General features: G+C 60.0%; 52 protein-coding genes, 1 other RNA gene, 1 pseudogene and 1 riboswitch (1 of these 55 only partly in view). Of the genes and pseudogenes, 21 read left to right on the top strand and 33 right to left on the bottom strand.

The window, feature by feature from the left end; all coding sequences use genetic code 11:
- From AB4O35_RS10815 to AB4O35_RS10795, 5 genes are all read left to right on the top strand, one after another.
- Positions 1 to 1,000, top strand: the 3' portion of a protein-coding gene (locus AB4O35_RS10815; protein WP_065910579.1) for a multidrug efflux RND transporter permease subunit. 2,099 nt of this gene lie to the left of the window's left edge; the window shows 1,000 of its 3,099 coding nt (coding positions 2,100-3,099); the start codon falls outside the window, past its left edge; it ends in the stop codon at positions 998 to 1,000.
- A 31-nt stretch (positions 1,001 to 1,031) separates the two neighbouring features.
- Entirely contained in the window at positions 1,032 to 1,709 is a 678-nt protein-coding gene (locus tag AB4O35_RS10810; RefSeq protein WP_065879592.1) for a heavy metal response regulator transcription factor, read from the top strand.
- A complete protein-coding gene (locus tag AB4O35_RS10805; RefSeq protein WP_065879593.1) occupies positions 1,699 to 3,063 on the top strand; it encodes a heavy metal sensor histidine kinase in 1,365 nt (454 codons plus the stop codon). The genes AB4O35_RS10810 and AB4O35_RS10805 overlap by 11 nt, the downstream gene beginning before the upstream one ends.
- 312 nt (positions 3,064 to 3,375) lie before the next feature.
- Positions 3,376 to 4,698 carry an OprD family porin gene (locus AB4O35_RS10800; protein ID WP_065875040.1) on the top strand — a complete coding sequence of 441 codons (1,323 nt, stop codon included), beginning with the start codon at positions 3,376 to 3,378 and terminating at the stop codon, positions 4,696 to 4,698.
- An 84-nt stretch (positions 4,699 to 4,782) separates the two neighbouring features.
- Positions 4,783 to 6,276 (top strand): sensor domain-containing diguanylate cyclase, encoded by a 1,494-nt coding sequence (locus AB4O35_RS10795; protein ID WP_065875041.1) that lies wholly within the window; start codon positions 4,783 to 4,785, stop codon positions 6,274 to 6,276.
- Positions 6,277 to 6,358: 82 nt separating this feature from the next.
- On the opposite strand, the gene AB4O35_RS10790 is transcribed toward AB4O35_RS10795, so the two are convergent.
- The 20 genes from AB4O35_RS10790 to rsmI form a co-directional block, all read right to left on the bottom strand.
- Positions 6,359 to 7,318, bottom strand: a complete 960-nt coding sequence (locus AB4O35_RS10790; protein ID WP_065945259.1) for a hypothetical protein — start codon at positions 7,316 to 7,318, stop codon at positions 6,359 to 6,361.
- Positions 7,319 to 7,355: 37 nt separating this feature from the next.
- On the bottom strand, positions 7,356 to 7,829 hold the full coding sequence (locus AB4O35_RS10785) for a CesT family type III secretion system chaperone (RefSeq protein ID WP_065945260.1): 474 nt from the start codon (positions 7,827 to 7,829) through the stop codon (positions 7,356 to 7,358).
- Between the two features lie 352 nt (positions 7,830 to 8,181).
- Positions 8,182 to 9,093 (bottom strand): UDP-3-O-acyl-N-acetylglucosamine deacetylase, encoded by a 912-nt coding sequence (gene lpxC / locus AB4O35_RS10780; RefSeq protein WP_003171886.1) that lies wholly within the window; start codon positions 9,091 to 9,093, stop codon positions 8,182 to 8,184.
- A gap of 112 nt (positions 9,094 to 9,205) precedes the next feature.
- Complete coding sequence (gene ftsZ, locus AB4O35_RS10775; RefSeq protein ID WP_065875044.1) at positions 9,206 to 10,411, bottom strand: cell division protein FtsZ; 1,206 nt, start codon at positions 10,409 to 10,411, stop codon at positions 9,206 to 9,208.
- Positions 10,412 to 10,485: 74 nt separating this feature from the next.
- The gene (gene ftsA / locus AB4O35_RS10770; protein WP_025855584.1) at positions 10,486 to 11,748 is read right to left on the bottom strand and encodes a cell division protein FtsA; all 1,263 of its coding nucleotides are present in this window, start codon (positions 11,746 to 11,748) and stop codon (positions 10,486 to 10,488) included.
- Positions 11,749 to 11,763: 15 nt separating this feature from the next.
- Positions 11,764 to 12,633, bottom strand: coding sequence for a cell division protein FtsQ/DivIB (locus AB4O35_RS10765; RefSeq protein ID WP_065875046.1), 870 nt, complete (start codon positions 12,631 to 12,633; stop codon positions 11,764 to 11,766).
- 3 nt (positions 12,634 to 12,636) lie between these two features.
- A complete protein-coding gene (locus AB4O35_RS10760; protein WP_065875047.1) occupies positions 12,637 to 13,593 on the bottom strand; it encodes a D-alanine--D-alanine ligase in 957 nt (318 codons plus the stop codon).
- The gene (gene murC, locus AB4O35_RS10755; RefSeq protein ID WP_065875048.1) at positions 13,590 to 15,035 is read right to left on the bottom strand and encodes a UDP-N-acetylmuramate--L-alanine ligase; all 1,446 of its coding nucleotides are present in this window, start codon (positions 15,033 to 15,035) and stop codon (positions 13,590 to 13,592) included. Before murC ends, AB4O35_RS10760 begins: the two co-directional genes overlap by 4 nt.
- The gene (gene murG, locus AB4O35_RS10750; protein WP_065875049.1) at positions 15,028 to 16,098 is read right to left on the bottom strand and encodes an undecaprenyldiphospho-muramoylpentapeptide beta-N-acetylglucosaminyltransferase; all 1,071 of its coding nucleotides are present in this window, start codon (positions 16,096 to 16,098) and stop codon (positions 15,028 to 15,030) included. The genes murC and murG overlap by 8 nt, the downstream gene beginning before the upstream one ends.
- A complete protein-coding gene (ftsW, locus tag AB4O35_RS10745; protein WP_065875050.1) occupies positions 16,088 to 17,311 on the bottom strand; it encodes a putative lipid II flippase FtsW in 1,224 nt (407 codons plus the stop codon). Before ftsW ends, murG begins: the two co-directional genes overlap by 11 nt.
- Complete coding sequence (gene murD / locus AB4O35_RS10740; protein WP_065945261.1) at positions 17,308 to 18,654, bottom strand: UDP-N-acetylmuramoyl-L-alanine--D-glutamate ligase; 1,347 nt, start codon at positions 18,652 to 18,654, stop codon at positions 17,308 to 17,310. The genes ftsW and murD overlap by 4 nt, the downstream gene beginning before the upstream one ends.
- Positions 18,655 to 18,660: 6 nt before the next feature.
- Complete coding sequence (gene mraY / locus AB4O35_RS10735) at positions 18,661 to 19,743, bottom strand: phospho-N-acetylmuramoyl-pentapeptide-transferase (RefSeq protein WP_065875052.1); 1,083 nt, start codon at positions 19,741 to 19,743, stop codon at positions 18,661 to 18,663.
- Positions 19,743 to 21,113 (bottom strand): UDP-N-acetylmuramoyl-tripeptide--D-alanyl-D-alanine ligase, encoded by a 1,371-nt coding sequence (locus tag AB4O35_RS10730; protein WP_065875053.1) that lies wholly within the window; start codon positions 21,111 to 21,113, stop codon positions 19,743 to 19,745. Before AB4O35_RS10730 ends, mraY begins: the two co-directional genes overlap by 1 nt.
- A complete protein-coding gene (locus AB4O35_RS10725) occupies positions 21,106 to 22,569 on the bottom strand; it encodes a UDP-N-acetylmuramoyl-L-alanyl-D-glutamate--2,6-diaminopimelate ligase (RefSeq protein WP_065875054.1) in 1,464 nt (487 codons plus the stop codon). The genes AB4O35_RS10730 and AB4O35_RS10725 overlap by 8 nt, the downstream gene beginning before the upstream one ends.
- Positions 22,569 to 24,311 carry a peptidoglycan D,D-transpeptidase FtsI family protein gene (locus AB4O35_RS10720; protein WP_167345855.1) on the bottom strand — a complete coding sequence of 581 codons (1,743 nt, stop codon included), beginning with the start codon at positions 24,309 to 24,311 and terminating at the stop codon, positions 22,569 to 22,571. Before AB4O35_RS10720 ends, AB4O35_RS10725 begins: the two co-directional genes overlap by 1 nt.
- The gene (ftsL, locus tag AB4O35_RS10715) at positions 24,311 to 24,604 is read right to left on the bottom strand and encodes a cell division protein FtsL (protein ID WP_010213047.1); all 294 of its coding nucleotides are present in this window, start codon (positions 24,602 to 24,604) and stop codon (positions 24,311 to 24,313) included. Before ftsL ends, AB4O35_RS10720 begins: the two co-directional genes overlap by 1 nt.
- On the bottom strand, positions 24,601 to 25,548 hold the full coding sequence (gene rsmH, locus AB4O35_RS10710) for a 16S rRNA (cytosine(1402)-N(4))-methyltransferase RsmH (protein WP_065875055.1): 948 nt from the start codon (positions 25,546 to 25,548) through the stop codon (positions 24,601 to 24,603). The genes ftsL and rsmH overlap by 4 nt, the downstream gene beginning before the upstream one ends.
- The gene (gene mraZ / locus AB4O35_RS10705) at positions 25,545 to 26,000 is read right to left on the bottom strand and encodes a division/cell wall cluster transcriptional repressor MraZ (protein WP_003171868.1); all 456 of its coding nucleotides are present in this window, start codon (positions 25,998 to 26,000) and stop codon (positions 25,545 to 25,547) included. Before mraZ ends, rsmH begins: the two co-directional genes overlap by 4 nt.
- Positions 26,001 to 26,354: 354 nt before the next feature.
- Positions 26,355 to 26,708, bottom strand: an RNA gene (rnpB, locus tag AB4O35_RS10700) — RNase P RNA component class A.
- 95 nt (positions 26,709 to 26,803) lie between these two features.
- Positions 26,804 to 27,709 carry a 16S rRNA (cytidine(1402)-2'-O)-methyltransferase gene (gene rsmI, locus AB4O35_RS10695; RefSeq protein ID WP_162490583.1) on the bottom strand — a complete coding sequence of 302 codons (906 nt, stop codon included), beginning with the start codon at positions 27,707 to 27,709 and terminating at the stop codon, positions 26,804 to 26,806.
- A 176-nt stretch (positions 27,710 to 27,885) separates the two neighbouring features.
- Between rsmI and AB4O35_RS10690 the strand changes: the two genes are divergently transcribed.
- The 4 genes from AB4O35_RS10690 (at position 27,886) to AB4O35_RS10675 (ending at position 31,332) form a co-directional block, all read left to right on the top strand.
- Positions 27,886 to 29,697, top strand: a complete 1,812-nt coding sequence (locus tag AB4O35_RS10690) for a penicillin-binding protein activator (RefSeq protein ID WP_065875056.1) — start codon at positions 27,886 to 27,888, stop codon at positions 29,695 to 29,697.
- On the top strand, positions 29,697 to 30,068 hold the full coding sequence (locus AB4O35_RS10685; RefSeq protein WP_065945262.1) for a YraN family protein: 372 nt from the start codon (positions 29,697 to 29,699) through the stop codon (positions 30,066 to 30,068). Before AB4O35_RS10690 ends, AB4O35_RS10685 begins: the two co-directional genes overlap by 1 nt.
- Positions 30,069 to 30,160: 92 nt before the next feature.
- A complete protein-coding gene (locus AB4O35_RS10680; protein WP_007904374.1) occupies positions 30,161 to 30,754 on the top strand; it encodes a phosphoheptose isomerase in 594 nt (197 codons plus the stop codon).
- Positions 30,751 to 31,332, top strand: coding sequence for a BON domain-containing protein (locus AB4O35_RS10675; protein WP_065875057.1), 582 nt, complete (start codon positions 30,751 to 30,753; stop codon positions 31,330 to 31,332). Before AB4O35_RS10680 ends, AB4O35_RS10675 begins: the two co-directional genes overlap by 4 nt.
- A gap of 59 nt (positions 31,333 to 31,391) precedes the next feature.
- Here AB4O35_RS10675 and AB4O35_RS10670 read toward each other — a convergent pair whose 3' ends face one another.
- The gene (locus tag AB4O35_RS10670; protein ID WP_065875058.1) at positions 31,392 to 32,165 is read right to left on the bottom strand and encodes an OmpA family protein; all 774 of its coding nucleotides are present in this window, start codon (positions 32,163 to 32,165) and stop codon (positions 31,392 to 31,394) included.
- 192 nt (positions 32,166 to 32,357) lie between these two features.
- Complete coding sequence (locus tag AB4O35_RS10665) at positions 32,358 to 33,002, bottom strand: MBL fold metallo-hydrolase (RefSeq protein ID WP_012722282.1); 645 nt, start codon at positions 33,000 to 33,002, stop codon at positions 32,358 to 32,360.
- A gap of 162 nt (positions 33,003 to 33,164) precedes the next feature.
- On the opposite strand from AB4O35_RS10665, the gene AB4O35_RS10660 reads away from it, so the two are divergent.
- The 4 genes from AB4O35_RS10660 to AB4O35_RS10645 are packed head-to-tail and all read left to right on the top strand — an operon-like array spanning position 33,165 to position 36,610.
- Positions 33,165 to 33,755, top strand: coding sequence for a paraquat-inducible protein A (locus AB4O35_RS10660; RefSeq protein WP_065910587.1), 591 nt, complete (start codon positions 33,165 to 33,167; stop codon positions 33,753 to 33,755).
- Positions 33,752 to 34,396: a paraquat-inducible protein A gene (locus AB4O35_RS10655; RefSeq protein ID WP_065875059.1), complete on the top strand. Its 645-nt coding sequence runs from the start codon at positions 33,752 to 33,754 to the stop codon at positions 34,394 to 34,396. Before AB4O35_RS10660 ends, AB4O35_RS10655 begins: the two co-directional genes overlap by 4 nt.
- A complete protein-coding gene (locus AB4O35_RS10650; RefSeq protein ID WP_065875060.1) occupies positions 34,377 to 36,032 on the top strand; it encodes a PqiB family protein in 1,656 nt (551 codons plus the stop codon). Before AB4O35_RS10655 ends, AB4O35_RS10650 begins: the two co-directional genes overlap by 20 nt.
- Positions 36,033 to 36,049: 17 nt before the next feature.
- A complete protein-coding gene (locus AB4O35_RS10645; RefSeq protein WP_065875061.1) occupies positions 36,050 to 36,610 on the top strand; it encodes a PqiC family protein in 561 nt (186 codons plus the stop codon).
- Between the two features lie 12 nt (positions 36,611 to 36,622).
- Here the strand turns inward: AB4O35_RS10645 and AB4O35_RS10640 are convergent, their stop codons facing one another.
- From AB4O35_RS10640 to AB4O35_RS10620, 5 genes are all read right to left on the bottom strand, one after another.
- Complete coding sequence (locus tag AB4O35_RS10640) at positions 36,623 to 39,352, bottom strand: LuxR C-terminal-related transcriptional regulator (protein ID WP_065910590.1); 2,730 nt, start codon at positions 39,350 to 39,352, stop codon at positions 36,623 to 36,625.
- 187 nt (positions 39,353 to 39,539) lie between these two features.
- Positions 39,540 to 40,904 (bottom strand): DUF1329 domain-containing protein, encoded by a 1,365-nt coding sequence (locus tag AB4O35_RS10635; protein ID WP_065875063.1) that lies wholly within the window; start codon positions 40,902 to 40,904, stop codon positions 39,540 to 39,542.
- A gap of 28 nt (positions 40,905 to 40,932) precedes the next feature.
- The gene (locus AB4O35_RS10630) at positions 40,933 to 42,792 is read right to left on the bottom strand and encodes a DUF1302 domain-containing protein (protein ID WP_065875064.1); all 1,860 of its coding nucleotides are present in this window, start codon (positions 42,790 to 42,792) and stop codon (positions 40,933 to 40,935) included.
- Between the two features lie 330 nt (positions 42,793 to 43,122).
- On the bottom strand, positions 43,123 to 44,805 hold the full coding sequence (locus AB4O35_RS10625) for a fatty acid--CoA ligase (RefSeq protein WP_065945263.1): 1,683 nt from the start codon (positions 44,803 to 44,805) through the stop codon (positions 43,123 to 43,125).
- Positions 44,806 to 45,081: 276 nt separating this feature from the next.
- Entirely contained in the window at positions 45,082 to 45,714 is a 633-nt protein-coding gene (locus AB4O35_RS10620) for a LysE family translocator (protein WP_003188636.1), read from the bottom strand.
- Between the two features lie 85 nt (positions 45,715 to 45,799).
- On the opposite strand from AB4O35_RS10620, the gene AB4O35_RS10615 reads away from it, so the two are divergent.
- From AB4O35_RS10615 to AB4O35_RS10605, 3 genes are all read left to right on the top strand, one after another.
- Positions 45,800 to 46,765: a 2-hydroxyacid dehydrogenase gene (locus AB4O35_RS10615; RefSeq protein WP_065879599.1), complete on the top strand. Its 966-nt coding sequence runs from the start codon at positions 45,800 to 45,802 to the stop codon at positions 46,763 to 46,765.
- Between the two features lie 30 nt (positions 46,766 to 46,795).
- Positions 46,796 to 47,794, top strand: coding sequence for a class I SAM-dependent methyltransferase (locus tag AB4O35_RS10610; RefSeq protein WP_065945264.1), 999 nt, complete (start codon positions 46,796 to 46,798; stop codon positions 47,792 to 47,794).
- A gap of 50 nt (positions 47,795 to 47,844) precedes the next feature.
- Positions 47,845 to 47,966, top strand: a riboswitch (yybP-ykoY riboswitch).
- A gap of 88 nt (positions 47,967 to 48,054) precedes the next feature.
- Positions 48,055 to 48,639: a TMEM165/GDT1 family protein gene (locus AB4O35_RS10605; protein ID WP_049709951.1), complete on the top strand. Its 585-nt coding sequence runs from the start codon at positions 48,055 to 48,057 to the stop codon at positions 48,637 to 48,639.
- Positions 48,640 to 48,760: 121 nt separating this feature from the next.
- On the opposite strand, the gene AB4O35_RS10600 is transcribed toward AB4O35_RS10605, so the two are convergent.
- Positions 48,761 to 49,579 carry a M48 family metallopeptidase gene (locus tag AB4O35_RS10600; RefSeq protein ID WP_065879601.1) on the bottom strand — a complete coding sequence of 273 codons (819 nt, stop codon included), beginning with the start codon at positions 49,577 to 49,579 and terminating at the stop codon, positions 48,761 to 48,763.
- 179 nt (positions 49,580 to 49,758) lie between these two features.
- Here AB4O35_RS10600 and AB4O35_RS10595 point away from each other — a divergent pair.
- Positions 49,759 to 51,102 (top strand): annotated as a pseudogene (locus AB4O35_RS10595) (methyl-accepting chemotaxis protein); the annotation flags it as partial.
- A 15-nt stretch (positions 51,103 to 51,117) separates the two neighbouring features.
- Positions 51,118 to 51,960, top strand: coding sequence for a methyl-accepting chemotaxis protein (locus AB4O35_RS10590; protein WP_405045950.1), 843 nt, complete (start codon positions 51,118 to 51,120; stop codon positions 51,958 to 51,960).
- Between the two features lie 56 nt (positions 51,961 to 52,016).
- On the opposite strand, the gene AB4O35_RS10585 is transcribed toward AB4O35_RS10590, so the two are convergent.
- From AB4O35_RS10585 to AB4O35_RS10575, 3 genes are read right to left on the bottom strand one after another with little or no spacing between them, the layout of a single operon-like run.
- Positions 52,017 to 52,637, bottom strand: coding sequence for an SOS response-associated peptidase (locus AB4O35_RS10585; RefSeq protein ID WP_065875070.1), 621 nt, complete (start codon positions 52,635 to 52,637; stop codon positions 52,017 to 52,019).
- A gap of 36 nt (positions 52,638 to 52,673) precedes the next feature.
- A complete protein-coding gene (locus tag AB4O35_RS10580; RefSeq protein WP_065875071.1) occupies positions 52,674 to 52,934 on the bottom strand; it encodes a putative signal transducing protein in 261 nt (86 codons plus the stop codon).
- A gap of 11 nt (positions 52,935 to 52,945) precedes the next feature.
- Entirely contained in the window at positions 52,946 to 53,128 is a 183-nt protein-coding gene (locus AB4O35_RS10575; protein ID WP_065875072.1) for a CPXCG motif-containing cysteine-rich protein, read from the bottom strand.
- 133 nt (positions 53,129 to 53,261) lie between these two features.
- On the opposite strand from AB4O35_RS10575, the gene AB4O35_RS10570 reads away from it, so the two are divergent.
- Positions 53,262 to 54,425: a 1-acyl-sn-glycerol-3-phosphate acyltransferase gene (locus AB4O35_RS10570; protein WP_175402970.1), complete on the top strand. Its 1,164-nt coding sequence runs from the start codon at positions 53,262 to 53,264 to the stop codon at positions 54,423 to 54,425.
- A 123-nt stretch (positions 54,426 to 54,548) separates the two neighbouring features.
- On the opposite strand, the gene AB4O35_RS10565 is transcribed toward AB4O35_RS10570, so the two are convergent.
- On the bottom strand, positions 54,549 to 54,806 hold the full coding sequence (locus tag AB4O35_RS10565; protein WP_065875074.1) for a hypothetical protein: 258 nt from the start codon (positions 54,804 to 54,806) through the stop codon (positions 54,549 to 54,551).
- A 183-nt stretch (positions 54,807 to 54,989) separates the two neighbouring features.
- On the opposite strand from AB4O35_RS10565, the gene AB4O35_RS10560 reads away from it, so the two are divergent.
- A complete protein-coding gene (locus tag AB4O35_RS10560; protein ID WP_049709958.1) occupies positions 54,990 to 55,199 on the top strand; it encodes a hypothetical protein in 210 nt (69 codons plus the stop codon).
- A 53-nt stretch (positions 55,200 to 55,252) separates the two neighbouring features.
- On the opposite strand, the gene AB4O35_RS10555 is transcribed toward AB4O35_RS10560, so the two are convergent.
- The gene (locus tag AB4O35_RS10555) at positions 55,253 to 55,840 is read right to left on the bottom strand and encodes a YajG family lipoprotein (RefSeq protein ID WP_065875075.1); all 588 of its coding nucleotides are present in this window, start codon (positions 55,838 to 55,840) and stop codon (positions 55,253 to 55,255) included.
- Between the two features lie 194 nt (positions 55,841 to 56,034).
- Here AB4O35_RS10555 and AB4O35_RS10550 point away from each other — a divergent pair, with 194 nt between their 5' ends.
- Positions 56,035 to 56,268, top strand: a complete 234-nt coding sequence (locus tag AB4O35_RS10550) for a hypothetical protein (RefSeq protein WP_065875076.1) — start codon at positions 56,035 to 56,037, stop codon at positions 56,266 to 56,268.
- Positions 56,269 to 56,576 lie beyond the last annotated feature (308 nt).

Raw genomic sequence — 56,576 nt, 5'->3', positions numbered from 1 at the left:
TGACCTGCAACTGGGCGGCAGCATCACCCACATTACCATCGATCGCCGCGCTGCCGCACGGTTCGGACTCACCGCAACCGACGTCGATCAAGCGCTGTATGACGCCTTCGGCCAGCGCCAGGTCAATGAGTTCCAGACCGAAATCAACCAATACCAAGTGGTACTGGAACTGGACACCCAACAGCGCGGCAAGGCCGAAAGCCTGAATTACTTCTACCTGCGTTCGCCGCTGACCAATGAAATGGTGCCGCTGTCGGCATTGGCCCGCGTCGAAGCGCCCACAGTTGGCCCACTGTCCATCAGCCACGATGGCATGTTCCCGGCCGCCAATCTGTCGTTCAACCTGGCGCCCGGTATTGCGTTGGGTGATGCGGTGATTCTGCTCAACCAGGCGAAAAACGAGATCGGCATGCCGGCTTCGATCATCGGCAATTTCCAGGGTGCGGCGCAGGCGTTCCAGAGTTCGCTGGCCAGCCAGCCGTGGCTGATCCTTGCGGCATTGGTGGCGGTCTATATCATTCTCGGCGTGCTGTATGAGAGCTTCGTGCACCCGCTGACGATCATCTCGACACTGCCCTCGGCAGGCCTGGGTGCGCTGGTCATGCTGTGGCTGTTGGGCCAGGACTTCTCGATCATGGCGCTGATCGGCCTGGTGCTGTTGATCGGCATCGTCAAGAAGAACGGTATCCTGCTGATCGATTTCGCCCTGGACGCCCAGCGCACGCGTGGGCTGTCACCGCAGGATGCGATCTTCGAAGCCTGCATCACACGGTTCCGGCCGATCATCATGACGTCCTTGGCCGCACTGCTCGGCGCCCTGCCGCTGATGCTCGGCTATGGCGCCGGTGCGGAGCTGCGCCAGCCGCTGGGCATCTCGGTGGTCGGCGGGCTGCTGGTCAGCCAGGCGCTGACGCTGTTCACCACGCCGGTCATATACTTGTACCTTGAGAAGTTTTTCCACAGGCCCAAACCAACACCTGCGTTGGCGACCACACATTGAGGCTGGGGCCCCGCCCTAGAGCAAAAGGCTCATGCGCGTCCTGATTATTGAAGACGAAGAAAAAACCGCGGACTACCTGCACCGCGGCCTGACAGAACAGGGCTACACCGTCGATGTGGCCCGCGAAGGCGTCGAGGGTTTGCACCTGGCGTTGGAGAGTGACTACGCGGTGATTGTGCTCGACGTGATGCTGCCCGGCCTCGATGGCTTTGGTGTATTGCGTGCGCTGCGTGCGCGCAAACAAACGCCGGTGATCATGCTCACCGCCCGCGAACGCGTGGAAGATCGCATTCGTGGTCTGCGCGAAGGCGCTGACGATTACCTGGGCAAGCCGTTCTCTTTCCTGGAGCTGGTGGCACGTTTGCAAGCCTTGACCCGCCGCAGCGGTGGTCATGAGCCGGTGCAGGTAACCGTTGCCGACCTGTGGATCGACCTGATCAGCCGCAAGGCCAGCCGTAACGGCGTGCGCCTGGACCTGACCGCCAAGGAGTTCTCGCTGCTCAGCGTATTGGCGCGGCGCCAGGGCGAGATCCTGTCCAAGACAGCGATTGCAGAAATGGTCTGGGACATCAATTTCGACAGCGACGCCAACGTCGTGGAAGTGGCGATCAAGCGCCTGCGGGCCAAACTCGATGGGCCGTTCGATACCAAGCTGCTGCACACCATCCGTGGCATGGGGTATGTGCTGGAGAGTCGCAGTGTCAGCTAACTCCATTGCCCTGCGCCTGAGCGGCATGTTCACCCTGGTAGCGCTGGTGATCTTCCTGCTGATCGGCGGTGCGCTGTACCAGCAGGTGGATCGGGGGCTGGGCTTGTTGCCTGAGGCTGAACTGGATGCACGCTACAGCGTGTTGGAGTCGTCGGTGGGCCGCTTCGGGACGCCCGATCACTGGGCAAAGATTACCGCCAAGCTCAAGTTGCTCAGTGAAGAAGACAAGCGTATCCGCTTCTGGGTGGTCAGCGACGTCCCCTCCTATGAGTATGGCAACCCCGATGCCCAGATCCGCGCTTTTGCCAATGGGCACACCGGCAAACGCGATTTGCATCTACCGGGCCATCAACACCCGTTCAAGGCACTGGTGAGCCAGTTCCCGGCCAAGGACCAGCGCCCGCCGCTGCGCTTCATGATTGCCATCGACACAGAAAACTTCCACGCGACCCAGCACCAGTTGCTGGTGGCACTGGTGAGCCTGGCCTTTGTGGGTGTCATGCTCGCCGCGCTGCTGGGCTTCTGGGTAGCGCGCATCGGCCTCAAACCGCTGGGCAAACTGTCGGATGAAGCACAGAAACTTGCCCCGCCTAAGCTCTCCGGGCGCCTGCAGTTGTCGCCACTGCCGCCGGAGCTGAGCCAGTTCGTCAACTCGTTCAACGCCACTCTCGACCGCGTCGAGCAGGCCTATTCGCGCCTGGAGTCGTTCAACGCCGATGTAGCCCACGAGCTGCGTTCGCCACTGACCAACCTTATCGGCCAGACCCAGGTGGCGCTGACCCGCGGGCGTTCGGCCGAGCATTATTTCGAGGTACTGCAATCCAACCTTGAAGAGCTGGAGCGCCTGCGCTCGATCATCAATGACATGCTCTTCCTCGCCAGCGCCGACCAGGGCAGCAAGGCCACCAAGCTGATCGAAAGCTCCCTGGCCGATGAAGTGGCAACCACCCTCGATTACTTGGACTTCATTCTCGAAGACGCTCAGGTCGAAGTACAGGTAAGTGGCGATGCCACGGTGCAGATCGAAAAAGCCCACCTGCGCCGTGCGCTGATCAACTTGCTGAGCAACGCTGTGCAACACACCGCGCCTGGGCAGATCATCGTTGTGAACATCGAGGTGCACGAACATCAGGTGGCAATCGGCGTAACTAACCCCGGCGATGAAATTGCCAGCGAACATCTGCCGCGCCTGTTCGAACGCTTTTATCGGGTGGATGCGTCACGCAGCAACAGCGGCGCGAATCATGGACTGGGCCTGGCCATCGTCAAGGCGATTGCGCTGATGCACGGCGGCGATGTGTTTGTGCGCAGCGAGCACGGCGGCAATACCTTCGGCATCACCCTTCCCGTGTAGCCAACTCGCTCCCACAGTGTGTTCGATGTACACCAGAGAGATCAGGCAGTCCGACTGTTGCGGTTTGGGCAACAGTCCTTATCTTGTTACACTCTGTATCGTACCGCTCGCCTGCGTTAATTTGACGCATCGATGAGCGCGACGGCAAAGGCAGCTTCCGCTTACCCGAATTTCCCTCGACTTATTTCCAGGGCTCTACACTGGGAATCTGTCTTAAAGCCGCTGACTTCAGCGGCTTTTTTTTGCCGTAAAAAAGGCCAGGCACACCCCCACGACATTGGCCGTTCCAGATTGACCAAAGGAGCACCACCGGTGAAGAACTCGCTGACGTTCACCCCGTTATTCCTCGCGATTGCAACAACGATTGCCCCCCTTGCCCATGCGGCAGACGCTCCCCCTGCCGATGGCTTTGTCGAAGGTTCCAGCCTCAAGCTAAACGCCCGCAATTACTACATGAACCGCGACCGTCGCGACATCCACACTGATGACAGCAAAGAATGGGGCCAGGGTTTCATTGGCACTTTTGAATCCGGCTACACCCAGGGCACTGTCGGCTTCGGCCTGGACGCTCACGCCATGCTTGGCCTCAAGCTCGACGGCGGTGGCGGCACTGATGGCTCCAGCATCCTTCCGTACGGCAGTGGCAACGGCAAGGCGCCCGGATCGTTTTCCACAGCCGGTGGCACCTTGAAAATGCGTGCGTTCGATACCGAGCTGAAAGCCGGCGACCTGTTTCTGAATAACCCGGTGATCGCCGGCGGCATGACCCGCATGCTGCCTCAGACCTTCCGTGGCGTGAGCCTGGCCAACCACAGCCTGGACGGCTGGATGTTCGAAGGGGGCCAGGCCAGCTTCACCAAACTTTACAACCAGAGCGGCCACCGGCGCATCGGCACCAGCTACGGCGCTCTGCCAAATAACGCGGACAGCCAGCACATGAACTGGGCAGGCATGTCGTTCAGCGGCATCGATGGGCTGACCAGCAACCTCTACGCCTCCGAACTCAAGGACGTGTGGAACCAGTACTACTACGACCTGGACTACACCTATGTGGTGAACGAGATGATCAGTCTCAACCCCGGTCTGCACTACTATCACACCCAGGACACCGGGCAGTCGCTGCTGGGAGATATCGATAACAATACCTACAGCCTGCATTTCACCGTGAACGCGGGTCATCACAGCGTCACCGCCGCCTACCAGCGAGTCAATGGCAACACGCCGTTCGACTACATTGCCCAGGGCGACAGTGTGTACCTGGACAACTCCCAGCAATACTCTGATTTCAACGGCCCCAATGAACGCTCGTGGAAGCTCAAGTACGCCTATGACTTCGGCGGCCTGGGCCTGCCCGGCCTGAGCACGGCCGTGTCCTATATCAGCGGCAAGACCGACCTGACCAAGGTCGATCCGCAAAGCCGTGGCTACAGCGCCTGGTACAGCGCTGACGGTAAGGACGCCAAGCACTGGGAACGGGATATCGATGTGAAATACGTGGTACAGGGCGGCAAGGCCAAGGACTTGGCATTGCGCCTGCAATGGGCCGTCAACCGGGGCAGCAACGGTTACTCGGCGGTGGATCGGGATGTGGATGAATACCGGGTGATCGTCGACTATCCGATCAACGTGTTCTGACACCCTGATTTCTTTCGCGGCGATGATTTAATTTTCATCGGGTAGAACTAAACTGCCAGTATCTTCCCTGCTGAAGTCTGCGCGATGAGCCAACGCCGTACTCGTACCCCGCCTGCGCGCCCGGAGCTATTACTGATTCTGGGCAGCGGTTTCACCGTGACCTTGATTGTGGTCATTGTCGCGGCGCTGTTGATTCGTGAACACGCCAGCACCTTGCAGGCCGCTCAACGCTCGACGAGCAACATCACACAACTGATCAACGCCGACGTGTTGCGTAATGTCGAACTCTATGACTTTGCCTTGCAGGGGTTGATCACTGCCAGGCAGCGTCAGGACTTGTCCCAGGCATCGGCGGACATCCAGCACCTGGTGCAGTTTGATCAATCCATCGCCGCGCCTTTCAAAGGCGAGGTCCTGCTGCTGGACGCCAATGGTTCAGTGATCGCAGACTCATCGACACTCACGCCGACACCGCGTAACTTCGCCAACCGTGACTATTTCCTGGCACACAAAAACGCTGTGCAAACGGGGTTGTTCATCAGTCGTCCCTTCCGCATCCACTGTAACTGCGACCAAGTGTGGCGCATTGCATTCAGCCGGCGCGTATCAGGCCCCAATGGCGAGTTTGCCGGCGTAGCGGTAGCGACCATGCGCCTGGCTTACTTCGACCAGCTGTTCAGCCGCCTGACGATCGGCAACGGCAGCTCGGTCAACCTGCTCAACAACCGCGGCATTCTGTTAGCCCAGCAGCCACTGCTGGAGCGCGACATGATTGACAAGGACCTGAGCGACCGTCCGAACTTCAAACGCATACTCAATGAGGGCAGAGGAAGTTTTCAGGCCATCTCGGCCATCACTGGCAAGGAGCGCCTGTATACCTTTACCAATGTCGGGACATTGCCGCTGATCGTGGTGGTGGCGCTGTCCAGCGAAGACGTGTTCGCGCCATGGAATCGCGCCGCGCTGCTCACCAGTGGGGCCACCGGCATTCTGTGTGTTGGCCTGCTATGGCTGACTTGGATGCTGCGCCGGGAACTGCGGCGCCGTTATCGCGCTGAACGTGTACTGTCAGAACTGGCAGCCACCGATGCCCTGACCGGCCTGGCCAACCGCCGCATCCTCGACGAACGCCTGCGCCTGGAATGGGAGCGCGCCCAGCGCTCGGCCGAGCCCCTGACGGTGCTGATGATTGACGTAGACCACTTCAAAGCCTTCAACGACCGCCACGGCCATCACGGTGGGGACGAAGCGTTGCGCAACGTGGCCCAAGTGATCGGTAGCAACATCCGTCGCCCCGCCGACCTGGCCGCGCGCTATGGTGGAGAAGAGTTTGCGGTGGTGCTGCCGCATACCGATGCCAAGGGTGCCAAGGTGATTGCCGAGCACATCCGCAGCAGCATCGAGCATTTGCCACGGGTGGCAGGGGATGAGCGGCCGATTACCGTGAGTATCGGCGTGAGCACATGGGACAAGCGCAGTCACATGTCGCTGGAAGCGCTGCTGCTGAGCGCGGATCGGGCGTTGTATGAGGCCAAGCATACGGGGCGGAATCGGGTTGTGGATGCCAGCACTTTGTAATGCCTGCGCCTGCCAGGCATCAGTTGATGCCAAGATATATCGCATCATCAACGCCACGCCCCGCTGCTACTAACCGCTGGCCTTATGCCTTGTCATCCTTTCTAACGGCTGCCTCCATATAGTTGTCCGAAAAGAAATGTTTAGCGACTTTTATCTCAGGACGATAGAGGCCATTAACAAGCTTATTGATTTCCACTTCCCCCCTACTTTCAAGCAAATTGTAATTTGACGTCGGTGAAAGTTTACGCAAATCCCGGATAATCGATAGCCCAATACCCGCCTTCATGTCACCCCCGGAAAAAACAGTTTCAAAGGGTTGAAGTTTCTGTTTTGAGAGCTTGCCATATTCAGTGCTGTCCAGGCCGTCTACATGCCTATCCAAATTAGGTGTCTGCGCAAAACGCATTTCAACCAAACTTAACCACGCGGCATCCTTGAAGGCAGGCGTGTCAAAATCGAAGCGATATGTCGTGCCACCAAAACGACTACTTGGTTTCTTCGGCTCCTTGCCTACCTCCAAAGCAAAGAATACAAAGTCATCATTTCCTAAAAGTTTTATATCTTCTTGAGGCGAATTTTGAGTATTAAAAATAATATGTCTATCGATCAATTTTTGACGCGAGAACAGTGCAACGCTGCCATCCTCTCGCTTTACGGGTGCGGCCGTACTATGGGTTGCATACAGGGGGACAGTAAAAAAAATGTCTAAAAAGCTACTTTCCTGCTCGGACAGCCTCCCCAGTTCTTTACGAAGCCCGTGAAGGTTGTTTCTCGACAGTTCATCAACGTGATTTCTCTCTGTACCGGCCGGTGCCCCCTTCCATATTGATCCGTTATGAATCATCCGCTCATGCGACTTTCCACTGATGAACCCCCGAAACGCCTTCACAATCTGTCGAGCCGCAACATCTTTGTAAAGCGCAGAGCCATTGCCCAGCGAGCCAGGCAGCCCCCCACCAAAGTGGCCTTTGGCATCACCGACTGTTACAAGGCGCTTTACACCGTTGCTTTCCAAAATGCCTGGAGCCTGTGCTTCGCGCAAAAGTGTTCCGGTACTGGGAATATGGGTTGGACTTATACTAGGCATGGTGACCTCTACGCAGGCTGTTGGCAGGTTGATAAGTGGGAGATGTCAGACCGATAAACGCTGCCCGTGATCTCATTGAAAACTGGTGGAACCATTCCAGCACCCATTCAATCAGCTCGTTCAATTCCGCGCAGAGCCGTGAAAGAGACAGCTCGTCATCAGCGATATGATTCATCGCGACCATTGCTCCCGACGCCGAGTTGAACCCGACGACAGGCGTGTCCTTATGCAAGAATTGAAATTGCGATTCAAACAGGAACTTTTGCCAGTCCTCGACCTTCCCACGACTCATTGAGCTGTCCGCAAGGTCACAGAGGATCGTCACACTTTTTCTGGTTCTATTATCATAAAGTGCTAACTTGAGACCCTCCACGTTCAACTGACAAACACGAGACGCATCAAACTTCAACCCGGGCAATCCGAGTTTCATTGCAAACGCCTGTAAAATATCATCCTCCCTGCTCATGTTCGAACACTCCCGGCATGGCCAATGAAGTACACATCGAACCCTTTACCCCACTCAACAATTTCCAACATAACAAGCACTCCGAAATTCGTGAAACCACAACTCAGAGCATCCATGCGGTAGATCGAAACACAGCGCTACATTACTCAGTCGCCTTGGGTAAAGAAAACAGCCTAACCATTACGAGAAAATTCACTACTTGGCTGCAGGAACTGAAAACCCCGTTTGACCACGAATAAAACTTCAACACACCATTCCATCGTGCAAAAAAACACTGATTAATTGAAATTAAAAGCAAAAAAAAGGCCACCCGAAGGCAGCCTTTCAAAACTAAAGAAAAGAGAGTTGTTACTTACACCGCCGCAACGGGACGCATGTAAGAGATCGGTGCGGTGCTGGCATCTTCGAAGGTCACGACTTCCCAAGCATCTGTCTGCTCAATCAACTTGCGCAGCAGCTGGTTGTTAAGGGCATGGCCCGACTTGAAGCCTTTGAACTCGCCTATCAGGCTATTGCCCAGCAGGTAGAGGTCACCGATTGCATCGAGGATCTTGTGCTTAACAAATTCGTCTTCGTAGCGAAGGCCGTCTTCGTTCAGTACACCATCCGCGTCGACCACAATGGCGTTTTCAACGCTGCCGCCGAGTGCGAGGTTGTGCTTGCGCAGGTACTCGATGTCACTCATGAAACCAAAGGTACGGGCGCGGCTGACTTCTTTTACGAACGAAGTGCTGGAAAAATCCACGCTTGCACTTTGGGTGCGGTCACGGAATACCGGGTGATCGAAATCGATCTCAAAGCTCACTTTAAAGCCTTCGAACGGGACGAAGGTGGCGCGCTTGTCGCCGTCCTCTACTGTCACTTCCCGCAGAATGCGAATGAACTTCTTAGCTGCGTCCTGTTCTTCCAGGCCGGCAGATTGAATCAAGAATACGAAGGGTCCAGCGCTGCCATCCATGATCGGGACTTCGGACGCGGAGAGCTCGACGTAGGCGTTATCGATGCCCAGGCCAGCCATGGCCGAGAGCAAGTGCTCCACCGTGTCCACTTTGACGTCACCGTTGACCAATGTGGTCGACATCGTGGTTTCGCCAACGTTTTCCGCGCGAGCAGGAATCTGCACCACAGGGTCCAGGTCGGCACGAACAAACACGATGCCGGTGTCGACAGGTGCAGGTTTGAGGGTCAGGTATACCTTCTCCCCGGAGTGCAGACCTACACCTGTGGCACGGATAATATTCTTCAGGGTGCGTTGTTTAATCATGGCTTGGACCGCTTGAGCGCAAATTGCGAACTGGTATCAACAAAGGCTGGCGATAATAGCAGACCAGACCTTTGCTGAACACCAATCACCTTCATAGCCCTGATACATTCCATCAATCGGCCTGACGACGCAGGAAAGCCGGGATGTCCAGGTAGTCCAGATCATCTTGCGGATTCGGGCTACGGGACGCCGCAGCACCGGCCTGAGCCTGGTTGCGCATCACGGTCGGACGGTCCAGATCACGGTAGTTCACCGACGGCAGTTCCTGGCGCGAAGGCGCTGGAGCAGCAGCCGCTTGGCTGGCGTGGCTGTTGTGGCTGGTATGAACGGTATTGTCGATGACCTTGACAGGCTTCTCGATTTTAGCGCCAAGGCCGGTCGCAACCACAGTCACGTGCAGTTCATCACGCATGTCTGGATCGATAACGGTACCGACTTTGACCATCGCGTGCTCGGAAGCGAAGGCTTCGATGATGCTACCCACGTCGGAGTACTCACCCAGGGACAGGTCAGGACCGGCGGTGATGTTCACCAGGATGCCGCGTGCGCCTTGCAGGTTCACGTCTTCCAGCAACGGGTTGCGGATGGCCGCTTCAGTGGCTTCACGTGCACGGTTCGGACCGCTGGCGCAGCCAGTGCCCATCATCGCCATGCCCATTTCGCTCATGACAGTACGTACGTCGGCAAAGTCGACGTTGATCATGCCTGGGCGCTTGATGATGTCGGAGATACCGCGAACGGCACCGGCCAGTACATCGTCAGCCTTGGCGAACGCGGACAGCAGGCTTGCGTCCTTGCCCAGGATAGTCAGCAGCTTCTCGTTGGGAATGGTGATCAACGAGTCGACGCTTTCAGACAGCAGACGGATACCTTCGTCGGCGATCTGCATGCGCTTGCGGCCTTCGAACGGGAACGGACGGGTGACCACAGCCACCGTCAGAATGCCCATTTCCTTGGCCACTTCGGCAATGATCGGTGCAGCACCGGTACCGGTACCGCCGCCCATGCCGGTGGTGATGAACACCATGTTGGTGCCTTGCAGCACTTCAGCAATACGCTCACGGTCTTCCAGCGCGGCTTGACGGCCGACTTCCGGATTGGCGCCAGCGCCGAGGCCCTTGGTCACGGCTGTGCCCAATTGCAGGATGGTCCGCGCGCCGATGCTTTTCAGCGCCTGGGCATCAGTGTTGGCGCAGATGAATTCAACGCCTTCAATGTTGCTCTTGACCATATGGTTGACAGCGTTGCCGCCGCCACCGCCGACACCGATCACTTTGATGACCGGGCTAGCGGGGATGTTGTCTACGAGTTCGAACATGTTCCCTCTCCTTTCATTTTCTCTAGTTTTTTCGCCTACTGCTTATTGCTGTGCTGCGGTGTCGCGGTAAATCTTTAAAAGTTGCCTTTGACCCATGCCTGCAAACGCTCGAACAACGGCGCTTTCGCCTCGTCGTCACTGCGGTAGCTGTCACGGTTGCTCGGGCCCGACAAGGAAATGCCGTCGGTCTGCTTTTGCAGCCCGTACAACAGCAAGCCCACACCGGTGGAATAAATTGGGTTGCGTACCACGTCGCCCAGGCCTTTGACGCCATGGGGCACGCCCAGGCGGACGGGCATGTGGAAGATTTCCTCGGCCAGCTCGACCGCGCCTTCCATCTTCGAGGTACCACCGGTCAGCACGATGCCGGCCGGGATCAAATCTTCGTAGCCGCTGCGGCGCAGTTCAGCCTGGATCAGGGTGAACAGTTCGTCGTAGCGCGGCTCGACCACTTCGGCCAGGGCCTGACGCGACAATTCGCGCGGTGGACGATCGCCCACGCTTGGCACTTTGATCGTCTCGCCGGCACCGGCCAGCTTGGCCAGGGCGCAGGCATAGCGGATCTTGATTTCTTCGGCGTACTGGGTCGGTGTACGCAACGCCATGGCGATGTCGTTGGTCACTTGGTCGCCAGCAATCGGGATCACGGCGGTGTGACGGATCGCACCCTCGGTGAAGATCGCGATGTCGGTGGTGCCGCCACCAATGTCGACCAGGCATACGCCGAGTTCTTTTTCGTCGTCGGTCAGTACCGAGTAGGCCGAGGCCAGTTGCTCGAGAATGATGTCGTCGATTTCCAGGCCGCAGCGGCGCACGCATTTCTCAATGTTCTGTGCAGCGTTGACCGCGCAGGTCACCACGTGGACCTTGGCTTCCAGGCGCACGCCCGACATGCCCAGAGGCTCGCGAACGCCTTCCTGGTTATCGATCACGTAGTCTTGCGGCAGCGTGTGCAGTACGCGCTGGTCAGCCGGGATCGCCACGGCCTGGGCAGCGTCGAGTACACGCTCAAGGTCAGCCGAGCTGACTTCGCGGTCGCGGATAGCCACGATGCCGTGGGAGTTCAGGCTGCGGATATGGTTGCCCGCCACGCCGACAAACGCCGAGTGGATCCGGCAACCGGCCATCAGCTGCGCTTCTTCGATAGCGCGCTGGATCGATTGCACGGTGGACTCGATGTTCACCACCACGCCCTTCTTCAGGCCACGGGACGGATGCGTGCCAATACCGACGATTTCGATCGTGCCGTCTTCCCCGACCTCGCCCACCAGCGCCACCACTTTGGAGGTGCCGATATCGAGACCGACGATCATTTTGCCGCTTTGCACGTTTGCCATGGGTCCTGCCTCTTCTTAATTCTTCGCGACAGCGGGTTGCGCTGCCGTGGGCGCAGCCGGTTCACGCCAGCCGACGGCAAGGCCGTTGGCGTAACGCAGGTCGACGCTCGCAATGTTCGTAATCTGTTCTTTCAAGGTCTTGTCATAGATGGCAATGAAACGGCGCATCTTTTCCACCAAGCGGTCGCGTCCCAGCAACAACTGGATGCCCGGGCCGGAACTGCCAGCCCCGGTCGTCAAAAACCAGCTGCCCCGTTCACGCAGTTCCAGGCGTGCAATGGAGAAGCCCAGTGGCCGCAGCATCTGGCTCAAGGCCTGGTACTGCTGCATCACTTGCTGCTGCGCCCGCTGCGGCCCGAACAACTGCGGCAGGTGCTCGTAGTTGGCCAGCTCACGCGGGGTGAACGCCTGGCCCTGGTTGTTCAACAGCGCTTCATCGCCCCAACGGGCCACGGGCAGTTGTTCTTCCAGTCGGATCGTGACCTGGTCCGGCCATACACGGCGGACTTCGGCGTGGGCGATCCACGGCATCTGTTCCAGCTCCGCGCGCATACCGGCCAGGTCGATGGTGAAGAAACTCGACGCCAGGAACGGGCTGATACGCTGCTGCACCGCCTGCTGGCTGATGTAGCTCAAGTCGCCCTGCACACTGATCTTGGTGATCGGCCGGTCGGCGTACGGCAGTAGACGCTGTGCGCCCTCGTAAGTGCCAAAACCCAACACCACTAGCAGCACCGGCCAGAACAGCGCCTTGAGGAAACCAAAATTGGCTTTCGGCAGGCGCGAAGACATCGGCTCTTTAGCCACCATTCGGCTGGCACCCCGAGGCACCGGCTTGCGGCTCGGTGCTTGTGGGGGCTGATGACGAAGCGATGCGCCTTTCATGTCTTAGCCTCTGGGCTCAATGCTTGCCGCGAGGATCGCCAGCACCAACTGCTGAAAATCCAGACCGGCTGCGCGAGCGGCCATGGGTACCAGGCTGTGATCGGTCATGCCCGGAGCGGTATTGACTTCAAGGAACCAGAAATTCCCTTGGTCATCCTGCATCACGTCTGCCCGCGCCCAACCGGCGATACCCAGCGCCTCACAGGCTTTCGCCGTGAGGTCCATCAATTCCTGTTCTTTGGTTGCATCAAGGCCGCACGGGATCCGGTACTGGGTATCGGAAGCCACGTACTTGGCGTCGTAGTCGTAAAAGGTGTGGGGCGTGCCCAATGCGATGGGCGGCAATACCTGGCCACGCAGGGTGGCGATGGTGTACTCGGGACCCTGGATCCACTGTTCAACCAATACTTGCGAATCGTAGGTGCTTGCCGCTTTCCATGCGTCGATCAATTCGGCGGCCGAGTTCACTTTGGCCATGCCGATACTGGAGCCTTCATGGGCTGGTTTGACGATCAAAGGCAGGCCCAGTTCCTTGGCTGCAGAAATACAATCGTCTTCGCTGCACAGCACGCTGTGACGCGGGGTCGGAATGCCCAGGCTGTGCCACACCTGCTTGGTGCGCAGCTTGTCCATGGCCAATGCCGACGCGAGGATGCCGCTGCCGGTATAAGGAATGCCAGCGCACTCCAGCAGGCCTTGCATACTGCCGTCTTCACCGCCACGGCCGTGCAGGATGATGAAGGCGCGGTCGATTTTCTCGGCCTGCAGGCGGGCGAGGAAGTCGTCGCCTACGTCGATACCAAACGCGTTCACACCAGCGCCTTGCAAGGCTTCAAGCACGGCGTTGCCGGACTTGAGCGACACTTCGCGTTCAGCGCTTTTGCCGCCGAACAACACCGCTACGCGACCGAAGTCGGCAGGCGTGATAGTGGAGAACAGGGAGCCGTAGCCAGTGGTCATTTCGACTTCCCCTTAGCGGCCGCAAACAGCGGGCTCGCGAGCAATTTAGGGGCGAGCCCGCCAATGTCACCGGCACCCTGGCACAGCAGAATGTCGCCAGCACGCAGCAGCGGCTTGACGATTGGCGCCAGGTCCACACCGCGCTCAATGTAGATCGGGTCCAACTGGCCACGCTGACGGATGCTGTTACACAGCTTGCGGCTGTCGGCGCCCGGGATCGGTTCTTCACCGGCCGGGTAGACTTCCATCAACAACAGCACGTTGGCGTCGGCCAGTACATTGACGAAATCGTCGTACAAATCCCGGGTACGGCTGTAGCGGTGCGGCTGGTAAACCATCACCAGGCGGCGCTCCGGCCAGCCACCACGCACGGCCTTGATCACGGCGGCCACTTCGGTCGGGTGGTGACCATAGTCGTCCACCAGCATCACGTCGCCGCCTTCTACCGGCAGTTGGCCGTAGACTTGGAAGCGACGGCCCACGCCGGCAAAGCGCGACAGACCTTCGACGATGGCTTCATCGCTGACGCCCTCGTCGCTTGCAATGCAGATAGTCGCCAGGGAGTTCAAGACGTTGTGGTTGCCCGGCATGTTCACCGAGACATCCAGCGGCTCACGATCCGGGCGCAGCACGGTGAAGTAGGTTTGCATGCCTTCCTGGCGCACATTGATCGCGCGCACGTCGGCGTCTTCGCTGAAACCGTAGGTCACCGTCGGGCGTTTGACCGATGGGAGGATTTCACGCACTACCGGGTCGTCCAGGCACACCACGGCGAGACCGTAGAACGGCAGGTTGTGCAGGAACTCGACGAAGGTTTTCTTCAACTTGTTGAAGTCACCGTCGTACGTCGCCATGTGGTCTTCGTCAATGTTGGTGACGACGGCGACCAGCGGCTGCAGGTGCAGGAAGCTCGCATCACTTTCATCGGCTTCGGCGATCAGGTAACGGCTGGTGCCGAGCTGGGCATTGGTGCCAGCTGCATTCAGCCGGCCGCCGATCACGAAGGTCGGGTCCAGGCCACCGGCAGCGAACACCGAGGCGATCAGGCTGGTGGTGGTGGTTTTGCCATGGGTACCGGCAACGGCGATGCCGTGGCGATAGCGCATCAGCTCGGCGAGCATCTCGGCGCGTGGCACCACCGGAATACGGCGCTCAAGGGCCGTGGCCACTTCCGGGTTGGAGGTGTTCACGGCGCTGGACACTACCAATACGTCAGCTTCGGCGGCGTTCTCGGAACGGTGGCCGATGAAGATCTGCGCGCCAAACGTCTTAAGGCGATCGGTGACCGGCGACTCTTTCAAGTCAGAGCCGGACACCTGGTAGCCCAGGTTCAGCAATACTTCGGCAATGCCGCACATGCCCACACCGCCGATACCGACGAAGTGGATGCGACGGATGCGGCGCATTTCCGGCTGGGGCATGGCTTTCTGATTCTCAACCATGGGCCACCTCCAGGCAGATATCGACCACGGTGCGGGTTGCGTCAGGTTTGGCCAGGCGGCTTGCGGTGCTCGCCATGCTATTGAGTCGTTCCGGTTGCATCAAAACCTCGGTCAGGCGTGCGGCCAAATCGGCGGCGCCAGTCGTTCTTTGCGGCAGCAGGAAGGCAGCGCCCTCCCCGGCCAAATATTCGGCGTTGCGAGTCTGGTGATCGTCAATCGCGTGGGGCAGAGGCACCAGCAAGGACGGCAGACCGGCGGCGGCCAGTTCACTGACGGTCAGCGCACCAGCGCGACAAACCACCAGGTCGGCCCAGCCATAGGCTTGGGCCATGTCTTTGATGAAGGGCTGTACGTTCGCCTCTACACCGGCTTCGCGGTAGCGCGTCGCGGTGACTTCATCGTGATGCTTGCCGGCCTGATGGAAGATCTCCGGGCGCACGTCCACAGGGAGTTGCGCCACGGCTTCCGGCAGCAATTTGTTCAGCGGCTCGGCGCCCAGGCTTCCGCCCAGGATCAGTAGATGCGCCTTGCGCCCGGCCAATGCTTCGCGGGCGATGTCCATAAACAGTTCGGTGCGCACCGGGTTACCGGTAGTGCGGCGCTTGTCCGAGGCTGCAAACGTATTCGGGAACGCTTCACACACCCGTGCAGCCAAGGGCACCAGCAGCCGGTTGGCAGTACCGGCGACGGCGTTCTGTTCGTGCACTATCACCGGCACGCCGGCAAGCTTGGCCGCGACGCCACCTGGGCCGGTCACGTAACCGCCAAAGCCGAGCACGCACACCGGTTTCAATTCGCGAATGACCTTGCGCGCTTGCCATACCGCCTTGAGCAACACGAACGGCGCCTTGAGCAAGGACAATTTGCCCTTGCCACGCAGGCCGGTGACGTTGATCAGGTGCAGCGGCAAGCCGGCATTCGGCACCAATTCGTTTTCGATGCCACGCGGCGTTCCCAACCAGTGCACGGTATAGCCACGGTTCTGGAATTCCCGCGCGCAGGCCAGGGCCGGGAACACATGGCCCCCGGTGCCGCCCGCCATGATCAGCACGTTAGCGCCCATGGGTCGGCTCCTCGGCGAAGTCGCTTTCGCTGAACTCCATCTCTTCGCTGCCCAAGTGGGTTCGACTCTCCCACTCGATACGCAACAACAAGCCCAGGCAGATGCAGCAAATCACCAATGAGCTGCCGCCGTAGCTGAGGAACGGCAGGGTCAGGCCCTTGGTCGGCAGCCGTCCGATATTCACCCCGACGTTAATCAGGAATTGGCCGATCCATAGGAATGCCAACCCATAGGCAACGTAGGCGGCAAAGTACTGCTTGGCTTTCTCGGCCCACAGGCCTATGTACATGGCGCGCACACAGACAAATACAAACAGCGCAACAGTGCACAGCGAACCCACGACACCAAGCTCTTCCGCCAGTACCGAGAACACGAAGTCGGTGTGGGCTTCCGGCAGGTAAAACTGTTTCTGCACGCTGTTCCCCAACCCCACGCCAAACCAACCGCCGCGACCAAAGGCGATCAGCGCCTGGGTCAACTGGTAACCCGCGCCAAACTGATCGGACCATGGGTCGGTAAAGGTAATCAGGCGGGCCATCCGATAGGGTTGCGCCAGGACCAGAAGGTAGACCGCAACCACCGCCAGCACGACCATCAAGGCGAAACGTACGAGCCCAACGCCACCGAGGAATAGCATCGCCGCCGCCGCGCCCATCATGACGACGGTGGCACCGAAGTCGGGCTCCATCAGCAACAGGCCGGCCATGGGCAGCAGCACGATAAATGGCTTGAAGAAGCCCATCCAGCTTTCGCGCACTTCTTTCTGGCGACGTACCAGGTAGCCGGCGAGGTAGATCACCACGAATACCTTAGCGATTTCCGACGGCTGCACGTTGAACGCACCGAAGCCGATCCAGCGCATCGAACCGTTCACCTCGCGGCCGATGCCGGGCAGGATCACCATGATCAGCAAGCCAAACGCACCGATCAGCATCAGCCAACCCAGGCGTTGCCAGGTTGCGATCGGGATCATCATGGTCACAACGCAGGCACCGAGGCCGATCACCAGGTACACCAAGTGACGGATCATCATGTACAGGGTGTTGCCAGACTGCACGGCGGCCACTTCGGAGGACGCCGACGTGATCATCACCAGGCCCAGGCCCAGCAGCGCCAGGCAACCGGCGAGCATTGGGAAATCCAGGTCGATACCGCGCCCGGTAATAATCGGCGACGGGTACGGCTTGATGATGTTTCTGAAGTCGATACTCATGCCAAGGCCTCCACGGCGCGGGCGAACAGCTGGCCGCGCTCTTCGTAGTTCTTGAACATGTCGAAACTGGCGCATGCCGGCGACAGCAGCACCGCATCGCCCGGTTGGGCCAGGGCTTTGCAGTGGGCGATGGCGTCGTCCAGCGACGTGGCGCGTACTTGCGGCACGGCATCGCTCAGGGCGGCGGCGATCAAGTCAGAATCGCGCCCGATCAGCACCACGGCACGGCAATGCGCGGCCACTGGGCCTTTAAGGTCCTTGAAGTCGGCGCCCTTGCCGTCGCCACCGGCGATCAGCACCAGCTTGCCTTCGATATCGGCGCCAAGGCCCTCGATGGCAGCCAGCGCCGCACCGACGTTGGTGGCCTTGGAATCGTTGTAATAGCTGACGCCATCCAGGTCGCGGACCCACTGGCAGCGATGCTCAAGACCGCCGAAGGTGCGCAGGGCCGACAACATAGCGTCGAACGGCAGGCCCACGGCATGGCCGAGCGCCAAGGCCGCCAGGGCGTTGGACTGGTTATGTGCGCCACGGATTTTCAGCTCACGCACCGGCATCAGGTTCTGGAATTCGAAGGCCAGGTACTTCTCGCCGTGCTCTTCGCGGATGCCGAAGGCTTTGAAATCGGGTTTGCTCAGGCCGAAGGTCCAGCACGGCAGGCCCTCGCCCATCAGCGGACGGCTCAGCGCATCCTGGCGGTTGACCACCACTTGCTTGGCGCCGCGGAAGATTCGGTGCTTGGCCAGGTGATAGGCCGGCAGGCCGCTGTAGCGGTCCATGTGATCTTCGCTGACGTTCAAGACGGTGGCGACTTCGGCGCCAAGGTCGTGAGTCGTTTCCAGCTGGAAGCTCGACAGCTCCATCACGTACAACTCGATGTCGTCGCTGAGCAGGTCCAGCGCCGGCGTACCGAGGTTGCCGCCCACGGCCACGCGCTTGCCGGCCGCAGCCGCCATCTCGCCAACCAGAGTGGTCACGGTGCTTTTCGCGTTCGAGCCGCTGATGGCGATGATCGGTGCCTTCGCGTTGCGTGCAAACAGGTCAATGTCGCCGGACAGCTTCACGCCACGCGCCGCTGCGGCTTGCAGGGCCGGTGTCGCCAACGCCAGGCCGGGGCTCACGTAGAGCTCATCGGCGCGGCACAGAAACTCGACATCCAGCTCGCCACAACGCACTTCCACGTGCGGGTAGTCACGGCGCAGCGTGACCAGCTCCGGTGGATTTTCCCGCGTGTCGGCCACGGCAAACGACGTGCCCCGGTTCGCCAGGAAGCGAACCAGGGACATGCCGCTCTTGCCGAGGCCGACAACGATGCGGAAGTGGTCTGAAGCGATCAGGGACACTCGTTTCTACCTCAGTTTCAGGGTGGCAAGGCCGACCAGGACCAGAATCACGGTGATGATCCAGAAACGGACAATCACACGCGGCTCGGGCCAGCCCTTGAGTTCAAAGTGGTGATGAATCGGCGCCATGCGGAACACACGACGCCCGGTCAATTTGAAGGAGGCCACCTGGATGACCACCGACAGGGTTTCCATCACGAACACACCGCCCATGATGAACAGCACGATTTCCTGGCGAACGATCACCGCGATGGTGCCCAGGGCCGCGCCCAGCGCCAGTGCGCCGACGTCGCCCATGAAGACTTGCGCCGGGTAGGTGTTGAACCACAGGAACCCCAGGCCGGCGCCGATCAGCGCGCCGCAGAACACGATCAACTCACCCGCGCCCGGTACGTAAGGAATCAGCAGGTATTCAGCGAATTTCACGTTACCCGACAGGTAGCAGAAGATGCCGAGCGCACCGCCGACCATCACCGTCGGCATGATCGCCAGGCCATCGAGGCCGTCAGTCAGGTTCACCGCGTTGCTCGAGCCAACGATCACGAAATAGGTCAGCACCACAAAGCCGATGCCCAGTGGAATGCTGGCGTCCTTGAGCATTGGGATGATCAAGGTGGTCTCGACGGCGCTCGGCGCCGTCATGAACAGGAAAATCGCTGCGCCCAGGCCGAACACCGATTGCCAGAAATACTTCCAGCGGCTTGGCAGCCCCTTGGAGTTCTTCTCGATCACTTTGCGATAGTCATCCACCCAGCCGATGGCGCCGAACAACAGGGTCACCAACAGCACCGTCCAGACATAACGGTTGTGCAGGTCAGCCCACAGCAAGGTGCTGATACCGATAGACGACAGGATCAGCGCGCCGCCCATGGTCGGAGTGCCGGATTTGGACAGGTGCGACTGCGGGCCGTCATTGCGAACCGATTGACCAATTTGCAGGTTCTGCAGGGTGCGGATCATCCACGGCCCCAAAAACAGCGACAGAGACAGCGCGGTCAGCACACCCAGGATCCCGCGCAGGGTCAGGTACTGAAAGACCGCGAAGCCTTTGTGGAACTGTTGCAGATACTCAGCCAGCAGCAGCAGCATTAATGTTTCTCCGTACTTGAGCCACACAAGGCCGCGACGACGTTTTCCATCACCGCGCTGCGCGATCCCTTGATCAAAATGGTTGTGTGTTTGTCTTGTTCAGCCGCCGTCAGCGCCTGGATCAGCTCGGCCTGGGTCGCGAAATGCCGCGCGCCGGAACCAAAGCTGTTTACCGCGTGAGCCATGTTCGGGCCGACGGCGTAGAGCGCGTCAACCTTGCCTGCGGCATACGCACCGACTTCACGGTGCGACTGTTCGGCCCACTCGCCCAGTTCGGCGATATCACCCAGCACCAGTACCTTGCGGCCATCAAAGCCTTTGAGCAGGTCAATGGCGGCGCAGACCGAGGACTGATTGGCGTTGTACGTGTCATCAATCACGCGCATGCCGTTGGTGGCCAACTGCGCCACAGTGCGGCCCTTGACCGGCTGCACCGCGCCCAAACCGGTGGCGATACCGAACAACGACACGCCCAGGGCGTAAGCAGCAGCGGCGGCGGCCAAGGCGTTGGCGACGTTGTGGTTGCCCAGCAGGTTCAACTGCACGTGCTCACTGCCTTGCGGAGTGTGCAAGGTAAAGGACGGACATCCACGCGCATCGACCGTGATGTTGGAGGCATGGAAATCGGCCGCTGCATTCAGCACGGCAAACGTCAGGACCTTGCGTCCGGCAGCGCGTACACGCCAGGTTTCGAAAGCCTTGTCGTCAAGATTCAGAACAGCAGTGCCCGACGCATCCAGGCCTTCAAGGATTTCACCTTTGGCTTGGACGATTTTTTCCGGGCCACCGAACTCGCCGACGTGGGCGGTACCGGCATTGTTGATGATGGCCACGTGGGGCTTGGTCAAGGCCACGGTGTAGGCAATTTCACCGACGCGCGAAGCGCCCAGTTCGATCACGGCCGCGGTGTGTTCCGGGGCCAGTTCGAGCAGGGTCAGCGGAGCGCCGAAATCATTGTTCAGGTTGCCACGTGTGGCAAGGACCGGCCCGCGCGTGCGCAGCACACCGGCAAGCAGTTCCTTGACCGTGGTCTTACCGCTGGAGCCGGTGATGGCGGCAACCGGCTTATCAAAGGCGGCGCGGTTCAACGCGCCCAACTGGCCCAGGGCCAGACGGGTATCAGCGACCAGCAATTGCGGCAAAGTGGAATCCGCGACTTCGTGCTGAACCAACGCGCCGACTGCGCCTTTGGCGGCGACGTCATTCAGGTAGTCATGACCGTCGAAACGCGGACCCGTCAGCGCAACAAACAGTTGCCCCGGCTTGATGGCGCGACTGTCGATACTGACGCCGTCGAAACTGCAATCGCTCGACAACACGCGGGCCGACAGCGCCTGGGCGAGTTCGCTGAACTTCATCGCTTTAAGCATGAGCAACCTCCCAGGCCGTCAAGGCATGGTCAGCCTCGACCAGATCGGAGAAGGCATGCCGCTCGCCGTTGATTTCCTGATAGTCCTCGTGACCTTTACCGGCCAGCACGACCACGTCGTCAGCACTGGCGCTGGCGATCAGTTGGGCGATAGCCGCGCCGCGACCGGCGACGAAAGTGACCTTGGACGCCTCTTTGAAGCCAACACGGATGTCGTCAAAAATCTGGCTCGGGTCTTCGCTGCGTGGGTTGTCGTCGGTGACGAGCACGCCATCAGCCAGGCGTTCGACAATGTCGGCCATCAGCGGGCGTTTGCCGCGATCGCGATCGCCGCCGCAACCAAACAGGCACAGCAATTTGCCCTTGGCGTGTGGACGCAGGGCCATCAGTACTTTTTCCAAAGCGTCTGGCGTGTGGGCGTAATCGACCACCACCAACGGCTGTGTGCCGCCACCCAGGCGCTGCATGCGACCGGCTGGGCCTTCCAGCTTGGGCAGTACGCGCAGGATTTCGTCCAGGGCGTAATCCAGGCCGAGCAATGCGCCGATAGCGGCGAGTACGTTGCTCAGGTTGAAACGACCGAGCAAGGTGCTTCGCAAATGGTGTTCGCCTTGCGGCGTAACCAAGGTGGCGCGCACGCCTTCGTCATTGAATTGGGCTTCGCGGCAATACAGGTAAGCGCTGGAGTCTTCCAGGCTGTAGCTGATCAGGCGCGATTCACGGTCTTCGGCTGCCAGTTGGCGACCGAACGCGTCGTCCAGGTTCACAACCCGGCACTTGAGGTCATTCCAGGCAAACAGCTTGGCCTTGGCCGCCGCGTAGGCTTCCATGGTGCCGTGGTAGTCCAGGTGATCACGGGACAGGTTGGTCATCACCGCCACGTCGAACGCCAGCGCGGTGACGCGTCCCTGGTCCAGGCCATGGGACGACACTTCCATGGCAACCGCTTTGGCACCGGCCTTTTTCAGGTCGGCCAGGGTCGCTTGCACGGCGATCGGGTTTGGCGTGGTGTGCAGGCCGCTGTGCAGCGCGCCGTAGAAGCCGGTGCCCAAGGTGCCAACAATGCCGCAGTGCTGGCCAAGCAGGTCAAGGGCCTGGGCGACCAATTGGGTCACGCTGGTCTTGCCGTTGGTACCGGTGACGCCGACCAGATTGAGCTGGCGGCTCGGGTCGCCATAGAAGCGCCCGGCAATGTCAGACAGTTGTGCGGCCAGGCCCTTGACCGGAATCAATGGCACGTCGGTGATCGGCAGCACGGTAGCGCCTTCCACTTCGTAAGCCACGGCGGCAGCACCACGCTGCAACGCGTCTGCGATATGCGCGCGGCCATCGAATTTACCGCCAGGCACGGCCAGGAACAGGTCACCGGCACGCACATTACGGCTGTCCAGGCTCAACTCGCGAATCAACAGGTCGCGACCAGCGTGGGCAAAAATCTTGTTCAGGCTAAGAGACATCAGCCGCGCCCTCCATTGGCTTTTACAGCAGCGGCCGGTGGTCCGGCGTTCGCTTGTTGAGTCGGCGGCAGGTTGTCCGGTGTGATGTTCATCAGGCGCAGGGTGCCGGACATCACTTTGCTGAACACCGGCGCCGATACCAGGCCACCGAAGTAGCCCGCTTTACTCGGTTCATCGATCACGACGACGATGGCGTAGCGTGGGTCGCTCATCGGACCGAAGCCGGCGAACAACGAACGGTAGGAGTTTTCGGCGTAGCCCTTCGTGCCAACCGATGTCTTACGCGCGGTACCCGACTTGCCAGCCACGTGATACGCCGGCACTTGGGCACGGAATACGCCGCGCGGTGCTTCGATCACTTGTTGCAGCATGCCCTGCATGGTCTTGGCGACGTTTTCCGGGATGACCTGGGTGGCTTTCGGCGCTTCGTCGATGTGGATCAGGCTCAGTGGAACCATCCGGCCATTATTTGCCAATACAGAGAAAGCATGGGCCAGTTGGATCGCCGTCACCGACAGGCCATACCCGTAGGAAAGTGTGGCGGTCTCGGCCTTTTTCCAGTCGCGGTAGTTCGGCAGGTTGCCCACACGCTCGCCAGGGAAATCCAGGCCGGTGGGTTGGCCCAAACCGATCTTCTGCGCCAGGTGGTAAATGGTTTCGCCGCCGATATCGAAGGCGACCTTACTCATGCCCACGTTACTGGAGTTGATCAGGATACCTGTCAAATCCAGCACCGGACCTTCGGTGCGAGACACGTCACGAATGGTGTATTTGCCCAGCTGCAAGGTGCCTGGGTACACCTCGACCTTGTCGCTGGGTTTCCAGCGTCCGGTTTCCAGGGCGGCACTCATCGAGATGGCTTTCATGGTCGAACCCGGTTCGAACACGTCGATCATCGCGCGGTTGCGCATCATCGCCGGCTGCAGGTTGCGACGGTTGTTGGGGTTGTAGGTCGGCTGGTTGACCATGGCGAGGATCTCGCCGGTCTTCACGTCCATGATCACCAGGCTGCCGGCCTTGGCGCCGTTCTCGATGATCGCGTTACGCAGCTCACGGTTGGCCAGGTATTGCAGGCGCAAGTCAATCGACAACGCCAAGGGCTTACCGGCCTTGGCGTTTTTAGTGACTTGAACATCCTTGATCAACCTGCCGCGCCGATCCTTGATGACTTGTCGTTTGCCGGGAACTCCGGCGAGCCATTCATCGTAGGCGAGCTCCACACCTTCGCGGCCGTGGTCATCGATGTCGGTAAAACCCACCATGTGCGCGGTGGTTTCACCCGCCGGGTAGAAACGACGGAATTCCTCGATGCCGTAGACACCGGGGACTTTAAGATCGAGCACTTGCTGGCCCTGTTCGGGGGTGAGGCCGCGAACCAGGTAGATGAATTCTTTGTTGGCTTGCGCTTCCAGACGCTCGGCCAAGGCTTTCGGGTCTTGGCCGAGGGCAGCGGCAAGCGCTGGCCAACGGTCCTTGGCCACCTGCAGTTCCTTGGCGTTGGCCCACAGGGTCGTCACCGGAGTACTGACGGCCAAAGGCTCGCCGTTACGATCTGTGATCAGGCCGCGGTGCGCAGGAATCGGAATATGCCGCAGGCTACGTGCATCGCCCTGGCCGATCAGGAACTCACGGTCGACCACTTGCAGATCAATGATCCGCCAGGCGATCGCACCCACCATCAACGCCAGCAGCCCCACCATCAGGCGGAAGCGCCATGGGTAGAGTGCGCCTTCGAGCTTCATCATGGCGCCACCATGCGGACTTCGGCCGCGCCGGGGATGTGCATTTTCAGCTGTTCGGTGGCCAGCACTTCGATACGGCTATGGGCGGTCCAGGTGCTTTGCTCCAGGATCAGCCGCCCCCACTCCGCTTGCGCCTTGTCGCGCACACTCAACTCCCCGTACAGGGTGTTGAGCAGTTGACGGTTGTAGTGGGCGCTGTAGGACACCGCAATCGCGGAAATCAGCACGCCGACAAACAGCAGCAACATAAAGAAGCTGCCGCCCGGGAGGGGCTTGGCGAAAAGCTTGCTCACCGCAACTTCTCCGCAACGCGCATGACGGCGCTACGGGAACGTGGGTTGGCCTTGAGTTCAGCTTCGGAAGCGAACTGCGCTTTGCCATGGACTTTGATTTTCGGCACAAAGGCTTCGAAACGTACCGGCAGGTTGCGCGGCAGGTTGTCGGACTCACCCTTGACCAGGCGACGCATGAACAGTTTGACGATACGGTCTTCCAGGGAGTGGAAGCTGATCACAACAAGCCGACCGCCCACTTCCAGCGCCTCGAGGGCAGCTTCGAGGCCGGCCTCCAGGTCGCCCAATTCGTTATTGACGTGAATACGCAGGCCCTGGAACGCACGGGTCGCCGGGTTCTTGCCTTTTTCCCACGCGGGGTTGGCGACTTTCAGCACTTCGGCGAGATCAGCAGTGCGCTCGAATGGCTGGATTTCGCGGCGCTCGACCACGGCACGCGCCATGCGACCGGCGAAGCGTTCTTCACCGTATTCCTTGAACACACGGGCGATTTCCTCCACGGGTGCGGTGGCGATGAACTGTGCAGCACTGACGCCACGCGTCGGGTCCATGCGCATGTCGAGCGGGCCGTCATTCATGAAACTGAAGCCGCGCTCCGGGTCGTCGAGCTGTGGCGAAGACACGCCCAGGTCGAGCAAAACCCCGGCCACCTTGCCCGCCATGCCGCGCTCGGCGACTTCAGCGCCCAGCTCGGCAAAGCTACGCTGCACAACGACAAAGCGGCCGTCTTCGGCCGCTAGCGCTTGCCCGGTGGCAATCGCTTGGGGGTCTTTGTCAAACCCGAGGAGTTTACCGTCCGACCCAAGCTGGCTGAGGATCAACCGGCTGTGCCCGCCCCTGCCGAAAGTGCCATCCAAATAGCAGCCATCCGCGCGTACGGCGAGAGCCTCAACGGCTTCGTCAAGCAGTACGGTGATGTGGTTAAAGCCGCTATCAATAGTCACAGGATCAAATCACGCAGTTCATCAGGCATGGCGCCCGGTTGTTGAATAGCAGCCAGGTCTGCTGCAGAAACAGCATCCCAGGCATCTTCGTCCCACAATTGGAACTTGTTCAGTTGGCCGACCAGCATTGCGCGCTTATCCAGCTTGGCGTACTCGCGCAAACGCGGAGGCACCAGGAAGCGACCGCTGCCATCGAGCTCGAGGTCGACGGCATTACCAATCAGCAAACGCTGCAGGCGGCGGTTTTCTTCACGCAATGAAGGCAGGGCGCGCAATTTGGTTTCAATCAACTCCCACTCATCGAGCGGGTAAACACATAAACAAGGGTCAACGGCATCGATGGTGATGATCAACTGCCCGGAACTTCGCGAAATCAGCTCGTCACGATACCGGCTCGGCATAGCGAGACGGCCTTTTGCATCGAGACTGATTGCATTAGCTCCGCGAAACACAGATGCGTTTCTCCAAATTTTAGCGTTTTACGTTCAAAAAACCCACTTTGTGCCACTTTCCGCCACTTGCGCACACTATAGGAATGCGCCCACCACACCGTCAAGGCGCGGATTCAAGGAAAAGCCTTACAGAACGGAGATTTAGGAGCGTAAACGGAGGAGAAACCAGAGTTCGTCGGTATTTTTGGCTCAACAAGCGCAGATAGCTCAAAGAGCTATGGCTTAAAGTTAAAGTGATTTATTAAGAGTAAGATTTTTTTGGTATTACGAAGATGCATCTGCCAATGATTTGGCAGGGAGGGATTCTTGCGTTACTACCGGTTTTCTGCCCGAGATTCAGACAGAAGGAAAAAGGTGGAGAGTCGATCTGTAAGCCGGGTTCTGTCTTGAACAGTCATTCGTCTACGATGGCCATCACTGGACACCTTTAGCAACCTACCCGGTCCCAGCGCGGGCCACGCCTTGGGACCCTATTTGGTCTTGCTCCAAGTGGGGTTTACCTAGCCACGAACTGTTGCCAGTCGTGCGGTGCGCTCTTACCGCACCTTTTCACCCTTACCGGCACCGAAGCGCTTAGGCGGTTATTTTCTGTGGCACTTTCCGTAGGCTCACGCCTCCCAGGCATTACCTGGCACTTCGCCCTATGGAGCCCGGACTTTCCTCCCCCTCCTAATTTTCATAGAAGGCAGCGACTGTCCAATCGACTCTCCGCCGCGCAGGTTAACGGCACGGCGGACTTAGGACAAGTAATAAAAGTTCAGAATTACCATCACGCTCAGACGGAATACAGGTTTAGCCCGGAACTATTCGGCTTTCTGTTTATCCAGCGCAGCCTGGTACAAGAGGTTCTTGCGAACGCCGGTAATTTCCGCCGCCAGGGCCGCAGCACGCTTGAGGGGCATTTCCTTGAGCAGCAGGTCGAGTATGCGCATCGCCTCGCTGCCCACGGCATCTTCATCCTCCGGCGCCGTCCAGCCCGCCACCAGCACCACGCACTCGCCGCGCTGTTGATTGCTGTCGCCTTCGACAAACCCGCGCAGCTCTTCCAAAGGCAGGCCCTTGAGTGTTTCAAAGGTCTTGGTCAGCTCACGAGCCAGCAGTGCCAGGCGTTCGCCGCCAAACACCAACTCCATGTCTTGCAGGCATTCAAGGATGCGATGCGGGGCCTCGTAAAAGATCAGGGTGCGCGGTTCTTCCTTCAACGCCTGAAGACGCGCGCGACGACCCACGGCCTTGGCCGGCAGAAAACCTTCGAAGATAAAACGGTCGGAGGGCAAGCCTGCCGCCGACAATGCGGCGATCAGTGCGCACGCCCCCGGAACAGGCACTACATTGATACCAGCAGCCCGTGCCTGGCGCACCAGATGGTAGCCTGGGTCGGAAATCAGCGGGGTGCCCGCGTCGGAGATCAGCGCCACATCGTCGCCGGCCAGCAGACGCACGATAAAACGACTGCCCTCTTCGCGTTCGTTATGTTCGTGGCAGGCCGCCAGTGGGGTGCTGATACCAAAATGCTGCATTAATCGCTGGGAGTGCCGCGTGTCTTCAGCCGCAACCAATTTGACGTCGCGCAACACCTTAAGCGCCCGAGCGCTGATGTCGTCCAGGTTGCCAATGGGCGTCGCCACGACAAAAAGCGAGCCTGCAGTGGAATTCAAAGGACCTGGAGCAGTCAAAACGCACACCTCGATGGTTGGCAAAAGCGACATTGTAACGCGTAGGCGCCTTGAAAATATGCCATCACGGTAGATGCCGTTTCAGCCGTTAGTAGCTAATAGCAACATTTGCACGATCTAAATCGACAGTTTCACGCCACTGACATCGCGCCTGAGCCAGTGCTTGGGTACAATTCCACGCTAATTTGATCGGTATCAGGAACACTTACATGATCGCTTGCCTGCGGCTGCTCTCCGCCCTCTGCCTCGCTGCCTTGTTGGCCGCTTGCGCCAGCTCGCCCTCGTCCAGCCTTGGCGACCTTCCACGGACTCCGGACGCCAGTATCGAGCAACTGCTCGAACAGGCCACGACCGCCAACACGCCAGAAAAGGCCGCCATGCTGCGCCTGAGTGCGGCAGACATGGCCTACAAACAGAACAACCCAGGCCGCTCAGCGCAGATTCTTGCGCAGGTGCCCCTGGATGTCCTCAAGCCAGCCCCGCAGGTTTTTGCGAGCACCCTGGCCGCCGAATTGGCCATGGCACGCAACCAGCCCAAGGCCGCGCTGACCGCCCTGAACCACCCGAGCCTGCAAAGCCTGAAGGACCTGCCGCCTGAACAGCAGATCCGCACCGGCAGCGTGCACGCCCGTGCTTATGAAGCCGACGGCCAGACCCTGGCTGCTGCGCGTGAGCGTGTTGCCATGGCCCCGCTGCTCACTGGCGATGCCGCTAACAGCAACCACGAAGCTATCTGGGCACTGATTGCCGCCCTGCCGGCCGAACAGCTGCAAGCCAGCGGCAACCCAGTGCTGGACGGCTGGATCACCCTCGCACAGTCGGTCAAGGGCGCCGGGACGCTGGAGCAACAACAAGCCGCGATCGACACTTGGCGTGCACAGAACCCGGGCCACCCAGCCGCCGTGCAACTGCCGTCGCCGCTGACCAAACTCAAGGAGCTGGCCAGCCAGCCCCTGACCAAGATTGCCCTGCTGCTGCCACAAGACGGCCCGCTGGCCGCCGTCGGCAAAGCACTACGCGAGGGCTTCATGGCTGCGCACTACCAGGCTGAACAAGCCGGGCAGAAGCCGCCGGTCATCGAGTTCTATGACAGCTCGCGTCTGACGTCCATTGATGAGTTCTACGCCAAGGCCCAGGCCGCCGGCGTGCAACTGGTCGTCGGTCCGCTGGAAAAACCACTGGTCAAACAACTCAGCGCACGTCCGCAGTTGCCGATTACCACCCTGGCGCTGAACTACAGCGAGACTGACCAAGGCCCGCCGCAGCTGTTCCAGTTTGGCCTGGCTGCTGAAGACGAAGCCCGCGAAGTGTCGCGCCGCGCACGGGCCGACGGCCTGCATCGCGCTGCGGCGATGGTGCCGCGTGGTGAGTGGGGCGAACGTGTCTACAAGGCCTTCCGCCAGGATTGGGAAGCCAATGGCGGCACGGTGATGGGTGTCGAGTATGTCGACCAGCCAGTCGCCCTCGCCCAGCAAATTGCCGACCTGTTCCAACTGCGTAAAAGCGAAGGCCGCGCCAAGAGCCTGCAAAGCACCGTCGGCACCGACGTCGCCGCGCAACCCTCGCGTCGCCAGGACATCGAGTTCATCTTCCTGGCCGTGACCCCGCAGCTGGCCCAGCAGATCAAGCCGACCCTGAACTTCCAATACGCCGGTGATGTGCCGGTGTACGCCACGTCCCATGTGTTCAGTGCCAGCGGCGACAAGAACCAGTACCTGGACATGACTAACGTGATGTTCTGCGAAACCCCTTGGCTGCTTAACACCACCGATCCGCTGCGCAACCAGGTTGCTGCCCAATGGCCGCAAGCCAATGGCAGCCTGGGTCGCCTGTACGCGATGGGCGTCGATGCCTACCGCCTGGCGCCGCGCCTGGGCCAGCTCAAGGCACTGCCGGATACCCGTATTGACGGCCTTTCGGGCAACCTGGGCATCAGCACCAACCAGCGCGTTGATCGTCAGATGCCATGGGCCAAGTTCGTCGGTGGCGAGATCCAGCGCCTGCCGGACACCCCGCGCTGATGCCCGAGCGGTCCAGCGTACAAAGCGGCAAGGACGCCGAACTTCAAGCACTGAAACACTTGCAACAGCAGGGTCTGCGCCTCCTGGCGCAGAACTGGTTGTGCAAACGCGGCGAGCTTGATCTGGTCATGCTTGACGGCGATACAGTAGTATTCGTCGAAGTCCGCTACAGAAAACACGCACAATGGGGTGGCGCACTCGCCAGTATCGACGGGCGCAAGCGTCAGAAACTGATACTCGCAGCGCAGTTTTTCCTGCAAAAAGAGCATCGCTGGGCCGACGCCCCCTGCCGTTTCGATGTGGTTGCCATAGAAAGCACGCCGTCTGGTCAGGCTGATCTGAACTGGCTTAAAAATGCCTTCGACAGTTGATTCGCCGGACATCTTCACCACACACTTTTGCTCTTTGCTTTGCGGGCTACACATTCCTGTGCCAAACAGCCGCGCTACTTAAGGTCACACAGATGGACATGCAATCCCGAATTCGCCAGCTTTTCCAGGCCAGCATCGACACCAAGCAACAGGCGATGGACGTACTTGCACCGCACATCGAGCAAGCCAGTCAGGTCATGGTCAATGCCCTGCTCAACGAGGGCAAAATGCTTTCGTGCGGCAACGGCGGTTCGGCCGGCGATGCCCAGCATTTTTCGTCCGAGCTGCTCAACCGTTTCGAACGTGAGCGCCCGAGCCTGCCGGCCATTGCCTTGACCACCGACTCGTCGACGATCACCTCGATCGCCAACGATTACAGCTACAACGAAATTTTCTCCAAGCAGATCCGCGCCCTGGGCCAACCCGGTGACGTGCTGCTGGCGATTTCCACCAGCGGCAACTCGGCGAATATTATTCAAGCGATCCAGGCCGCACATGATCGCGAAATGATTGTCGTAGCATTGACAGGACGCGATGGTGGCGGCATGGCCTCGCTGCTGTTGCCGGAAGACGTGGAGATTCGCGTCCCGGCCAATGTCACTGCACGTATCCAGGAAGTCCACCTGCTGGCGATCCACTGCCTGTGCGATCTGATCGACAGCCAACTGTTTGGGAGTGAAGAATGACCGTTAACCGCCTCAGCCTTTTGGCCATTACCCTGTGCCTCGCTATCAGCGGCTGCAGCACGGCCATCACCGCAACACGCGACACCCCTATTCAGGACGACAAGGGCACCCGTACCTTCGGCAGCAAGATCGATGACTCGCTGATCGAAACCAAGGTCGAAGTCAACGTCGCCAAGGCCGCGACCGATCTGGGCAACGGCGCATCGCGCATTGTTGTGACCAGCTTCAACGGCGTCGTGCTGCTAGCAGGCCAGACGCCACGCGCCGACCTCAAGGCCCAGGCCGAACAAGCTGCTGCCGCTGTGCAGCGCGTGAAGAAGGTGCACAACGAGTTGCAGGTGATGGAACCGATCACTCTGCTCGCCATCAGCAATGACGCCCTGCTGACCACCAAAATCAAGGCGCAGATGCTCACTGATAACGCGATCCCTGGTTCGCGCATCAAGGTCGTCACCGACAACGGCATCGTTTACCTGATGGGCCTGCTGACCCAGGCTGAAGCAACCCGTGCATCCAATCTGGTGCAGGGTGTGTCCGGCGTGCAGAAAATCGTCAAGGTCTTCGAGTACATCGATTGATGTAATCACGCAGCCACAAAAAAGGGCGCCGCATGGCGCCCTTTTTTGTTGACGATTGTTTATTGGTATTGAGAGTACGGATTGCCCTGGAACTGGTTGTTCTGCTGTGGCGCCTGTTGCTGGGCACCTGGTTGGCCATACTGCTGGCCTGGGATTGGACCGAGGTTCACTTCCACGCGACGGTTCTGGGCGCGGCCGTTGACGTCGGCGTTGCTGGCAATCGGGTTATCCGGGCCGGCACCGCGTGCAGTCAGGTTGGCACCATTGACACCCTGGGACGTCAGGTAGTTGGCCACGCTCTGCGCCCGACGCTGGGACAGGTCCATGTTCAACTGGCGGCTGCCGGTGCTGTCGGTGTAACCAACGATCTGAATGGTATTCTGGTTGAACTGCTTGAGCGAGTTGGCCAGGTTGTTCAGCGGCTGATAGAAGCTGCTGGAGATCGCATCCGAGTTGGTCGCGAAGGTGATGTTGCCCGGCATGATCAGCTTGATCTGGTCGCCCTGGCGCTGAACTTCAACACCGGTGTTGGCCATGCTTTCACGCAGTTTCTTTTCCTGTTGGTCGGCGTAGTAGCCGTAGCCCGCAGCACCGGCACCCGCAACCACGGCACCGATCAGTGCGCCCTTGCCACGGTTGTTATGGTCGATGGCCGCACCCGCCAATGCGCCCGCCAGGGCACCCAGGCCACCGTACTTGGCGGTCTTGCTCATACCGCCGGATTCGTTACTCGCCTGTCCCTGGCTGCTGCCGTCATAAGGGTTAGGGGATGCGCAGCCGGACAACAAGGCTACGGCGGTAGCAACAACAAGCAGACGACGCGAAGTGAACATGAAGGGAGCTCCTACTTTTGCATTCTGAGGTGCAAAGGACATTGGCAATGGACCTGTGCCGAGTTTGGAACGCGACAAACGGTAAAAATTCCGTGGCTACAAAAACCGTAGCAGACGCACGCTGAACACGACCTGAGTTTTTGCTACAAGGCGTGCCCGCTATAGAACAGCACCTGCGTGGCAACTATTCCGTTACGCCCGCACAAAAGGGTTCTCGCGCATTTCATCCCCCAACCGGGTATCGGGGCCGTGACCGGTTACCACCGTTGCGCCCTCATCCAAGGTATACAAGCGCTGCTTGATCGAACGCACAATGGTCGCCTGGTCCCCGCCCCACAAATCTGTACGCCCGATACCGCGACGAAATAACGTGTCACCCGCAATCAGCAGCTTGGCATCGGCAAACCAGAAGCTCATCGACCCCGGCGTATGCCCCGGTGTGTGCAACGCCACACCGCAGCCGCAGGCCAATTCCTCATCATCTTCCAGCCAGCGATCAGGCGAAGGCACCGGGGTGTAGGGAACGCGAAACATCTGGCATTGCATTTCCAGATTGTCCCAGAGGAATTGATCCTCCTTGTGCAAGTGCAGTGTGGCGCCGGTCTTCTCTTTCAACTGCCCGGACGCCAGGAAGTGATCGAGATGGGCATGGGTGTGGATAATGCTCACGACCTTGAGGCCCAATGCATCAAGGCGCGCCAGGATCAGCTCATGGTTGCCACCCGGGTCGACCACGATGGCTTTTTTGCTGATCGGGTCGCCGATGATGGTGCAGTTGCACTGCAGCGGGCCGACGGGAAAGGTCTCGCGGATGAGTGCGGCGTGTTCAATATTCATCGGTGCTCCAGCAGGCTCTATGGCATATTCGGCACAGAGTATGGTTGACGATACCCCTGACCCGAAAGGGAGCATTGCGTCCCGAGTACCAACGGCTAAGCTTTCCAAGCGCCATTGAAGAACAATCCAAGACCGCAACCGCGCCGCGCTGGAGCGAGCCCCATGGCGAATCAGCTGATCATCTGCGAGCACTGCGACTGTGTGTACGAAAAAGTCACGCTCGCCAAACATCAAAAAGCCCATTGCGTGCGCTGCGCGGGCGTACTCCAGCGTTACAACGGCCTGTCAGTCCAACAGCGTCTTGCCCTGACGCTGACCGCCGCCGTGTTATGGACTTTCGCCAATTTCTATCCGGTGATGAGCATCAGCCTGCAAGGACTGAAAAACAGCGCCACCCTGTGGGATTCAGTGGTTGCGCTGAGTCTGGGGCCGATTACCTTTATCGCCTTGGTGGCCGCTATTTCCATCATCATCGCACCGGTGTTTCAGCTATTGCTGCTGACCTGGGTGCTGAGTTTTGCCCTCTCGGGCAGACGTTCGCCCGCCTTCAAGCGATGCATGCGCTGGCTGGAAGCGCTCAGACCTTGGAGCATGCTGGAAGTGTGCCTGCTTGGTGCGATGGTGGCCGTGTTCAAGCTGGCCGGTATGCTGGATGTGATCCCCGGCACCGGGCTTTTTGCCCTGGCGGCGCTCAGCCTGTTGCTGATCCGCATTGCCGGTCGTGACGTGCGCGACCTGTGGGACGCCGTATGAACCCGCCACCGACTGCCAGCGAGCTTAACCTGTGCCTGTGCCACAGTTGCGGCCTGTCTGCCGACATCAGCACCGGCGCGCCGGAATGCCAGCGCTGTGACGCCCCCCTGCACCGGCGCAAAGTCAACTCGCTGACCCGTACCTGGGCCTATATGCTGACGGCGCTGGCGTTTTATGTGCCGGCCAACCTGCTGCCGGTGATGAACACCACCATGCTCGGTTCAGGCGCAGACAGCACCATCATGAGCGGCGTGCTGGAGTTCTGGCAGCATGGTGCGTGGGACATTGCGCTGATTATTTTCATCGCCAGCATCGCGGTGCCGGGCATCAAGTTTGTGTCGTTGACGCTGCTGCTGGTCACCGTGCAGCGCAACAGCCGCTGGGCGCGCAAGGAGCGCTCGAAGCTGTTTCGGTTTGTCGAACTGATCGGCTACTGGTCCATGCTCGACGTGATCGTGGTTGCGCTGGTGGCCGCGTTGGTCAAGTTCCAGGCCCTGGGCACTATCGAGCCACGCCTGGGCATTCTGTTTTTCGGCCTGGTGGTGGTGTTTACCATGCTGGCCGCCATGAGCTTCGACCCGAGGCTGATCTGGGAACCCCCACACACCAAGGATACCTCGGATGACGTCACCCACCCCTGACACCCCGCAATCCCCAGGCTCGCCGGCCGTCAAGACTCGGCGTTTCAGCGTTTCGCTGGTTTGGATCGTACCGATCGTTGCGGTGTTGGTGGGGATTTCGCTGGTGGTTCACAGCGTGCTTCAGCAAGGCCCGACCATCATCCTTAACTTCAAGACCGGCAGTGGCCTGACCGCGAATAAAACCGAGGTCAAATACCGCAACGTGGTGATCGGCCAAGTGACCGAAGTGGCCTTGAGTGACGACCAGAAAAGCGTCAACGCCACCGTGAAACTGGCCAAGCAGGCCGACAGCTTTACCCGCGCCGACTCGCAGTTCTGGGTAGTACGCCCGCGTATCGGCGCAGGCGGCGTGTCGGGCATTGATACCCTGCTCTCTGGCGACTACATCGGCGCCGACATTGGCCAGTCCGAGACCCGCGCCAAACAGTTTACCGGCCTGGAAAACCCGCCGCCCATCACTTACGGCGAACCGGGCAAGCGCTTCACCCTGCACACGCAGAACCTGGGTTCGCTGGATATCGGCTCGCCGGTGTATTACCGCAAAATCGAGGTCGGCCAGGTCGTGGCGTACAAGCTGGATGCCGAAGGCAAGGGCGTCGATATCGAGGTGTTCGTGCACGCGCCCAACGATGTCTACGTCACCGAAAACACGCGGTTCTGGAACGCCAGCGGCATCGACCTGAGTGTGGGCGCCAATGGCTTCGCGCTGAAAACCGAATCGCTGTCGTCCATGCTGGTCGGCGGTATCGCTTTCCTCGCACCGCCTTACAGCCCCAACGACAAGCCGGCCGGTGAAGAACGCACGTTTGAACTGTTCGACGATCAGCTCGCCGCCCTCGCCCCGCCCAACGGCCAGGGGCAATACATGAGCCTGCGCTTCGACCAGGCTCTGCGCGGGCTCAAGGTCGGCGCACCGGTGGAATTCCTCGGCGTCGAGTTTGGCAAGGTGGTGTCGATCAACCTGGATTTCGACGCGAAGAAGCGCAGCTTTCCGCTCAACGTCGGCATCGTGATCTACCCGCAATTGCTCGGTCAGGCCCATACCAAGTTGCTCAAGACGATGAACCATGACCCCAATGATGAAGCCGCCGGTGTGCGCCTGATCGGCTCGTTTATCGAAAACGGCCTGAGGGCCCAGGCGCGCAGCGGCAATTTGCTGACCGGCCAGTTATACATCGCCCTGGACTTCTACCCGAAAGCCGAGAAGGTGGCGTTTGATCCCAAGGCGCGTCCGGTCAGCATTCCCACGATTCCTGGCAACCTGGAACAGTTGCAGGAAAAACTCGAAAACATCGTCAACAAGATCAACCAGCTACCGATCGAACGTATCGCCGGCAACCTCGACAGCAACCTCGTGGAACTGCGCAAAGGACTGACCCAGTTCAACGCCAAGACCTTGCCCAGCGTCCAGAACACCCTGGCTGACGTGAGCAAGACATTGCAATCGGCCAGCTCGACCCTGGCCGAAGACTCACCGCAACGCGAGCAACTGACCCAGACCCTGGATGAGCTAGGTCGCATGTCGCGTTCCTTGCGCGAGCTGTCGGACTACCTGGGCCGACACCCGGAATCACTGATTCGCGGCCGCCCAGACAACGCCGCCCCATTGGACCTGCAAGGACCGCCGCGCAAATGAACCGTGGAGCAAGCGCCATGACGTTACCGTTGAAAATCACCCTGCTCAGCGCATTGCTCGCGCTGGGGGCATGCAGCAGTACACCGATTACTTTTCATACCCTGACCCCGGCGCAGTGGAGCAACACCACCGGGGCCGACGCGGGTGGGATAAAAATCGAAAGTATCAGTGTGCCACCACAAGTCGACCGCCCGCAGATTGTGGTTCGCCAAGGCAACAGCGGCGTCGCGATCCTGGACACCCAGTGGTGGGCTGCCAGCCTGGTGGATGAGTTGAGGAGCGCGCTGGTGGACCAATTGGCTAACAGCAACCCTCGACAACCCATGCTGTTGCGCCTTGAGGTGCAGCGCTTTGACTCCGTGCCCGGCCAGTACGCACTGCTCGACGTCAAATGGCGTCTGCGGCCGGCCAGCGGCAGTGATCGCGTGCCGCTGACCTGCCGCACCACCTTGCAGTCGCCGGCCGGCGCGAGCATTGACGACTTGGTGCTCGCCCACCAGAACAATCTCAAACGCTTCGCGGCGCAGATTCGCCAGGCAGTCGACAGGCCGTCCAACCAGTGCCCAAGCGCGCCATAGACTTCGGAGGGTCTACGCCAGCAGTCCCATTGCCTTGGCACGGGCCACCGCCTGGGTCCGCCGCTCCACCCCTAACTTGCTGTTGATGTGGCTGGCGTGGGTCTTCACGGTGTGCAGTGAGATGAACAGCTGGTTACTGATTTCCTGGTTCGAGCAGCCTTGGGCAATCAGTTTCAGCACTGCCAACTCACGCGCGCTCAAGGTTTCGTGAGCCGGCGCTACCTCGGGTGTCACCACCGTCGGCAGAAGCACCAGCAAACTCTGGTTCAGCAGGCCATGCGCATCCTTGCCCAATTGCTCGCGCATCCAGCCAGGGTGCCCTTCCAACAAGCGCTGGAAAGGTTGCAGCGCGCCCCCGGCGCCGGCCTCAAGGGCCTGGACCAGAACCGCGCGCGCCTTGGCTTCCTGGCCACTTTCCAAGAGCAACTGGGCCTGCTGCGTCAGCGCCATCAGGGCAATCATCTGGCGGCCGCTGTTGTGCGCCTGCTGCGCCAACGCTTCAAGCCGTTGCAATGCGGCAACAGGTTGATGGCGAGTGGCATCCAGCGCCGCTTGTTGAAGCTCGATATGTTGTGGCAGGTGCGGGTGAAATTCCGGCGCGGCGGCGGCCTGCTCACCGTTGTAGGTCTGCCCCAGGCGGGTCAGCCAGGCGTCGGCCAGATCTGTACGGCCCTGGGCCAGCCACAGTTCGCATTTGATCAGGGTGATCATTGCCAGGTAGTAGATCGGCGGCACGTCCCAGATATGCATCAGGCGCTCGGCCTCGGCGAGTTCAGCAAAGGCTTTGCCGAAGTCACCACGGCGGCCTTCGAAATTGGCGATCACGCAATGCCCGATCAACACACTGATGTCGCGGCAGGCACGGGCTTCGACGAGCCCGGCGCGTAAGCGGGCGAGTCCGGCTTCGGGTTGTAGCCGCACCAGCAGCAAAAAACCTTCGTAGAGTGACAACCGCGCGCGCACCGCGTACAACCGCTGCGGCGCTAAGCCCTGCAGGCGTTGCAGGCCCTGATGCACTTCATCCAGGGAACGCAGGATTTCACCGCGGGCCTGCAACACACGCGCACGGTCGTAATGGGCCAGGGCCTCGAACAATGGGTTGCCGACGCGCTGCGCCAACTCCAGGGATTCGCGATTCAAGCCACGCGCACGCCACAGGTCGGCATCGACAATGGCCAGGTTGGAAAGGGTCGACAGGCACATCAACCGCTGGCCGTAACGCCGTTGCGGCAGGCTTTCCAGCGCCTCGCTGCAATAGCGCTGGGTCAGCTCGCGATCGCCCCGGCCCCGGGCGATGATCCCGCTCAGCGCCAGCCACTGTGCCAGCATCGATTTTTGCGCCGTGGCCGACGGTGCTGGCAGGAAGCGGCTGAGGTAGCTGGATAATTCTTCCGCCGCATCCAACTGGCAGGCCAGGCCCAAGGCCCAGCTGTAGAGAACAATCAGGCGCGGCGTACTGATCAGCAAGCTGTCGGGCAAGTCCATTTTCCAACGCAGCAGCATGCCCACGTTCTGCTCGGCCAGCAGTTGCTCCTCGGACAGGTTCTGAACCAGGTTGGCGGCGACATCCAGATGGCCGGCGCGCAACGCTTGCTCCACGGCCTCATCGATCAAGCCCTGGGCATTGAACCAGCGGCACGCGCGCAGGTACAGGCTGGCCGGCGGCAGCACATTGCTGCTGGCGCGGCGGGTGCGCAGCAGGTCTGAAAACAAATGGTGATAACGGTACCAGTGGCCCTGCTCGTCCAGAGGCACCAGGAACACTTGGTGGGCTTGCAGGTAACGCAGGATTTCAGCGCTGTCATGGGCTTCGCGCACCGCGTCGCAGAGTTCGCTGCAAAACCGATCCTGAGGGGCTGTGTCGTACAAAAACGCCTGCACTTCGGCGGGCAGGCAGTCGATCACCTCTTCAAGCAAATAATCGCCGATCAGCCCTTCGCCGCCGTGCAAGCTCTGCGGCAATGCCCCGTCGTTGCCGGCCTCGGAGGCGGCGAGCAACCAGAAACGCAGCCCGGCAACCCAGCCTTCGCTGCGGCGGATCAGGTTGTCGAGGGCTTCGCCGCGCAAGGAACTGCTGTGGCGATCCAGCACCGCCAGGGATTCGCTGTGCGTCAGGCGCAAATCCTGTTCGTGCAACTCCAGCAGGTGGCGCGATAAACGCAGCCGCGCCAGATGCCAGTCCGGGCGCTGACGGCTGGTGACCAGCACCACCAGGCCATCGGGCAAATGGTTGAGGAAAAACTGCAGGCACCGGTCGAGCACCGGCCCCTGGGCCAGATGGTAGTCATCCAGTACCAATAACAACGGCGCGCGCGGGGACAGGTGCACGGTCAGCTCATCGAGCAGTCCGTCCAGCCATTCTTCAAAGGCAAAGGGTTGGTGACGCTGGCGCATTTTCAGCAGGCCCAGGGATTGGGCGCCGAGTTGCGGGAAAAATTGCTGTAAACCGTCGAGCAGGCGCTCAAGGAAACGGCCGGGGTCGTTATCCCGTGGGCTCAGGCCCAGCCACAGGCTTTGCCAATGGGCCGGCAGGCTCTGGCAGAACTCCACCGCCAACGAACTCTTGCCGAACCCTGCCGGTGCACTGACCAGCAGCAGCCGCCCTTGCAGGCCAGCACTCAGGCGTTCGCACAGGCGCGGACGCAGCACGTAGCCGTCAGGCAGCGGTGGCCTGTAGAAGCGACCTTCCAGGGTGGGAATTACCGCACTGGCAGGCCCTTGGATTCGGGACAAATCAGTCATCGCCGGGCTCTTGTAGAAGGCTGTTGTCGGCATTGCAGATGTCCGCAGACTAGCGGTAAAAGCAGCAGGTTTGTAGATCTTTGCAACATTTGTCTGAAAAAGAACTGCGACAAAAAAATTCGCCACATAAAAAAGCCCCGAACGGGTCGGGGCTTTTTTCCGAGGATGCGGCCTCGGTTAACTCAGCTTAGCGCACGCCATCCTGGCGCAGGGCCGCTGGGGTGAAGTCGCTGGTGGTGGCGGTGAAACCGAAGTCATACGCCTGTTTCTCTTCGTTCTTCATGCCCAGTGCAAGGTAGCGGCCGGACTGCAGGTCGTAGAGGGTTTCCAGGGCGTACCACGGCACTTGCTTGTCGTAGTAGTTCTCGGCATGCGCTTCAGCCACGCGCCACAGTTGGCCACGGCCGTCGTAGTGGTCGATGACCGCTGCTTGCCAGGTGTCTTCGTCGATGAAGAAATCACGTTTGGCGTAGATGTGGCGCTGACCTTCTTTCAAGGTGGCGACTACATGCCAGACGCGGCGCAGCTCGTAGCGAGCCAGGTCCTGGTTGATGTGGCCGGCCTTGATGATGTCGGCGTACTTGAGCTTCGGATCGTCGATCTTGTAGCTGTTGGAGGCGATGTAGATTTCTTTCTTGCCTTCCAACTTCCAGTCGTAGCGGTCCGGTGCGCCGTTGTACATGTCGAGGTTGTCGGAGGTACGCAGGCCGTCAGCGGCGGTACCTGGGCCGTCATAGGACACTTGCGGCGCCCGGCGCACACGGCGCTGGCCGGCGTTGTAGACCCAGGCCGAACGAGGCTCCTTCACCTGGTCCAGGGTTTCGTGCACCAGCAGCACACCACCGGCCAGACGGGCCGGCGCGGTCACTTGCTGCTTGAAGTAGAACAGCACGTTGCCCGGGTTTTTCGGGTCGAAGTCTTTCATCTTGTCACGGAACACAAACTGGTCGCGGAAGTACACCAGGCTGTAGGAACCGTTGGTTTGTGGCGTAGCCTGGGTTACCAGACGGGTCACGCTGCCACCGCGATAACGGGTGATGTGGTTCCAGATGACTTCAACGCCGCTTTTTGGAATCGGGAACGGCACGGCGGTTTCGAAGTTTTCCAGGCCGTTGCCGCCGGACACCAGGTTGGTGGTGGTGGCGTTCTTCTTGATAGCGGCGAACACATCAGCCGGCACGGTAGCGCCGCGATGGGTCGGGTAGACCGGCATCTTGAAGGTCTCGGGGTAGCGCTTGAACATCGCGTACTGACCCGGCGCCAGCTTGTCTTTGTACTGCTCGACGTTTTGCGCGGTGATGGTGAATTGCGGTTGTTCACTGGCGTAAGGGTTGGCCAGGAACCCACGGGCGTCGACGGCACCGGCGTTGGTAGGCAGCGGCGACCACTTAGGAATGGTGCCTGCAGCGTTACCGGCCATCTCGGCGCCCATCGGGGTCAGACTCGTGCCCAGCTTGGCGGCTTCATCCGCCGACACTGCCGCCATGACGTTGCTCGCCAGGATCGACAGCCCAAGCACACCCACGTGCAACAGACTTTTGGTTATTTTCATGTTCTGGTCTTCCTGAAATGCAGTGTGCTTAGAAGTTCGCGCCGAAGCTCAAAGCGACAAAGTCGCGGTCATTCACTGTGCTGAAATCGCCGCCGAAGAAGTTCGTGTAGTTCAGGCTGGCGGTGTAGGTGTTCTGGTACTCGGCGTCCAGACCCAGGCTGACAGCCTTGCGACCTTCTTCGAAGTTAGCGCCAGGACCAGGGGAGTAACCCTTGACGTCATGGGACCACGCCACGTTTGGCTTAAGGTTGACGCCGGCGAAGACATCCGGGTATTCCCAGATTGCCCGAGCGCGGTAGCCCCAGGAAGTGGCCGTGGTAAAGCCATCGTTGTTGCAGTTGGTATTCAGCCCATTGGCATTACCCAGGCCGGCACCTACGGCGGTCGAGTTATTGAGCGTATTGCAGAAACCACCGGGCAACGTACCTGGACCAAATACCGGGTCGCGGCCATAACGAGCCTCTGATTTGCTCTCCAGGCCGCCCACGTGAGTCACCCCAATCTCGCCCACCGTGGTCAAGCGGCTCGCGCCCATCACCTGATCAAAGAAGTGCGTGAATGTGGTCTGGAACTGCGTGACTTCCTTGCGGTTGTAACCATGCAGGTCTTGACCAGGCGAGCCTTTGAGCACCGAAGCGTTGCCAAAGCCGGTAATAGGCGTGACGCCCGCATAGAGTATGTCGGTGGTGCTCAGTTGCACCGGTGCGTTTGGCCGGTAGCTCAACTCACCGCTCCATGCGGTACCGGTAGGCAGCGTGGTGGAAAAGCTCAAGCCGTAAAGACGGATGTCTTCCGGGTATTCGACGAAGTAGTTGGAGCTACCCGCCACAATCACCGGGCGTAGCGCCGCCAGCCCACCCAGAGGACGGTTGTACGCTGACGCTGGCGCACCTTGTGCACTGAAAATCGGCGCACGGCTGTGATAGTTCATGAAGTAAGCGCCGAACTCGGTGTCCAACGGCTCGAAGTTGTAGTGCATGGCAACGCCAAACTGACCGCTGTCGCGAGCATCACGGTCAGGACCACGGCGCACCAATACGCCCTCTTCGTTCACATCAACACCCAAAGTATTGAGGGTTGGATAAGCAAGAGGCGAGATGCGAGAGCGCTTGTTCAACACCCGTAGGTTGTTGTCGCAACCATCAGAGATGACGTCCGGCTGAGAGAAGAATGTCCCGCAGTTATCGGTAACCGTCTGGTCCCATTCCAACTGATAGAACGCTTCCGCCGACAAGTTATCGGTCAGCGTCTGCGACACATAGAACATGTTGACCGGAATCAAGCCTTCCTTGACCTCAGCCCCCGGACGACGGAACGCAGACACGTCGATCGGGTTGATGGAGTTGATGCCCCCACCGATGAAGGTACTTTCACCCCAGCTCACCACTTGCTTACCGAGCCGCACGCTGCCGGGCTGATCAGCAATCGAGTAGTTGTGGTAAACGAAAGCATCGAGAATTTGCCCGCCGGAGGACTTGGCGCCCTCTTTGCGATTGCTGTTGCTGATGTCCTTGAACTCGCGACTCTCGTCCTGGAGTTCGAAGTCATACCAGTACTTGCCACGCACAAATACGCCGGTGTCGCCGTATTTCAGCTCTAGATCATGGATGCCCTTGAAGATTTTCGAGAACGTCTCGCCACGCTTGAAGTTCAGGTGGCCGTCATCGGACGTCTGGGACAGGCCATTGCCACCGTTGTTAACACCGATCAGATCCTGATTGGGCTTGGCCGTCGACCAGCTCGCCCCCACGGAAAGAGACGAGTCAAAACTCCCTTCGATTTCACCGATATTGAAACTGACGCCGAATGCGGGCCCGGCGAGCGTAGAGGCGAGACTGACGGCCAGGGGCAATTTAGCCCGGCGCCAGAACTGGTTTACTGAGGTCATCGACGCTACTCCATGTGCATTATTGTTATGGCAGTGAGTTCGTTCTGTGATGCTTGTAACGGCCGGAATACAACGATTCCAATGCCGGACTGCAACTGAACCTCCATGGTCCGCAGCACCGCATCCTTGAAAAACTCTGGAAGGGACTATAGCCAGCAGGGGGTAGTGCTTGATCCCTCTAAAGTGTGATTTGCATCAGCAACCCGTCTGCCACGACCCTTTCGCCACGTCGACGAAGGCCGACGCGGGAAGGATGGCTGAAAATTGGCAAATCACAAGTGAAGGCGCGAGATAGAGCATCGCCGTGCAACAAGGGCACGGCGAATCAGCTCAGAGGGTGGACAGGAACGTGCTGTTGTTGGCCTGCCATTCGATGATGTCAATGCGGATACGTTTTTTGTCGAGCTTGCCGACGCTGGTCTTGGGAATTTCAGTAACAACAGCGATCTGGCTTGGAATCGCCCACTTGCTCAAGTGGCCCAGCTCCACGAACGGCTTGAGGTGTTCCTTGAGCTCGCGGGCCCCTATCACATGGCCATCATGCACCACCAACAACGCAAACGGGCGTTCCCCCCACTGCGGGTCGGCGATGCCCACCACCGCTACTTCGCGTACCGCCGGGTGACGGCTGACCAGGTCTTCGAGGGCCAGGGAAGAGATCCACTCGCCGCCGGTCTTGATCACATCCTTGATGCGGTCGCGAATATCGATCACGCCAAAGGCATCCAGCGTCGCCACGTCGCCGGTGTGCATCCAGCCGCCCGCCCACAGCTCGGCGCCCTTCTGCGGCTCGTTGTAATAACCTTCGGTCAGCCACGGTGCACGCAATACCAGTTCGCCCTGGGACTCGCCGTCGGCGGGCAGGAAATGGCCGTCGCTGTCGATGATCGCGGCTTCCACCAAGGGCCCTGGCACGCCGGCCTTGATGCGGTAGGTGGTGCGCTCATCCTCGGTGCCCGCCATCAGCTCTTCGTTGAGGTGCGCGCAGGACACCAGCGGCCCGGTCTCAGACATGCCATAGGCTGCGGTCAGTTGAATGCCACGGGCCTTGGATGCTTCATACAGGGTGCGGTTGAGCGCGCTGCCGCCAATGACGATTTTCCAACCGCCAAAATCCACGTCCTGGGCGGCTTTTGCATTGAGCACCATTTGCAGGATGGTCGGCACGCAATGGGAGAAAGTGACCTTTTCCTTGCGCCACAGCTCCACCAGGTATTCCGGGTCGTAGCGGCCGGGGTAGACCTGCTTCAAACCGAGCATGGTCGCCACGTACGGCAGGCCCCAGGCGTGCACGTGGAACATCGGCGTGATCGGCATGTACACGTCATTGGTGCCGAGCAGGCGCACGCTGTCGACACTGCCCATGATGGTCGCCACGCCAATGGTGTGCAGCACCAATTGGCGATGAGTGAAGTACACGCCCTTGGGGTTGCCGGTGGTGCCAGTGGTGTAGAAGGTGGTGGCGACGGAGTGTTCGTCGAAGTCCTGGAAGTCGTACTTCGGGCTGGCAGCGGCCAGCAGGGTTTCGTACTCGCCTACCAGGTTTGGCAGCTCGGCGGTCTTGGCCTCGCCATCGGTGAGCAACAACGTCTTGTCAACGGTAGTGAGTTGCCCGGCAATGGCCTGGTAGAGACCCACGAACTCGCTGTTGACCAGCACGAAGCGGTCCTCGGCATGGTTCATGGTGTACAGGATCTGTTCCGGCGACAGGCGCACGTTGATGGTGTGGATTACCGCGCCGATCATCGGGACGGCGAACATGCACTCCAGGTAGCGATGGCTGTCCCAGTCCATCACCGCCACGGTGTCACCGGCCTTGACCCCGGCTTCGGTCAGCACATTGGCCAGGCGCGCAACCCGTTCGATCAGGGTTGGATAGGTGTAGCGCAACTTATCGCGGTAGACGATTTCCCGGGTTTTCTCGTAACGGGTCCCGGACATCAGCAGGCGCTTGATCAGCAGCGGGTATTGGTACGCACCTTCGGCGGGCGGAATGACACGGGTCTGCAACATACGAATCCCTTTTATGACTGCACGGTCTTGGCTTGAAGACCTGCACTTTAGAGACCTTATGTTTCAGCCAAATCAGCCAAAGGAATGATTTGCAGCGCCCAATGAATGCTAGCTTTGCGCCAGCATCGGGGACATGCAGCGCTCCAAGGTGGGGAGCTGGCTTGCCTGCGATAGCAACGCCTCGGTACATCGGAAATACCGAGGCGCCTGCATCGCGGGCAAGCCCGGCTCACACATGGACCGTGCCCACTTGCATTCGGTCTTACTTATCCAGCCTTACTTCATGCTGGTAAACGCCAGCTTCACCCCAATCGCAATCAACACCGCACCCATGGTCCGATCGAACCAATGTCCCATCCGCGCAAACCCGGCGCGCACGCGTTGCTGGCTGAACAGCATCGCCACCAGGCAGAACCACAGCGCCGTGGCCACCGCCAGGTACACGCCGTAACCGGCCTGGACCGCCAGTGGCGTGTGCGGGTTGATCACCACGGTGAACAACGACAAGAAGAACAACGTGGCCTTGGGGTTCAAGCCATTGGTCACAAAACCTGCGGTAAACGCGCCACGGGGCGTGCGTTCGCCCGCTTCGCGATGCAACTCACCCTCGGCCGCAGGCTTGGCCGGCTGCGCGCGCAAAGCCTTGAAGCCGATGTACAGCAGGTAGGCCGCCGCCGCCCATTTCAGCGCGTTGAACAGCACGATGGACTGGGAGACGATCAAGCCGATACCGAGCAACGAATACCCCACGTGCAGGAAAATAGCCGACCCCACGCCCAACGCGGTCCAGGTCCCTGCACGGCGGCCGTGGGTCACACTTTCACGCACCACCACCGCGAAATCCGGGCCGGGGCTGGCCACCGCCAATAAGTGAATCAGCGCTACGGTCAAAAACTCGGCGACGTACATACGCACTCCATTAAGTAACTGATTATTTCATCTGATAGGCTCGGCAGATTACGCCTTCGAACCCTGTCGCACAAAGGTACAGTTGATGACGAACAATCGCCGCGCCGTCTTCCTTGATCACCCGTCCCTGGACTTGGGGGACCTCGACCTCAGCGAACTGCGCAACAGCTTCAGCGACCTGCACTTGTTCAGCGACACCACGCCGCTGAACGTGATCGAACACCTGCAAGGCGCCCAGGTTGCGATCAGCAACAAGATCGCCCTCAACAGCGAAACCCTGGCGGCCTGCCCGGCGCTCAAGCTGATCCTGGTGTCTGCCACCGGCACCAACAACGTTGACCTCGAAGCCGCCCGTGCCCGTGGCATTACCGTGAGCAACTGCCAGGGCTACGGCACGCCGTCGGTGGCGCAGCACACGATCATGTTGTTGCTCAACCTGGCGACGCGCTTGAAGGATTATCAACGGGATGTGCGCGCCGGCAAGTGGCAGGAAGCCAAACAGTTCTGCCTGCTGGACCATCCGATTGTCGAGCTGGAAGGTAAAACCCTTGGTTTGCTCGGCCACGGCGAATTGGGCAGCGCAGTCGCGCGCCTGGCTGAAGCCTTTGGCATGCGCGTGTTACTGGGCGCCATTCCGGGCCGCCCTGCCCGCGCTGATCGCGTGCCGCTGGATGAACTGTTGGCGCAGGTTGACGCGCTCACCTTGCACTGCCCGCTCAACGACCACACCCGCGACTTTATCGGCGCCCGCGAATTGGCGCTGCTCAAGCCCGGCGCGTTTGTGGTCAACACCGCGCGCGGCGGATTGATCAACGAGCAAGCCCTGGCCGATGCATTGCGCAACGGCCACCTGGGCGGCGCGGCGACCGATGTGCTGAGCGTTGAGCCGCCGGTGAACGGCAACCCGCTGCTGGCCGGCGATATCCCCCGGCTGATCGTCACCCCGCACAATGCCTGGGGCAGTCGCGAGGCGCGCCAGCGCATTGTTGGTCAGTTGGCGGAAAACGCCCGGGGCTTTTTCAGCGGCGCCCCGCTGCGCGTCGTGAGTTGATAAACTGCGCCCCTTTTCAAGGAGCAGACCATGGATCCGCGCAGTGAAGTACTGCTTCGTCAGGCCGAACTTTTTCAAGGCAACCTGCTGTTGGTAGGTTTGCCCGCCGACGACCTGCTCGGTCGCCTGCCCAACGCGCGCGGCTGGTGCTGGCATGCCGGCGACCAGGCCGCGCTGGACGCACGCTTCCCCGAGCGCAGCCAATTTGGCGTGAATGTGCCAGAGCGCGAATTCGAGGCGGCGGTCATCTTCCTGCCCAAGTCCAAGGACCTCACCGACTACCTGCTCAACGCCGTAGCCGCGCGCTTGCCCGGCGCTGAGGTGTATCTGGTAGGGGAGAAAAAAGGCGGTATCGAGAGCGCCGCCAAGCAGATGATCCCCTTCGGCAAACCGCGCAAGCTCGACAACGCGCGGCATTGCCAACTGTGGCAAGTCACCGTGGCCAATGCCCCGCAAGCGGTCGAGCTGGAGAGCCTGGCTCAGGTGTTCGATGTGCCTTTGGCTGAGGGGCCACTCAAGGTGGTGAGCTTGCCCGGTGTGTTCAGCCATGGTCGCCTGGATCGCGGTACCGAGCTGTTGCTGGAGCACCTGGATAAACTGCCGAGCGGCCATCTGCTGGACTTCGGTTGCGGTGCCGGTGTGCTGGGTGCTGCGGTAAAACGCCGCTACCCACACAACACCGTTACGATGCTCGACGTGGACGCGTTTGCCGCCGCCAGCAGCCGTCTTACCCTGGCCGCCAACGGCCTGGAAGCCGAGGTGCTGACCGGTGATGGCATTGACGCAGCGCCGACGGGTTTGAACGCGATTCTGACCAACCCGCCGTTCCATGTCGGCGTGCACACCGATTACTTCGCCACAGAAAACCTGCTGCGAAAAGCCGGCAAACATCTGGCAAAAGGCGGCGAACTTCGCGTAGTCGCAAACAGTTTCCTCAAGTACCAACCCTTGATTGAAGAGCATCTGGGTATTTGTGCGGTCAAGGCTGAAGGCAATGGTTTTCGCATCTACCGTGCCAAGCGCGGCTGACGGGCGTTTGAAAAAGAAGGCTTGCCGAATGGAATTTGCCTAGGCAGAATCCGCTCCGTCCTAGGGGAGTAGTCTCCCACGAGCGCCACGCTCGTCCGGCATACGTCAACATACTTGGTCAACAGACCATGGCGTATGCGACCCAGGAGTCCGCACAGACGGACCGGGGTTTGACAAGACCTATGACACGCACACCTTACCCGGGGCGGGAAGGCTGTACGTGTCATAGCCGTGTCGACCCGCCCCTGGAAACCTACCTGATGCTGGATTCATTACTCGTTCCTACCGCAATCGTTGCCTTGGCCGAAATCGGCGACAAGACGCAACTGCTCGCGCTCATCCTTGCTGCTCGCTTTCGCAAGCCCTGGCCGATCATCGCCGGCATTGTTGCCGCGACCCTGGCCAACCACGCGGCCGCCGGTGCCGTTGGCGCCTGGTTCGGGAGCTTCTTCTCCGACGCGGTATTGCACTGGATCCTGGCGGCAAGCTTCTGCGCCACGGCCTTGTGGACCCTGGTGCCGGACAAACTCGACGATGACGAAGCCAGCACCACGCGCAAATTCGGACCGTTCCTGACCACGCTGATTGCGTTCTTCCTCGCCGAAATCGGTGACAAGACGCAGATCGCCACGGTCATGCTGGCGGCGCAGTATCCGGAACTCTGGCTGGTGATTATCGGGACGACCGTGGGCATGCTGATTGCCAACGTGCCGGTGGTATTGGCGGGTAATTTTGCGGCGGAGAAACTGCCGTTGACCTTGATTCGCCGGTTGGCAGCTACGGCGTTTTTCATCCTGGCTATCGTGGCGGTGTACAAGGCCATGCAAAGCAGCGGCTGGATCTAAGGCTGCAAACCCGATCTCTGTGGGAGCTGGCTTGCCTGCGATGGCATCAACCCGGTGCAGCTGAGAGACCGAGTTGCCTGCATCGCGGGCAAGCCCGGCTCCCACATTGATCTGCGTTAACTCAGGATTTTTTGGCCTGCTGGTAAAGCGGCATCACCTTCGGAATCGCCGCCTGCAACGAGGCAATCCGGCTGTCGGAAGCCGGGTGAGTACTCATGAACTCCGGCGGTGCGCCTTCCGAAGCCTTGGCCATTTTGTTCCACAGCGTGATGGCCGCGTTCGGGTTGTAGCCGGCGCGGGCCGACAGTTCCAGGCCGATCAAGTCCGCTTCGTTTTCATTGCTGCGGCTGTTGGGCAAGGTCATGCCGTAGTTGGCCACCGTATCGGCCAGTGCCAGGCTGTCCTGGCCGAGGCCGAACAACGCACCGGCGCCCTGCTTGGCCATCTCGATCCCGTAGGCCTTGGACATGGCTTCGCGGCCATGCTCACGCAAGGCGTGGGCGATTTCATGGCCCATCACGGCGGCCAGTTCGTCATCCGTGAGCTTGAGGTTATCGATCAACGCGCTGTACACGAAGATCTTGCCGCCAGGCCCACAGTTGGCGTTCATCTCGTCGCTCTTGATCAGGTTCACTTCCCACTTCCACTGCGCAGCATCGGGGCGGAAGGTCGGCGCCTGGGCAATCAAACGCTTGGCAATGGCCTGCACGCGCTTGGCGTTGGCACTGGTCTTGTCCAACTGGCCTTTGCTGCTGGCTTCGCCCAACGTCTGCTGGTAGGACTGGGCATACATCTGGTCGACTTCCTGGCTCGACAGCATGCTGAACATGTACTGCTTGCGCTCCACTCCAACGGCGCCGCCGCTGGTGGTATTGACCGACTGACACCCGGCCAGCAGCATCGCTGCAACCAAACCACTTATAACCAATGACTTCTTCATGAACACTCTCCCTGAAAATACGCCCTGAAATATGGCGCGTATCGTAGGCGCACATTTGTATCTGCGCCAGATACAGCAGACGTGTAACTCACGATTTTCGGATACATCTCACCTATCCCATCAACGGCGGCGGGCATTCCATTCGCGACACCCCTGACATTTTTGTCGGAAAAACGCTCATGCCCACCGCGGCCGTGGCCGATACAAAAAGGCGGACCCTCCCCTCTGTGCCCGGAGTTCTCATGAAATTCAAGTCGATTCAGTTTTCTGTCGCGGCACTGGCTGGCGCTATTGTTCTGAGTGTGGTCGCTGTGCTGGTGCTTTACGCCTTGTTTGCCGGCGCGCGAACCCAGGCGATGGTGCAGGAGCGCACCCAGGCTCAGTTCGAGCAGATTGTCGAGCAACGCCTCACCGCCCTGGCGCACACCCAGGCCACGTTGATCCAGCGTGAGCTGGAAGCCCCGCTGGTGACCGCCAAGAGCCTGGCCACCGCCAACGCCCTGCTCGGCATGAAAGACGCCAAGGGCGAACCTGCCCTGCAGGTCGGCCGCGAACAATTGATCAACCTGCTGCATGAAACCGTGGTGCGCAACCCGAAGATCCTCGGTGCCTACATTGGCTGGGAGCCCAATGCCATTGATCACAACGACACGGCCTACGTGAACAGCTCCATTCTTGGCATGGGTGCCGACGGACGTTTCCTACCGTGGTGGTACCGCAACGCGGATGGCAGCCTGGGCCTGGATAAACTCGCCGACGTGGCCGACCAGAAAATCCTCTCCACCGGGGTGCGTGCCAGCGAGTACTACCTGTGCTCCAGGGAAAGCAAAAAAGCCTGCGCCATCGACCCGGCCCCTTACAAGGTGGGCAATGCGATGGTGATGCTGGCTTCTTTTATCGAGCCGATCCTGATCGACGGCACCTTCCAGGGCATCGTCGGTGCCGATCTCTCGGTCAATTTCATCCAGGACATGCTCACCAGCGCCGATCAGAAACTCTACGACGGTGCCGGTGAACTGGCGCTGATCTCCAGTAACGGACGCCTTGTGGCCTATACCAAGGACGCCAGCAAGCTCGGTGAAAAAGCCAGCGACTTGCTCGACGGCAACGAACTGGCCAACCTCGGCCAACTCAAAACCGGTGAAGTGCGCTACGACATCGACCGGGAACACGGGCATATCGAGCTGTTCCTGCCCTTCAGCATCGGCCAGACCGACGCGCGCTGGACCCTGATGATGCAGTTGCCCCTGGGCGCAGTGATGGCCGACTCGCAGAAATTGCAAAGCGACCTGGAAGCCCAGCGCAAGACCGATATCTTCGGCATGACCATTGCCGGCCTATTGATCGCCGGTGCCGGCTTGCTGGTGATCTGGCTGGTAGGCCACGGCATCGCCCGTCCGCTCAAGCAAATGGTGGCGATGCTCAATGACATCGCCCAGGGCGAAGGCGACCTGACGCGGCGCCTGACCAGCGATCGCGCCGATGAACTGGGCGCGATCGCCAACGGCTTCAACACCTTCCTGATCAAGCTGCAAGGCATGATCACCCAGGTGGTGAGTTCAGTGCAGAAGGTCAGTGACTCGTCGGAGCACACGGCTGATATTGCGATTCGCACCAACCAGGGCGTGCATAAACAAATGGTTGAAATCGACCAAGTGGCCACCGCCGTGCATGAGATGACCGCCACTGCGCAAGACGTTGCGCGCAACGCTACCCAGGCCGCGCAAGCCGCCAGCCATGCCGATCAGGCCGCGAGCCAGGGCATGCGGATTGTGCGCGACACATCCACCTCGATTGGCGCGTTGGCCGCAGAAATTGGCAAGGCCGTGGGCGTGGTGCAAACCCTCGCCAAGGACAGCGAGAACATCAACGCCATCCTTACGGCAATTCGCGGTATCGCCGAGCAGACCAACCTACTGGCGCTCAATGCTGCAATTGAGGCGGCGCGTGCCGGCGAGCAAGGCCGGGGTTTCGCCGTCGTCGCTGACGAAGTGCGCAACCTGGCGCAGAAGACTCAAAAAGCCACTGAAGAAATCCAGACCATGATCCAGCAGTTGCAACAAGGCACGCGGGACGTGGTACGGGTGATGGAGGACAGCCAAAGCCGCACCGATGAAAGCGTGCAACACGCGGCGAAGGCGGCCGAAGCGCTGGAAACCATCACCCAGGCGGTGTCGGTGATCAACGACATGAACACCCAGATCGCCAGTGCGGCCGAAGAGCAGAGCGCGGTAGCCGAGGACATCAATCGTAACGTGATCAACATCGGCCAGGTTGCCAATGAAGTGGCGGGAGGCGCGGATGAATCCAGCGCGGCCAGTGCGGATTTGACCAAGCTGGCGGAGCAGCAGCGGCGCTTGATCAATCAGTTCAAAGTTTAAGCTTTCGGGGATCTTGAGGACCCCATCGCAGGCAAGCCAATACACACCCTACGGGATCACGCCGGGGTCAAGCACTCCGGCCCATTGAGCTTCGGATCATTGACCATGTTGGCCAGCACCCGCTCGCGCAACGCGGTGGGTTCACTTGCCAATAGCCCTTGCAACACGTGCAACGGTGTTTCGGGATTGAGCCAGGCCGCCTGCCCCGCCGCATCCAGGATCAGCGGCCGACGCTGGCTCTGCGCAGCCTGGGTCACCACCGCCGTGCTCAGCCACACCTGTTCCTGCACCGGATACGCTTCCCAGATCGCGGCAAAAAACAAGGTGGAACCCTCTCCTGGCGTCAGCCAGTACGGACGTTTGCGCTGGGTGCCGCGCCATTCGTAGAACCCATTGGCCGGCAGCAGGCAACGGCGCAGGCGGAACGCTTCGCGAAACATCGGTTGTTCGGCCAGGGTTTCGGCGCGGGCATGGGCCGGCGTGCGCGAAAGGTCGGTCAGCCAGGGCGGTGTCAGGCCCCAGCGGGCCCGCGCCAGGGTGAGCTGGCCGTCGGTGGTGCGCTGGATCAGCACCGAATCGTTCGGGGAGATGTTCCACTGGGCCTGCTGGTCGGCCGGGAAACCCGGCAAGGCAGCAAAAGCGGGGTTCCAGCGAAACAGGGCATAACGTCCACACATGGGGCAACATGACTCTTGGGTAAACCGACCGACAGCCTAACAGACCAGAACGCCGGGGAAGCTGTCAGGTTCATCACCCGGCAGGGGTTGCGCGCCGATGTAGGCGGTGATCAGTTCACGCGCATCCACGGCCCGGTCGTTGTCCACCTCCAGGCCCAGCAAGCCGAAGATGGGCAGTTCGCCGGTGCCGCCGAGCAAATGGCGGCCCACCAGGTGGGCCTCGATACCTTCGCTGGCGAGCATCTGTTGCAGCAACTCGCCTTCCATCAGGTTTTCCGGTTCGTAGATTCGCTGCATGGGCGTACCTGTTATTCGTTTTCGCTACGGGTTTCGAGCATCCACTCGTCGCCATGCACCTGTAGATTGAAACTGATTGGCCGGCAACACACCTGACAGTCTTCTATATACGTCTGATCGCCGCCGGACAAATCCACCGTTGTCTCGACCTCTTCACCACAATAAGGACAATCGTACGTCGCAGTTTCCAGCATCGCAGCCTCCAAGGTGACTTGTGCGTATAATCGCCGGTCTATTTACAGGGTTATATTTCGGCTGAGCCCATTACTCAGGCCGCACCCTGGTATTTCCTTTACTTACCCTAGCCGTTTCTAACAAGAGAGCATGATGGGCGAATTCGATACCATCCGACCTTACAACGACAGCGAAGTCCCGGCAGTGCTGGCACGCCTGTTCAGTGACAAGGCCTTTCTGGACATCCTGACCCACTTCCGCTTCCCGCGCTTTGCCGGCGCCCTGGGCTGGCTGCTCAAGCCGATGATCGCCCGCAAACTGCGCCGTGAATTCGCCGGCGTCACCACCGTTGCGACCTTGCAGGACAAAGTCGAGTACTACGTCGACCACACCATTGACCGCGCGACCGACGGCGTGACCTACACCGGCGTCGAGCAGCTCAAGTCCGGCACCGCCTACCTGTTCCTCGCCAACCACCGCGATATCGTGATGGACCCGGCCTTCGTCAACTACGCCGTGTACCACGCCGGCCTGCCGACGCCGCGCATCGCCATCGGCGACAACCTGCTGCAAAAGCCGTTTGTCAGCGACCTGATGCGCCTGAACAAGAGCTTTATCGTGCACCGCTCGATCACCGGGCGAAAGGAAAAGATGGCGGCCTTCAACCTGCTGTCAGCCTACATCAACCATTCGATCCGCAACGACTGCCAATCGATCTGGATTGCCCAGGCCGAAGGGCGCGCCAAGGATGGGGATGATCGCACCGAATCGGCGATCCTCAAGATGTTCCACGTCAGCCGCAAGGATGAGCCGTTTGCCGAGGTCATCCAGTCGTTGAACCTGACGCCGGTGTCAATCAGCTACGAGTACGACCCGTGCGATACCGCCAAGGCTCGCGAGCTGTACATCCGCGCCACCACCGGCACCTACAGCAAGGCGCCGGGCGAGGATGACGTGAGCATCGCCCTTGGCATCACGGGCTACAAGGGGCGGGTGCACATCAACTTTGCGCCGCCGATCACCGAGCGTTTCGAAGATACCAAACTGTTGGCGGTGGAAATGGATCGGCAGATTCTCGGCGGTTACCGACTGTTCCCGGTGCATTACCTGGCGTATGCCCAATGGAGCGACGCCGACCCGCAATTGCAGGTGCCGACGGCGGCCGAGGTATTCCCGGCCGACGAACTGGCCAAGGCAAAGGCAGAATGGGAGCGGCGCTTGAACGAGTGCCCGGCCGAGCACCGACCGTTCCTGGTGGTGCAATACGCTACGCCGGTGCGTAATCAGTATCGGGTCAAGGCCGGCATACCGCTCTGACGCTATGAGCGCTGGCTTGTGTGGGAGCTGGCTTGCCTGCGATGCAGACACCTCGGTGGATCAGTCACACCTCGGTGATGCTATCGCAGGCAAGCCAGCTCCCACATTTGTTTTATGGCGTTTTTAGAGGTGGGTACTGAACCAGGAAATAGCCAACGCCAACCCCAGGCAGGCAAACCCAATACGGTAAGCCACCCGGTGCGCGCGCTCGGTGCGCACATCCAGAAACAACATCGGTTGATCGATCGCACGGTCTTCGCCTTGCGCGGCCAGGTCGGCCATCGCGCGTTGTTCGCGCAGGCGCGTAATGAACAGCAGCGCTGCACCCGGGCACGCTACCGCTAACGCTACAACATTGATCAGTAGTGCGGACAGCGCCATTGCAAACCTCAGTGGAACAGTGTCTTGGTATCAGCTCAGCTACCAACCTGAACGATAGTGGCGTCCGGCACCGAAACGGCTCCCTTCCCCATTGACGGTTAATGTATCCAGTAATTTAGAGCGTCACCTGAACGTCACCTTAACAGTCCACTCTGTTGCCCTTTGACGCCTCAGGAGCTTGTCATGTTGCACGCGCAAAACCAGGATCGGCTGTATCTGGTCGCCCAAAGCGATGAGCAGGAAGCGCTGATCGGCGGCCTGGCTTTCAACGTCCAGGATCGCCACTGGCTGGTGTATTGCGCCCTTGGCGGGCACCAGCATGCGGACCTTCCGGAGACCGATCTGTTAACGGGGGTGAGCCTGCTGGACTTCTGTATCGACACCGCCGCGTGAAACAGGAGGCGAAAAAAACCGGACTCAACCGAGCCCGGTTTTTTAACAATCGTTTATTGCGCGCTGAGCAACGAACCGATGCTTGGGTCTTTGAACAGTCGGGTCAAGGCGTCACTCAGGACGTCGCTGACCAACTTGGTATTGGTTTCCTGGTTCGGCGACATGCCGAAACGCTGGTTCAGGGAGGCGCCGTAGCGACCGCTGTAGCGACGGGTACCCGCGGTGACGTCGGACTTGAACGTCGCGCCGATGGAAGCTTCGGTCACGTACAGGCCGTCCTTAGGCGATTGATACTTCAATTCAGCCAGGGTGATCGTCAATTGCGGAGCGCCCGGTGCATTGGCGCTCGGGGTGAAACCCAGCAAGCGCACGGCGGCTTCAGCCTGGGCCTGCAGCTTGGGCAGCACGTCTTGAGCGTTCACCGAGATCAGAGCGGTTTCCGGGTACAGGCCGCCGCGCGAGCCGAGCGTAGGCGATGGACGACCATCCACCACCCGCACCGACACCGCCTGGCCGTGGCCCACCGGGGCCAACTGCGTGGTGAGTTTCGGTTCCGGGGTCAGTTGTTGCGGGCTGTTGGCGCAGCCCACCAGGGTCAAGCTGGTCACAGTGATCAAACCGAACAACAGGCGTTGCAACATGCGCTTCTCTCCAGAAATCATGATCCGACAGGCCGGCAGTATAGCGGGGCGCCACTGCGGGGAACTAGCATCAGTTACAACCTGTGACCCCACGTGTGGAGCGCGGTTCGCTGTCACCGAGATGTCACACCCGTTACATGGGCTCGTCATCCAGCGCAGGCATGCTTGGCCTCAATCTCAGGAGGTCAATCGTCATGCAGTTTCTTTGGTCATTGTTTACGCGCAAGCCGGCCCTTCGTCAGTTCGCCCTGCTCGATGCACAAGGTCGTTGCCAGGCATTCAAAGAATGCTGCCAGCCGCCCGTGGGCGACGGTTGGGTAGAAATCGATGAGATTCGCCTGAGCTGGATGCACCACCCACTGCCCGCTCGCGCCCGCGTCAGCCCACGTCCAGCGCGGTCGTCACGGCATCAGCCGTTGGCTGCCTGACCGAACGCCTAATAAAAGTCATAAAACACGCCCATTTCCCCAGCGTTCTTCGCTACAATCTCCCCCCGATTATAAGGACGTCTCCTGATCGGGCCTCGCAGCATCGTTAATGCCTCGGTATTAACCCCAAGAATCGCCCACAGAGAGCCGCCCACACAGATCGAGTGAAGCTGGCGCGCTTGCTGTTTTCTTTGCAAACCACCCGTCTTTGCCGAATCTGCCAGAGCTGCCATTGCGCTCGGCCACTTGAGTTGTTTGCCCGTTTTGCCGCATGTCGGCAAGGTTTTCCGGGCCAGGTGCCAGGCTGG

The sequence above is a fragment of the Pseudomonas sp. H1_A03 genome (genome assembly GCF_054685145.1).
This window is presented reverse-complemented; position numbering and strand designations above follow the sequence as displayed.

Excerpts from the sequence above, each read along its gene's own strand:
- AB4O35_RS10810 (WP_065879592.1), top strand. The coding sequence starts at position 1,032 with ATGCGCGTCCTGATTATTGAAGACGAAGAAAAAACCGCGGACTACCTG.
- AB4O35_RS10795 (WP_065875041.1), top strand. The coding sequence starts at position 4,783 with ATGAGCCAACGCCGTACTCGTACCCCGCCTGCGCGCCCGGAGCTATTA.
- AB4O35_RS10785 (WP_065945260.1), bottom strand. The coding sequence starts at position 7,829 with ATGAGCAGGGAGGATGATATTTTACAGGCGTTTGCAATGAAACTCGGA.
- lpxC (WP_003171886.1), bottom strand. The coding sequence starts at position 9,093 with ATGATTAAACAACGCACCCTGAAGAATATTATCCGTGCCACAGGTGTA.
- ftsZ (WP_065875044.1), bottom strand. The coding sequence starts at position 10,411 with ATGTTCGAACTCGTAGACAACATCCCCGCTAGCCCGGTCATCAAAGTG.
- ftsA (WP_025855584.1), bottom strand. The coding sequence starts at position 11,748 with ATGGCAAACGTGCAAAGCGGCAAAATGATCGTCGGTCTCGATATCGGC.
- AB4O35_RS10765 (WP_065875046.1), bottom strand. The coding sequence starts at position 12,633 with ATGAAAGGCGCATCGCTTCGTCATCAGCCCCCACAAGCACCGAGCCGC.
- AB4O35_RS10760 (WP_065875047.1), bottom strand. The coding sequence starts at position 13,593 with ATGACCACTGGCTACGGCTCCCTGTTCTCCACTATCACGCCTGCCGAC.
- murC (WP_065875048.1), bottom strand. The coding sequence starts at position 15,035 with ATGGTTGAGAATCAGAAAGCCATGCCCCAGCCGGAAATGCGCCGCATC.
- murG (WP_065875049.1), bottom strand. The coding sequence starts at position 16,098 with ATGGGCGCTAACGTGCTGATCATGGCGGGCGGCACCGGGGGCCATGTG.
- ftsW (WP_065875050.1), bottom strand. The coding sequence starts at position 17,311 with ATGAGTATCGACTTCAGAAACATCATCAAGCCGTACCCGTCGCCGATT.
- mraY (WP_065875052.1), bottom strand. The coding sequence starts at position 19,743 with ATGCTGCTGCTGCTGGCTGAGTATCTGCAACAGTTCCACAAAGGCTTC.
- AB4O35_RS10730 (WP_065875053.1), bottom strand. The coding sequence starts at position 21,113 with ATGCTTAAAGCGATGAAGTTCAGCGAACTCGCCCAGGCGCTGTCGGCC.
- AB4O35_RS10725 (WP_065875054.1), bottom strand. The coding sequence starts at position 22,569 with ATGTCTCTTAGCCTGAACAAGATTTTTGCCCACGCTGGTCGCGACCTG.
- AB4O35_RS10720 (WP_167345855.1), bottom strand. The coding sequence starts at position 24,311 with ATGAAGCTCGAAGGCGCACTCTACCCATGGCGCTTCCGCCTGATGGTG.
- rsmI (WP_162490583.1), bottom strand. The coding sequence starts at position 27,709 with ATGTCGCTTTTGCCAACCATCGAGGTGTGCGTTTTGACTGCTCCAGGT.
- AB4O35_RS10690 (WP_065875056.1), top strand. The coding sequence starts at position 27,886 with ATGATCGCTTGCCTGCGGCTGCTCTCCGCCCTCTGCCTCGCTGCCTTG.
- AB4O35_RS10685 (WP_065945262.1), top strand. The coding sequence starts at position 29,697 with ATGCCCGAGCGGTCCAGCGTACAAAGCGGCAAGGACGCCGAACTTCAA.
- AB4O35_RS10680 (WP_007904374.1), top strand. The coding sequence starts at position 30,161 with ATGGACATGCAATCCCGAATTCGCCAGCTTTTCCAGGCCAGCATCGAC.
- AB4O35_RS10675 (WP_065875057.1), top strand. The coding sequence starts at position 30,751 with ATGACCGTTAACCGCCTCAGCCTTTTGGCCATTACCCTGTGCCTCGCT.
- AB4O35_RS10670 (WP_065875058.1), bottom strand. The coding sequence starts at position 32,165 with ATGTTCACTTCGCGTCGTCTGCTTGTTGTTGCTACCGCCGTAGCCTTG.
- AB4O35_RS10665 (WP_012722282.1), bottom strand. The coding sequence starts at position 33,002 with ATGAATATTGAACACGCCGCACTCATCCGCGAGACCTTTCCCGTCGGC.
- AB4O35_RS10660 (WP_065910587.1), top strand. The coding sequence starts at position 33,165 with ATGGCGAATCAGCTGATCATCTGCGAGCACTGCGACTGTGTGTACGAA.
- AB4O35_RS10655 (WP_065875059.1), top strand. The coding sequence starts at position 33,752 with ATGAACCCGCCACCGACTGCCAGCGAGCTTAACCTGTGCCTGTGCCAC.
- AB4O35_RS10650 (WP_065875060.1), top strand. The coding sequence starts at position 34,377 with ATGACGTCACCCACCCCTGACACCCCGCAATCCCCAGGCTCGCCGGCC.
- AB4O35_RS10645 (WP_065875061.1), top strand. The coding sequence starts at position 36,050 with ATGACGTTACCGTTGAAAATCACCCTGCTCAGCGCATTGCTCGCGCTG.
- AB4O35_RS10640 (WP_065910590.1), bottom strand. The coding sequence starts at position 39,352 with ATGACTGATTTGTCCCGAATCCAAGGGCCTGCCAGTGCGGTAATTCCC.
- AB4O35_RS10635 (WP_065875063.1), bottom strand. The coding sequence starts at position 40,904 with ATGAAAATAACCAAAAGTCTGTTGCACGTGGGTGTGCTTGGGCTGTCG.
- AB4O35_RS10630 (WP_065875064.1), bottom strand. The coding sequence starts at position 42,792 with ATGACCTCAGTAAACCAGTTCTGGCGCCGGGCTAAATTGCCCCTGGCC.
- AB4O35_RS10625 (WP_065945263.1), bottom strand. The coding sequence starts at position 44,805 with ATGTTGCAGACCCGTGTCATTCCGCCCGCCGAAGGTGCGTACCAATAC.
- AB4O35_RS10620 (WP_003188636.1), bottom strand. The coding sequence starts at position 45,714 with ATGTACGTCGCCGAGTTTTTGACCGTAGCGCTGATTCACTTATTGGCG.
- AB4O35_RS10615 (WP_065879599.1), top strand. The coding sequence starts at position 45,800 with ATGACGAACAATCGCCGCGCCGTCTTCCTTGATCACCCGTCCCTGGAC.
- AB4O35_RS10610 (WP_065945264.1), top strand. The coding sequence starts at position 46,796 with ATGGATCCGCGCAGTGAAGTACTGCTTCGTCAGGCCGAACTTTTTCAA.
- AB4O35_RS10605 (WP_049709951.1), top strand. The coding sequence starts at position 48,055 with ATGCTGGATTCATTACTCGTTCCTACCGCAATCGTTGCCTTGGCCGAA.
- AB4O35_RS10600 (WP_065879601.1), bottom strand. The coding sequence starts at position 49,579 with ATGAAGAAGTCATTGGTTATAAGTGGTTTGGTTGCAGCGATGCTGCTG.
- AB4O35_RS10590 (WP_405045950.1), top strand. The coding sequence starts at position 51,118 with ATGATCACCCAGGTGGTGAGTTCAGTGCAGAAGGTCAGTGACTCGTCG.
- AB4O35_RS10585 (WP_065875070.1), bottom strand. The coding sequence starts at position 52,637 with ATGTGTGGACGTTATGCCCTGTTTCGCTGGAACCCCGCTTTTGCTGCC.
- AB4O35_RS10580 (WP_065875071.1), bottom strand. The coding sequence starts at position 52,934 with ATGCAGCGAATCTACGAACCGGAAAACCTGATGGAAGGCGAGTTGCTG.
- AB4O35_RS10575 (WP_065875072.1), bottom strand. The coding sequence starts at position 53,128 with ATGCTGGAAACTGCGACGTACGATTGTCCTTATTGTGGTGAAGAGGTC.
- AB4O35_RS10570 (WP_175402970.1), top strand. The coding sequence starts at position 53,262 with ATGGGCGAATTCGATACCATCCGACCTTACAACGACAGCGAAGTCCCG.
- AB4O35_RS10565 (WP_065875074.1), bottom strand. The coding sequence starts at position 54,806 with ATGGCGCTGTCCGCACTACTGATCAATGTTGTAGCGTTAGCGGTAGCG.
- AB4O35_RS10560 (WP_049709958.1), top strand. The coding sequence starts at position 54,990 with ATGTTGCACGCGCAAAACCAGGATCGGCTGTATCTGGTCGCCCAAAGC.
- AB4O35_RS10555 (WP_065875075.1), bottom strand. The coding sequence starts at position 55,840 with ATGTTGCAACGCCTGTTGTTCGGTTTGATCACTGTGACCAGCTTGACC.
- AB4O35_RS10550 (WP_065875076.1), top strand. The coding sequence starts at position 56,035 with ATGCAGTTTCTTTGGTCATTGTTTACGCGCAAGCCGGCCCTTCGTCAG.